Raw genomic sequence first — 55,896 nt, 5'->3', positions numbered from 1 at the left:
CGAGGCCGAGGGCATCGAGATCGGCCCGTCGCCGGTCGATGCCGCGATGGCCGCCGATCTGGCGCTCGCGATCGAGGACCTCGAGCTGACGGTCCGCTCGTACAACTGCCTCAAGCGCGAGGGCATCCACACCGTGGGTGAGCTCGTGGCGCGCAGCGAGGCCGACCTCATGGACATCCGGAACTTCGGTCAGAAGTCCATCGACGAGGTCCGGCAGAAGCTGGGTGAGCTGGGGCTCAACCTCAAGGACAGCCCGGCCGGGTTCGGCGATGCCGAGGACGCGGTGGACGACGACGTGTTCGTCGAGGACGAGCAGTACTGAGCGGCGGCCCCGCGCAGCCTTAAGAATTCCAAGGAGACAGAACAATGCCCACCCCCACCAAGGGAAACCGCCTCGGAGGCTCGCCGGCGCACGAGCGGATCATGCTCAACAACCTCGCCGCGCAGCTCTTCGAGCACAAGTCCATCACTACCACGGTGACGAAGGCCAAGCGCCTGCGTCCGGTGGCGGAGCGCCTCGTCACCTTCGCGAAGAAGGGCGACCTGGCCGCGCGCCGTCGCGTGCTGGGTGCGATCTCCGACAAGGGGATCGTGCACGAGCTCTTCACCTCGATCGCTCCGGCCGTCGCCGAGCGCCCGGGCGGCTACACCCGGATCACGAAGATCGGTCCGCGCAAGGGCGACAACGCCCCCATGGCCGTCATCGAGCTGGTGCTGGAGCCCTACTCGCCCAAGCAGGCCACGGTGAAGGAGGCCGAGCAGGCCACCGCCGCCGCTGCTGACGTCGAGGAGACAGAGGTCGTCGAGACCGAGGCCGCCGAGGCCCCGGCCGCGGAGGCGGACGTCGAGTCCGGCGCGCAGATCGACGAGGCCCAGGAGGCCGCCGAGGACAAGTGAGTCCCGTCATCGCGGGCCGCGCCCGCGAACGGGACTGACTGACACGACGCCGCCCGTGAACCCGCTGGGGTCACGGGCGGCGTCGTCGTGTCGCGGCGTCGTCGTGTCGCGGCGTCGTCGTGTCGCGGCGGCGCTGTGTCGCGGCGGCGCCGTGCAGCGTTGTAGCCGTCTCGCGGCGGCGCTACGGGGCAGGTCGCGCGCGCACTCTGCGCTGAGGTGCACGTGCACGCCTGAGTTCTGCGACATTCGGGGCGTGTACGTACACCTCAACGGGCCCGCGTCGGCTCAGACCGTCGCTCTTCAGACCGCGGCTCTTCAGACCGTCGCTCCTCAGTCCGCTGCTCCTCAGTCAGCGGGGCCGGACCTCTGCGCCGCCCGGCGGAACGCGGTGCGGATGTCGGCCATGTGGGGGCGGTGCTGCGCATCCGGGTCGCAGTGCAGGACGATGCTGCGCACAGGTTCCGGGTCCACGAGCGGCACCGCCACGAGGCTGGGCGGCAGATCGAGGGCCGCCAGGCGGGGGAGCGGTGCGAGGCCGATCCCCGCCATCACCATCGCGAGCAGGCCGTAGTGGTCGTCCGCCCGCGCCACGTGGTGCGGGGTGATGCCGGCGGCGCGGGCCGCGTCGTCCATGACGTCGCCGGACACACTGCCCTCGACGTCGAGGTCGAGCAGCGGCAGATCCTCCAGCTCCGCGACGCGCACCGACTGCTGCGTCGCTGCGGGATGATCGCTAGGGACGACCAGCTGGTAGGCGTCCACCGCCAGGAGCTCGTCTCCGTCCGGGTCCACTCCGCCGGGCAGCACCGTCACGTCCATATCCGGGGCGCTGGACCTCGCCCCGCGGACCGGTTCGTTCGTGAGCACGTCGAAGCGCAGGTGCGGATGGCGGGTCACCGCGTCGCGCAGCACAGCGGGGATCCACTCCTTCGCGACGGAGGACGGGCAGGCGATGACGACCCGATCGAGCGCAGGCGCCCGCATCTGGGCGACGACGCGGTCCAGGCGGGCGGATTCCCCGAAGAGCGACTCGGACTCCTCCGCGAACCGGTGGCCCGCCTCCGTGATCTCGATGCCGCGTCCCGCGCGCCGGTACAGGGGCAGGCCCACGGCCCGCTGGAGTGCGATGATCTGCTGGCTGACGCTGGCCGGCGAGTAGTCGAGGTTGCGTGCGGCCGCCGTCACCGAACCGGTGCTCACGACCGCGCGCCAGATCCTCAGTCGCTGCAGATCCCACATGCCACGAGTGTAAGGCTCTGCCTCACGATCGTGAAGAGATCGTTGCTTCTCCTTGAGGGTCGCGTGCGCCATCCTGGGTGAGGCCCATTCCGCGTGCGTCGCCACCCCGTGCGATGCCGACCGGTTGCGGCCACGCGCGGGAAGTGCCCGTGCAGCGTCGGACGGAGGCGATGGATGCAGAGGATCGAGGCGGCCCCGCAGGGAGCGACCCCGCAGGGGTGGACCCCGCACGATGGGTGCCGGCAGCGCCGGACCCCGCGCCGGCAGGTGCACGCGTGACCGGCGCCGAGTTCATCGCCTTCCTGGGCGCGGTCGCGATCCTCGTCCTCACCCCGGGGCCGGACACGTTCCTCACGCTGCGCTTCGCCGCCCACCAGCTGAAGGCCGGCGTGGTCTACTCCGTCGCCGCTGCGCTGGGCACGCTCGTGTGGGCGATCCTGGCGCTCACGGGCGTGGCCGCCCTGCTGCAGCGCTTCCCGGACATCCGCGTCGTCCTCACATGGGTGGGCGGTGCCTTCCTCGTCTACCTGGGCGCCACCGCACTCCTGCACGTGCGCGCCGCCCTGCGCGGGACGACCGGCGGCCGCCGGCGGGTCGCCGTGACGACGCCGGATGACACCGCTCCCGAGGCCCCGGTCGGCACTGCGTCCCCCGTCGCCACCGCGGTCCGGTCCCAGTCCGCGACGCGCGTCGAGGCACCCGTGGTCGTGCCCTCGGTCACCCGTCTGCCGGTCGTCTTCCGGACGGGCATCATCTCCTCGCTCACGAACCCCAAGACGGGTCTCTTCTTCCTGGCACTGCTGCCGCCGTTCCTGCCCGCGTCCCCGGGGTTCGTCGACCACGTCCTGCTCCTGGCGACCGTCGCCGCGTGCATGTTCGTCTACGGGGTGCTGCTGTCCGTCGTCGCGCGCCGGGTGGGTCGCCACCTCACGAGGGGCCGCGGGCCGCTGGTCGTCGACACCGTGGCCGGCGGGATGCTCATCCTGCTGGGCGTCTCGCTCGTCCTCCTCTGAGGATCGGGCGCCCTTCTCCTAGTCTGAGCCGTCCTCCTCCGAGTCTCAGTCGGAGCGGGTCGTCCGCACGGCCGCGCGGATCTCATCCCAGCCGCGCGCGGTCCAGACCGTCCGCGAGGGAATGAGCGAGGTGAGCGCCTGTGCCAGCACGGTGCGCTCCAGCGGCGGAGCCACGCGGTCGACGAAGACGATCATCCGGGGGCGGGCCAGGCCGCCCAGTTCCGCGTTCACCGTCGCGATGAGGTCGCGGGCGACCGCGTCGCTGGGCTCGCCGTCGATGACGACGCATGCGACGATCGTGCTGCCGGAATTCTCGCGGTGGGCGCGCAGCGCCAGCGCCCGCGTGACGAACGGGTGCTCCTCGAGCGCCCGCTCGACGGCGGACAGCGAGATGAGCTGACCGGACACGGAGACGACCCCGTCCGCGCGTCCCCGGAAGTGCGGAGTGCCGTCCGGGTCGATGGCGACGACGTCCTCCGTCACGACGAGTGCCTCCGCGGCCCCTGTCTCCCACGCCCGGTCGAGGTGCTCCGTCAGGTTGATCGATCCGGGGGTGGGCAGCTGGAGGACGACCTGGCCGGACCCTCCGGGGCCCACCGGCCTGCGGGCGGCGGTGGACCCCTGTGCGCTGGAGCCGTCCGCGGTGTGCGTGCCCCAGGCCTGCGTGTCCGCGGCCGGTTTGTCCGCGGGCCGGTCGTCGTGGCCGAGTGCGTCCCGGGGCAGTGCGTGGGCGACGACGCGTGCGGAGTCCAGTCGCGGCGACGTGCCGGTCACCAGGACGATCCCGGTCAGCTCGACCTGCCCCCACCCGTCCGCGATCGCGCAGTCGACGGCCGCGAAGGTCCGCTCCATCCAATCGCGCAGCCCGGGCTCCACCGGCTCGCCGGCCGTCATGAGGCGCGTGAGTGAGGCGCCGCGGGCGGCGATGGACTCCTCGATCCGCCAGTCGCGCAGCGTGCGCATGACGGACGGCGAGGTCACCAGCGTGGAGACGCCGTAGCGCTCGACGATGTCGAGCGTCCGCTGGTGGTCCGGGACATCGAGGGTGCCCTCGTAGACGACGACGGTGTCGCCGGACAGGAGGGGGCCGATGAGGCCGTGCCAGGTGGAGACGGCCCACGACACGTCCGCGGCGCACCAGAACACCGGTCCGGACCGCACCGTCGCGTGCACGGCGGCCGACTGCAGGAGGACGCCCGCGACCGTGTGCTGGGTGAGCCGGGCGGTGGGCGCGCCGGACGCCTGCTGCCGGGTGCAGAGCACGTGATCGGGAGGCAGCGCCGTCGATGCGACCGGGGCCAGGGGATCGGTCGAATCCAGCAGGTCGGAGTACCAGACGTCTCCGTGGAACCACGCGACGTCCATGCCGGTGCGACGGATGACGACGGTCGTCTCGACACTGGAGGTGCTGGCCAGCGCTTCGTCCGCACGGGCCTTGAGGGGCAGGACGGCACCGCGGCGCCACGCGCCGTCCTGCGTGAGGAGGACGGTGGGGGCCAGCTGCTCGATCCGCAGTCCCAGCGCCTCCGACGGGAGGGAGACCGGCAGCATCGACCACGAGGCGCCGATGCTCATGCACGCGATCATCGTCACGACCGTCTCCGGGAGCCACCCCGTGTGGAGTGCGACGACGTCCTGCGAGCCCACGCCCAGTCCGCGCAGCGCGCGCACGGCGCGGTCGACCTCGTGCGACAGCTGCGCGTACGTGAGGCTGCTGCGGTCGCCCGGCTCTCCCTCCCAGCGGATCGCGACGCGGTCGCCGTGGGCCTCCGCGTGCCGGTGGACCAGATTACTCGCGACGTCGATCGAGCCGCCGGGGCACCAGGTGCCCGGGGACCCCGGTGCCGGGGGCGGCTCCCAGACGGCACGGGGCGCGGTCTCCCAGTCCAGTGCGTCGACGACGGTCTCCCACTCGCGCTGCACCTCGTGGGCCAGTCGCTGGAGCCAGGAGGGTGCGGACTCAGGCATGGGGGATGCTCCTTCCTCCGGAGACGGCCGTGCGCAGCAGGGCGGCGGCGACGACCTGCGGGTCCGAGGCCGGCTGCAGATCCGCCGTGAGCGCGGCGACCACGGTCCCGTCCGCCGCGGCGACGGGCACGGCGACCTCGTCCGGTGCCGTGGGGTCCGTCGATTCGTAGACGACGTGGGGGGCGCTGCGCCACTCCTCGCGCTGCCCGTGCAGGTCCGGACGCGCGGCGGCGACCCGCTCCCACTCCTCGTCGTCCGCGTGTGCGGCGAGGATGCGCCCGGCCGCGGAGTCCAGGGCGCACGCGGCGTGGAGGGGGCGGCGGAACGGACCGCGGTCCTGCGCCTCGACCTGGTCGATGCAGACCGCCTCCCCGTGGATGAGCACGTGCACGCCGATCGTCGCCTGCAGCTGGTCGCGCAGGCCGATCATGAACGGATTGAGCGCGGAGAGGATCGGACTGCCGGACATGCGATGCACCGCCAGGCGCATGACGGCCGGCCCCAGGCCGTAGCGGGAGGTCGCGGGGTCCTGGACGGCGTACTCCGCGTGGACGAGGGACCGCAGCAGCCGATGGACCGTGGGCACGGTCATGCCCGACTGCTGGGCCAGGTCCGTGAGCTGGTGGAGGTGGGGGCTCCGTGCCAGCAGGTCCATGAGCAGGGTGGCGTTGCGGATCGTTCCGAGCCCACCCTTGGGGGCGCCTCCATCGATCACCGCACACCACCGTCCGTCGTCCGTCCGCCGCAGGAACGGGGCGTCGCTGCGGCCTGCACTGCACCGAGGCTCTCACATCACTCTGGTATCCGGCACCTCGTGTCGGTATGGAACTGAGTTTCGCGAAAGCAGGTATTGCATTCAGCATAGTGGAAACGTACTCTGATCGCATGACGTGACACCCGTCACTTCCGGAAGCGAGGATGCTCCCCAGCGCCTCGACGACCACTTCGAGGAGCAGATCAAGTGCGAACACGCGCATACAGGCACTCACTCAACGGGAGTTCGATGCCGCCCGGGCAGCCGCTGCTGCAGGTCGACGACCTCACCCTCAGGTTCGGCGGCGTCACGGCCCTGGCGGATGTGAACATGACGGTCGAGTCCGGGACCATCCACGCGATCATCGGTCCCAACGGCGCCGGCAAGTCGTCGCTCCTCAACTGCATCTCCGGCCTCTACCGGCCCACCTCCGGATCCGTGGTCCTCCGCTACGTCGCCGACGACGTGGCCCGCGGAGGTGGGCTGGCAGCGGACCCGGGCGCGGCCTCGGGCACGGCAGTGGCGGACGTGGCGGACCTGGACGTTCGCGAGCGCGCACTCACGAGCCTCCCGCCCAACCGCGTCGCGCGGCTGGGTGTGGCCCGCAGCTTCCAGAACATCGAGCTCTTCGACCAGCTGACGGTGCTGGAGAACATGATGCTGGGCCGCCACGTCCACATGAAGCACAACGTGCTCACCTCCATGCTGTGGTTCGGTCCCGCCCGCCGCCAGGAGATCGCGCACCGCGAGATCGTCGAGGAGGTCATCGACCTGCTCAAGCTGCAGGCGCACCGCCAGAAGCCCGTCGGCATGCTGTCGTACGGCATCCAGAAGCGCGTCGAGTTGGGCCGCGCACTGGCGATGCAGCCGTCCCTGCTCCTGCTGGACGAGCCGATGGCGGGCATGAACGCGGAGGAGAAGGAGGATCTGGCCCGGTACGTCCTGGACGTCCACGAGCTGGCCGGTGTCTCGATCGTCCTCATCGAGCACGACATGAACGTCGTCATGGACATCTCGAACCGGGTGACGGTGCTGGACTTCGGCCGCGTGATCGGCGACGGGACGCCGCGCGAGGTCATGGACAACCCGCGGGTCATCGAGGCCTACCTGGGTGCGGGGGTCGCGTCGTGAGCGCACAGGGTCCCGCCGCCGGCGCCGGCCGTGCCGTCGCGATCGACCGACCGGGCCACGACATCACTCGGACGATGCCGCAGCTGCTGCGCGCGCACGCCGCCACGACCCCGGACGCGGTCGCGATGCAGGAGAAGCGCTACGGAATCTGGATGCCCACGACCTGGGCCACCTACCGGGACCGGGTCCGCGATTTCGCGCTGGGACTGGCGGAGATGGGCGTGGAGCGCGGCGACATCGTCGCGGTGCTGGGGGACAACCGGCCGGAGTGGCTCATCGCGGAGCTCGCCGCGCAGTCCCTGGGCGCGGCCGTCGTGGGCATCTACCCCACCTCGATCGGCGCGGAGCTCACCCACGTGCTGGCGGTCGCGCGGGCCCGGGTGGTCGTCGCGGAGGACCAGGAGCAGGTCGACAAGCTGCTGGCGATCGATCCGGGCGCGGACGAGCGCCTGGTCGTCGAGCACATCGTCTACTACGATCCGCACGGCCTGGAGCAGTACGACCATCCGATGCTCAGCGAGTTCACCGCCGTTGAGGACACGGGCAGGCAGGCCGTCGATACCCGGGGGGCCTGGCTGGAGGAGCAGATCGAGGCGAGCAGTCCGGACGACCTGGCCGTCATCTGCACGACGTCCGGCACGACCTCGCTGCCCAAGCTCGCAGAGCTGTCGCACGCGAACCTCCTGTCGATGGCCGCGCGGCTCACGGAGATCGATCCGATCACGCCTCGGTTCCGCTACGTGTCCACCCTCCCGTTCGCGTGGATCGGCGAGCAGATGCTGGCCGTCGCCAGCGGACTGCATGCGGGCTTCACGGTGTCGTTCCCGGAGGATTCCTCCACACAGCGCTCCGACCTGCGCGAGATCGGGCCGGACGTCATGTTCGCGCCCCCGCGCATCTGGGAGTCCCTGCTGACGGAGGTGCAGGTGCGGATCGACGAGGCCGGTCCCGTCAAGCGCGCGATCTTCGGCTGGGGCTACTCCGTCATGGACCGCATCGCGGCGGCGCGCAACGAGGGGCGCAACCCCGGTGTCGGACTGCGGGCGGCGGGCCTCCTCGCGGACCTCGTGGCGACGCGCCCCGTCCGCGAGCAGCTGGGACTCACCCGGATCAAGCGGGGCTACACCGGCGGTGCGCCGCTGGGGCCGGACGTGTTCCGCTTCTTCCACGCGATCGGCGTCAACCTCAAGCAGATCTACGGGCAGACGGAGATCTGCGGCATTGCCGTCCTTCACCGCGACGGGGAGATCTCTTTCGACTCCGTGGGTGTCCCGCTGCCGGCGACGGAGCTGCGGTTCGGCGACCGGCAGGAGATCCTGCTGCGGTCCTCGGCGGTGTTCCGCGGGTACCACCGCAACGACGAGGAGACGGCGAAGACCGTCACCCCGGACGGCTGGCTGCGCACGGGCGACGCGGGCTACCTCGACTCCTCCGGACAGCTGGTCGTCGTCGACCGGCTCAAGGACGTCGTGTTCGCGGAGGACGGGACGATGTACTCCCACGCGTTCATCGAGAACAAGCTGAAGTTCTCCCCGTACGTCGAGGAGGCCGTCGTCTTCTCCGGCCCCACTCTGGAGGGCGCGGACGCGACGGACACGGACAGCCCCCTGTGCGCGATCATCACGATCGACCCCGCGACGGTGGGGGCGTGGGCGGAGCACTCGCGGCTCGCGTTCACGACCTACACGGACCTCGCTTCGAAGCCGGAGGTCCAGGACCTCGTCGCCGCGGACATCGCGACGGCGAACCAGGACCTCATGGAGCGGATCCGCATCCGCAGGTTCGTGCTCCTGCACAAGCAGTTCGACCCGGACGACGACGAGATCACGCGCACGCGCAAGGTCCGGCGGAACGTGGTCGGGCAGCGGTACGCCCCCATCATCGAAGCACTGGCAGCGGGCCGGGAGGGCGTCACCATCACCTCGAGCATCACGTATCAGGACGGCACGGTCGCCCAGCGCAGCATCCCGCTGCGCAACATCGACCTGGCCGATGTCGCCCCGCCCGCGGGTGCCGCCCGTCGCAAGGTCTGGAGTGGTCGCGCATGAGCACGTTCGTCACCCTTCTCATCATCGGCCTGTCCGAGGGTGCGATCCTGGCGCTCGCCGCGCTGGGCTTCGTGCTCATCTACAAGGCGACCGGCGTCATCAATTTCGCGCAGGGCGAGTTCCTGCTGATCGGCGCCTACTCCTTCTACACCGCGTTCGTCGTCATGCAGCTGCCGATCGTCCTGGCGCTGCTGGTGGGCGTGCTGGTCGCGGTCATCGTGGGCGTCGTCGTCGAGCGCTTCATCCTCAGGCCCATGGTGGGGCAGAGCCACATCTCGATCATCATGGTGACGATCGGGCTGGCGAGCGTGCTGAGCGCGATCGTCCAGATGTTCTTCGGCACCAATCCGCGGTCCATGCCGCCCATCCTGCCGCGCGGCTCCGTCTCCATCCTGGGCGGCAGCGTGCCGGTCAACCGGCTGTGGGCGATCGTCATCTGCGCCGTCGTCCTCGTCCTCCTCACGTGGTTCTTCCAGAAGTCCCGGCACGGCGTCGCGATGCGCGCCGTGGCGGACGACCAGCAGGCCGCGATGACGGTGGGCATCTCCGTCCGCCGCGTGTTCGCCCTGTCCTGGGCGCTGGCCGCCGTGTCCGCGCTCATCGCGGGCGTGACGCTGGCGGACGTGACGACCGTCGAGATGAACATCGTGAACTTCGGTCTGCTCGTGTTCCCCGTCGTCATCATGGGCGGACTGGACTCCGTGCCCGGCACGATCGTGGGCGGACTCACGATCGGCCTCGTCACCCAGTTCGTGTCCGGCTACATGGATCCGGGCCTGGCGGAGATCGTCCCCTACATCGTCCTCGTCCTCGTGCTCCTCGTCCGCCCCTACGGGGTGTTCGGCGAGAAGCGGATCGAAAGGGTCTGAGCCATGACAGCAGTGGAGACCGGGCGTCACCACACGAGCTACAGGTCAGAGCTCCGACTGTGGCACACGCGCCCCCAGTTCATCCGGATGGCCGTCCTGGCCGTCATCGTCCTCGTCCTCCCGCTCCTCCTCGACAACTACTGGCTGTCGCTGGCCAACACCGCGATGATCGCGGCGATCGGCGCGATCGGCCTCAACATCCTCGTGGGGTACACGGGACAGATCTCACTGGGCCAGGGCGGCTTCCTGGCGGTGGGGGCGTTCACCTCCGCGATCCTCACGGACAGGCTGGGGATGCCGGCGCCGGTGTCGATCGTGGGCGCGGTCCTCCTGACCGCCGCGGTGGGCGTCATCGTGGGCCTGCCCGCGCTGCGCCTCAAAGGCCTCTACCTGGCGATCGCGACGCTCGCCTCGCAGATGGTCATCCTCTTCATCGTGAGGCGCTGGGGCTTTCTCACGGAGGGTCAGGGATTCCTGGACGTCGCCCGCCTGGAGGTCTTCGGGTTCCGTCTGGACCGGTCGAGCTTCGAGCAGCAGTGGTACATGATCCTGCTGGTCATCACGGTGGTGGCGGCGCTCACGGCGACGAACCTGTTCCGCACCGGCATGGGGCGCTCTTTCATGGCGGTCCGCGATCAGGACATCGCCGCCTCCGCGATGGGCGTCAACCTCACCCGCGCGAAGCTCACCGCGTTCGCCGTGTCGAACGGGTACGTGGGTCTGGCCGGCGCACTCCTGGCCCACTACACGGAGATCCTGTCCTGGGAGAAGTTCACGATCGACGTGTCGATCCTCTACCTCGCGATGATCATCGTGGGCGGTCTGGGGTCGGTCGCCGGTGCCGTCTACGGCGCGGTCTTCATGACCCTCCTGCCGGTCATCGTCCGCAGCTTCGCGGACGTGGTGGGCGGTGCGGTGCCGATCGTCAAGAACCAGCTCCCGGCCGTGGAACACGGGGTCTTCGGCCTCACGATCATCATCTTCCTCATCTTCGAGCCGCGCGGCCTCAACCGGATCTGGCAGCGCCTCAAGGACTGGTTCGGCTTCTGGCCCTTCCGCTACTGACCCGCAGCACTGACTGACCCGCACGTCCCGAACGACCCGCACCACACCACCCCGGAGGGGCGGACCCGTCCCTCCCCGCACAAGGAGACCGCAATGAAGCACTCTCGCCACCTCTCTGCCGCCGCCCTCGCAGCCGTCGCCGCCATGACCCTCGCCGCGTGCGGCGGGGGAGGAGCCGCCAGCGCAGACTCCGACGAGCCGATCCCGATCGGCGTCATCGCGGACCTGTCCGGCGCCACCGGCGACGTGGGCACCCCGTACAACGAGGGGATGCTCGCCTTCGTCGAGCACGTGAACGCGGACGGCGGCATCGAGGGCCGTGAGATCGACGCGATCTCCAACGACTACGCCTACGAGGTCCCGCAGGCGGAGGAGCTGTACCGCCGGTACGTCAACGACGAGGTCGTCGCGATCCAGGGCTGGGGCACGGGCGACACCGAGGCCCTGCGCACCCGGGTCGCGAACGACGAGCTGCCCTTCATGTCCGGCTCCTTCTCCGAGGAGCTGACGGACCCGGAGGACTCGCCCTACAACTTCCTCGTCGCAGCGACCTACTCCGATCAGATTCGCGCCGCCCTCAACTGGATCGCGGAGCAGTCCGACGGTGAGGAGGTGGGCGTCGCAGCACTCCACCACGACTCCCCGTTCGGCACGTCCCCGGTGGGCGACGGCGAGGAGTGGGTCGAGGAGCAGGGACTGGCGATCGACTACAGCTCCCACGCGATGCCGTCCGGCACGACGAACTTCGCGGGCCTCCTGAGCCAGGTGGACGATGCGGAGTACATCATCATCCAGAACGTGGCGAGCCCGGCCGCGCAGCTGGCCCGCGACCTGGCCGCGCAGGGCGGCGACCAGACGATCGTCTGCCTCAACTGGTGCGGCAACGAGCTGTTCGTCACCGCTGCCGGGGATGCGGCGGAGGGCCACGTCATGGTCCAGCCGATCGCCCCGGTGTCCACGGAGCGTCCCGGCCACGAGGAGCTGCTGGCCTACCTCGAGGAGCAGGGCACCGACCCGGCTGACGTGACCGTCAGCTTCGTGCAGGGCTGGTACGCGATGCACGTCATGGCAGAGGGCATCCGCCACACGCTGGCCGCTGGCGAGGACCTCACCGGTGCGGCGATCCGCGAGTCGCTCGAGACGATGGGGCCGATCGACACCGGTGGCGTCATCGGCGACGGCACCGTGGAGTTCAGCGCGGACAGCCACCGCGGCTCGACGACGTCCGGCCTTTACGAGGTGAAGGACGGGCAGCTGGTCGTGCTCGAGGAGGCGGTGAACCCGTGACCGCGGCTCCCCAGGCGGCACCGGGGGCGGGACCGCCCCCGGCGCAGCCGCCGCTCCTGTCGATCAATAACATCGAGGTCATCTACGACGAGGTGATCCTCGTGCTGCGCGGCCTCTCGCTGGAGGTCCCCCAGGGGCAGATCGTCGCCCTCCTGGGCTCCAACGGAGCCGGGAAGTCCACGACGCTCAAGGCGGCCTCGGGCCTGCTGCCCAGCGAGCAGGGCGAGGTGACCGGCGGTCGCATCACCTTCAAGGGCGAGGACATCACGACGATGGACGCGCCGGAGCGGGTCAAGCGCGGGCTGAGCCTCTGCATGGAGGGCCGGCACGTGTTCCCGCACCTGACGGTGGGCGACAACCTGCTCGCCGGGGGCTACACGAAGGCCCGGGAGTCCGCGTCCACGCTGGACTTCGTGTACGAGTTCTTCCCCAAGCTGGCGGACATGCGCGGCCGCACCGCCGGGTTCCTGTCCGGCGGCGAGCAGCAGATGCTGGCGATCGGGCGGGCGCTCATGGCGCAGCCGGAGCTGCTCATGCTCGACGAGCCGTCGCTGGGACTGGCTCCGCTGCTGGTCGAGGAGATCTTCGAGACGATCGCCAGGCTCAACGCGGACACCGGTCTCACGGTGCTGGTGATCGAGCAGAACGCGCGCACCGCCCTGTCCGTGGCCCATCACGGCTACATCATGGAGCAGGGGCGGATCATGCTCGAGGACTCCGCGGCTGCACTGGCGGACAACCCGGACGTCAAGGAGTTCTACCTGGGCGTCGGGGGCGATTCGGGCACCCGCAGCTACCGGGATGTCAAGCACTACAGGCGCCGGAAGCGCTGGCTGTGACGGGGGAGACCACTATGGGTGGAGGACACGACACGGACGTCTCCCGCCTCGTGCAGGCAGCGGCGGAGCGGGACCCGGCCCTGCGGGAGCGGCTGGCGGACGCGGGACTGGAGGCGGCCTCGGTGACGGAGGCCGGGGCACTGTCCGCGGTGCGGGTGCAGAGCAAGGACGAGATGGTGGCGGCCCGGGCGCACGTCCTGAGCGGGGAGACGCCCCGCCGGGTGTTCCAGTCGCCGGGCCCCATCTACGAGGCGCAGCCGGCGGGGGAGGACCCGTGGCGGTGGCGCGAGGCGCTCGAGGCGGCGGGGCTGACCCCCGGCGACATCGTCCTCAACTGCTTCGGCTATCACCTGTCGCCGGCCGGTGCGATGTTCGACGAGGGCGTCATCGCCGCCGGCGGCACGGTCCTGCCGGCGGGGATCGGCAACCAGCAGCTGCAGGTGCAGGCGATCCGCGACCTGGGGATCCGCGGCTACGTGGGTCTGCCCAGCTACCTCAAGGCGCTGCTGGACCTGCACGCGGCGGACGGCGGGACAGCGGAGTCCCTGCCGCTGCAGTGGGCGGTCGTGACGGCGGAGCCGCTGCCGGACAGTCTGCGGCAGGAGCTCGAGTCGTGGGGGCTGCGCGTCCGGATGGCGTACGGCACCGCCGAGGCCGGTCTCATCGCCTTCGAGGACGGTACCGGGCCGGGGCTGGTGACCGCCGCCGGCATCACCGTCGAGGTGTGCGACATCGCGGACGGCACCCCGCTGGACGAGGGCCCCGGCGAGGTCGTCGTGACGATCCTGCGGGAGTCCGCACCGCTCATCCGCTTCGGCACCGGCGACCTGTCCGCCTGGGTGCCGGACGGCGGTCCGGGCGGGTCCGGCGGCCAGCGGCTGGCGGGCGTCCTGGGGCGGACGGGGCAGGCGGTCAAGGTGCGCGGCATGTTCCTGCACCCCGCCCAGGTGCGGGCCGCGGCCTCGCAGATCCCGGGCATCGACGGGCTGCGCTTCGTCATCGACCGGGAGGACCACAAGGACACCGTCGTCGCCGAGGTCGTGGTCGCCGCAGGTGCGGACGAGGCCGCCGTCGTGGCCCGGGCCGCGGAGGGGATCCGGTCCGCGCTGCGGTTCCGGGCCGAGGTGCGCCCCGTCGCGCAGGTGGACCAGGCCGAGCCGATCGACGATCGGCGCAGCTGGGACTGAGTCCGGGTGCACCCGGGGTCGAGTCTGGGTGCGGGCTGGGCGAGAGCGGGGGAAAACCCCCGTGGTGAGTGCGGTCGTCACCAGTGAGGGGCACCTGTCCCCGTTCCTACTGTGGGGAGCATGACAGCAGCCCCCGCCTCGCCCGCCCGTCCGCCCGCAGATTCCTCCGTCCCCTCCGACGTTCCCTCCAGCTCCTCCGACGCCCTTCCCTCCTCGGACCCTCGATTCTCTGCCGGCGCTCCTCACACAGCGCCGGCGGCCGCGGCCGCGGCGGCGGATGCTGCGACGAACGCGGCCGATCCGGCCGCGACCTCGCGCAGCATCCTCCTGCTGGCGGGAGCACCGCTGCTCCTCCTCACCGCCGTGTGCGGCGCGTTCCTGGTCGCCGGGGTCTCCGTCCCCACATGGGTGGTCGTCGCCGGCCGGTGGCTGCCCGCCCTCGTGTCCCTGGTCGTGCTGTGGCCGGCGCTGCGCCGCACCCGGGGTGTGCGCGACGTGCTGGTGCCCGCGTGGGGCCTGGGCCGCGGGCGCGGTGCGCGGACGCGGGCGGCCCTGCTGAGTCTGGCCGGCATCGCGGTCGTCCTCGTCGTCGCGGTCATGACCGCCGCACTGTCCGACACGGTGGGCGCCATGACGGTGCAGCCGTGGGGCGACGTCGCCCTGGGGCTGACGCTCATGCTCCCGCTCATCCCGGTGCTGGCCCTCAGCACACTGGGCGAGGAGGTCGTGTGGAGGTCGCACCTGCCGCAGCTGCTGGGCGGGACCTTCTGGCGCAGGTCCTTCCTCATCGCGCTCGTCTGGGCGGTGTTCCACGTGCCGCTGCACCTCACCTACGTGCTGCAGGGCGACCTGTCGCTCGCCCACGCGGCCGCGACGACCGCGGGACTCATCCCGCTGAGCCTCTTCCTCAGCGCGCTCACCGCCCGGCAGGGCAGCGTGTGGCCGGCCGCCCTCGCCCACGCCGTACCGGTCACGGCGCTGACGCTCGCGCAGAACGCCGCGGCGATCGACCCGGCGGCGCTGTGGACGATCACACTGCTGGGCGGCGTGCTCATGCTGAGTGCGGCGATGGCGCTGGCACCCTCCGAGGACGCGCACGCCGGCTGATCGGCCCCGTGTCCGCGACGCGCTCCGCGGTCGGAACCGCTGTCCGGTCGACGCCGCCGTCGACCGGACAGCGGACCGTACGGGACCGCGGCGGGGCACCGCTGTTAGTCTGACGTGGACCGCGTCCGCGGCAGTCTCATTCCCCGGTGAGGAGCACCCCAGATGACCGATGTCCCGTCCTCGATGAATGCAGGTCTCGCAGCCGTCGATCCAGAGATCGCGCAGGTCCTCGATCAGGAGCTGAGCCGTCAGCGCGGCACCCTCGAGATGATCGCCTCGGAGAACTTCGTGCCGAAGGCCGTGCTGGAGGCGCAGGGCTCCGTCCTCACCAACAAGTACGCGGAGGGCTATCCGGGCCGCCGCTACTACGGCGGCTGCGAGTTCGTCGACGTGGCGGAGAATCTGGCGATCGAGCGGGCGAAGTCCCTGTTCGGCGCGCAGTACGCGAACGTGCAGCCCCACTCCGGCGCCCAGGCGAACGCCGCGGTCATGCACGCGTTCGCGCGCGCGGGCGACCGCCTGCTGGGTCTGGACCTGGCGCACGGCGGCCACCTGACGCACGGCATGAAGATCAACTTCTCCGGTCGCCTCTACGACATCTCGTCCTACGAGGTCGACCCCCAGACGCACCGGATCGACATGGACGTCGTCCGCCAGCGCGCGCTGGAGGCCCAGCCCACCGTCATCGTCGCCGGCTGGTCCGCCTACCCCCGTCAGCTGGACTTCGAGGCGTTCCGGTCGATCGCGGACGAGGTGGGCGCGACCCTCTGGGTCGACATGGCCCACTTCGCAGGACTCGTCGCGGCAGGGCTGCACCCCAACCCCGTCCCGCTGGCGGACGTCGTGTCCTCGACGGTCCACAAGACGATCGGCGGCCCCCGCTCCGGCTTCATCCTGTCGAAGGACGAGGCGAACGCGAAGAAGATCAACTCCGCGGTGTTCCCCGGCCAGCAGGGCGGCCCGCTCATGCACGTCGTCGCGGCCAAGGCGGTCGCGTTCAAGCTCGCGGCGCAGGCGGAGTTCAAGGAGAAGCAGGAGCGCACGCTGCGCGGTGCCAGCATCCTGGCCGAGCGCCTGCAGGAGCAGGACGTCGTCGACGCCGGCGTCCAGGTCCTGACCGGCGGCACGGACGTCCACCTGGTGCTGGTGGACCTGCGGAACTCGCACCTGAACGGTCAGCAGGGCGAGGACCTCCTCCACGAGGTGGGCATCACGGTCAACCGCAACTCCGTCCCGTTCGACCCGCTGCCGCCCATGACGACCTCCGGTCTGCGCATCGGCACGCCCGCGCTCGCCTCCCGCGGGTTCGGCGACGAGGAGTTCACGGAGGTGTCCGACATCATCGCCCAGGCGCTCAAGCCCGGTGCGGACATCGACGCGCTGCGCGCCCGCGTGGACAAGCTTGCGGAGGACTTCCCGCTCTACGAGGACCTGGTGCAGTACTCATGACGACCACGGAGACGCAGACGGACGGTCCGCTCAAGCTCAGCGGCACCGCGACGGCCGCGACGATCAAGAGCGAGCTGGCGCAGCGCGTCGAGGCGCTCGCCTCCCGCGGAGTGACCGCGGGGCTGGGCACCCTGCTGGTGGGCGAGGACCCGGGCTCGCAGTGGTACGTCGCGGGCAAGCACCGGGACTGCGCGGAGATCGGCATCGCATCGATCCGCGAGGACCTGCCGGAGACGGCGACGCAGGAGGAGATCGAGGCGGCGGTCCGCCGCCTCAACGAGAACCCGGAGTGCACGGGCTACATCGTGCAGCTGCCGCTGCCGAAGGGCATCGACGAGAACCGGATCCTCAGCCTCATCGATCCCGCGAAGGACGCGGACGGACTGCACCCGCAGAACCTGGGCAACCTGGTCCTGCGGGTCAAGGAGGACATCGACACGCCGCTGCCCTGCACCCCCGCGGGCATCGTCGAGCTCCTGTCGCGGTACGACATCGACCTGAACGGCAAGCACGTCGTCGTCCTGGGCCGCGGCGTGACGGTGGGCCGGCCCATCGGTCTGCTGCTGACCCGCAAGTCCGTGAACGCGACCGTCACCCTCACGCACACCGGGACGCAGGACCTGCCGGCACTCGTCTCCCAGGCGGACGTCATCGTGGCGGCCGCCGGACAGGCGGGCATGGTGACGGCGGACATGGTCAAGGACGGTGCGATCCTCGTGGACGTGGGCGTCTCCCGTGAGACGGACCCGGAGACGGGGAAGTCTAAGGTGGTGGGCGACATCGACGCGGCGGCCCGGGAGAAGGCCTCCGCGTTCACGCCCAACCCCGGCGGCGTGGGCCCCATGACCCGGGCGATGCTGCTCGTCAACGTCGTGCAGATCGCGGAGCGGCAGGCGGCGCAGGCCGGCTGACGGACCCCGGACCACGTTGACGGCCGCCCCACCCTCTGCGATGGGGCGGCCGTCGTCGTCTGCGGGGAAGGGCCGTGCGGGCGGGCCAGCGCGGGTCGGCAGCGGGGTCGGTTCGGCGTGAGCCGCGAGTGGGTCAGCGCGGTGCCCACACGGCGTCGGGCAGGAACTCGATGAGAGCGGCACTGGGCTGTGCCAGGGCGGTCTCGACGACCTCGGCGGCGAAGCGCTCGACGAACAGGCCGATGAGGGCGCCCATGGCCGCCCCGATGCGCTCGTTGCCGCGCAGGCCGGGCGTCAGCTCGACCGGCAGCGAGGGGAAGTCCATGACCCGCTGGGAGACGTCGAAGAACGTGTCGTAGTAGGACACGTGGTCGACGGCGAGCTCCGGGGCACGGCGGGCCAGCTCCTCGATCTCGCTCAGCTGCATGTGCAGGCCGCGGACGTCGAAGGCGATGTCCGTCCACCGGCGGGCCTGGGCGAGGTCGGCGGGGACCAGGTCGCAGCGCTCCCACAGCAGCCCGTCCCCGGCGGCGCTGGCGCGGGGGCCGCCGGCCTCCTCCAGCTCCGTCGCGAGTGCTGCGACGAGGGTGTCCGTCGCGTCTGCGAAGCCGATGAGAACCCCCGGCCGCAGCGGGCGGTACCCGGCGAAGCGCGCGACGTAGAGGATGCGGTCCCGCAGCGAGCGCTGCGTCTCCGGCACGGCGAAGACGAGCCCTTCGAACCGCCCGGTGAACGGGGGTGCGGCGGCGTCCGCGGACAGCATGTCGAAGCGGTGCTGCATGGCCTCGTCCAAGGAGTAGACCGAGGTCGTGCCCGCCTTCGTCCGGCGGAGCATTCCTCTCTGCACCAGGCGGGTGACCTGATTGCGCACCGCGGACGGCTGGTGGCCCTGCAGGCCCAGGACCGCGGTGATGACGGGACCCGGAAGCGCCGCCGCGCGCAGCGAGCCGAAGGCGGAGATGATGTCGAAGGCCCCGCGTGTGAGCCGGTACCGGGGGTGGTCTGCCACGTCTGCACTCCGATCCGGGAGGAACTGTCCTGCGTGCTGCTCTCGATCCTAGTGTGCGAAGTGTCACATCGGTTCGAATGCGGAGGCGCATCATGGCTCAGCAGACACAGTCGGACGTCCAGGACAACTTCTACCGCTCGGCGATCTCCGCCGGCATCGCCGTGGGCATCACGGCCCTCATCGGATTCGTGTGCTTCACGATCTTCGGGGCGGGGATCGAGACGACGATGCACTGGCTGGTGGTCCTCGGCCTGGTGGCCGGTGGCATGACCTTCACCGGGGTGACGTGGGGCGTGTCCGCGGGACAGCGGAAGGGCGGTTCCGTCCCGGCACGGGGGTGAGGCGCTCGGCCCGGCCGTCCCGCGACGAGGCCCGGGCCCGTTGCACGGGCCCGGGCCTCGTCCGGGGGACGTCTCTCCTCAGTACGAGCGGGGGAGGCCCAGGGCCTTCGTGCCCAGGTAGTTGAGCACCATCTCCTGGCTGACGGGGGCGATGCGCATGAGCCGCACCTCCCGCAGGTAGCGGCCCACGTGGTACTCCTCGGAGTAGCCCATCCCGCCGTGCGTCTGCACGGCGCGGTCGGCGGCCTCGTACCCGGCCTCGGCGCACAGGTACTTCGCGGTGTTCGCGGTTCGGCCGCTGGGCAGACCCTGATCATAGGTCCACGTGGCGTGCCGCAGCGCCAGCTCCGCCGCGTCCAGCTTGGCCAGTGAATCCGCCAACGGAAACTGGATCCCCTGGTTCATGCCGATCGCGCGGTCGAACACGACGCGGTCCTTCGCGTAGGCGGTCGCCTTCGCCAGTGCTGCGCGACCGATGCCCAGTGCCTCCGCCGCGATGAGCATCCGCTCCGGGTTGAGACCGTCGAGGATGTAGGAGAAGCCCTTCCCCTCCTCGCCCACACGGTGCGCCTCCGGGACGACGAGGTCGTCGATGACGAGTTCGTTCGAGGAGACCGCGTTGCGGCCGATCTTGCGGATGGGGCGGATGTCGACGCGGCTGCGGTCCAGGTCCGTGAAGAAGAGCGTGAGCCCGTCCGTGGGCTTCTCGACCTCGCTGCGGGGCGTGGTCCGGGTCAGGAGCAGGATCCTCTCCGACTCCAGCGCCTTCGAGATCCACACCTTCCGGCCGCGGACCACGTAGTCCGTCCCGCGCCGGGTCGCGGTCGTCGTGATGCGGGTCGTGTCCAGGCCCGCGTCCGGCTCCGTCACCCCGAAGCACACGTGCAGGTCGCCGGAGGCCACCCGCGGCAGGTTCTCCTGCTTGAGCTCGTCGGAGCCGTGGACGATGACCGGGTGCATCCCGAAGATCGTCATGTGGACGGAGCTGGCGGCATTCATCGCCCCGCCGCCGGCCGCGATCGCCTCGAGGAGGAGGGTCGCCTCCGTGATGCCCATGCCGCCGCCCCCGTACTGCTCCGGTGTCGTGATGCCCAGCCAGCCGTGGGAGGCGAGGTGGTCGTAGAACTCCGTGGGGAACTCCTTGGCGAGGTCCTTCTGCGCCCAGTACTCGTCGTCGAAGGCGGAGACGATGTCCTGTGCCGCGGACCGCAGCTCGACCTGCTCCTCCGTCAGTCCGAACTCCATGGGGTGAACCTCCTGTCGCCGCCGGGGACGGCGGTGTCCGTGTGCATCATGCGCCGCCGTGCCGTGGTGGATTGCGGCGGATCATCCAGGCTCAAAGGTACTACCATTGAAGCGGATCGGGAAGGGGCGGTGCCGTGAGCGGAGCGGAGCAGGTGGCGCAGGGACTGCGCGACCGGATGCTGAGTGGCGACCTGACAGTGGGAGACCCGCTGCCGCCGGAGCGGGACCTGGCGCAGTCGCTGGGCGTGAGCCGGACGACCGTGCGCGGCGCGCTCGCCCTCTTGGAAGCGGAGGGGCTGGTCGACCGTCGGGTGGGACGCGGCGGCGGGACGTTCGTCGGGGAGCCCGGGGCGGCCCAGGTGACCGCGGCCCTGCAGCGCGGGATCGGCATGGCGGGCTTCCCCGCCGTCGACCTGGCGGAGGCGCGGCTGTCGATCGAGCCCGCCTGCGCCGGGCTGGCGGCGCGGCGGATCACGCGCGATCATCTCTCTGACCTGCGGCTGCTCCAGTCGTCGATGGCGCGGGCGCAGCGGCGGGAAGAGTTCTTCGAGGCGAACGCGCGCTTCCACGTCCTCATCGCGGAAGGCAGCGGCAACGAGGTCCTGGCGGCGCTCATCCGGGGGCTCATCGCGCCCATCCGCAGCGTCACGGACGACCCGGCCCGCATCCGCGAGCGCGAGATGCACGAGACGATCCACGTCCACGAGCGGATCCTCACGGCGCTGGACGCGGGTGACGCGGCCGCGGCGGAGGCGCTCATGCGCAGCCACCTGCGGGCGCACGTCGACGTGCTGTGTGCCGCCCCGCAGCGTTGACCCCTGGCGCGTCCCGGCAGGTGGGAGGCGCGGACGGGGTTGACGCGCGGATGTCTGTGCTCCTCCTGTGATTCGTGCTTGCGAATCACAGTTCGCATATACCAACGGAGGTAGGCATCCATGGTCGACGACGACCACCGCGCAGGTCCACCGTGCCGTAGGCGCAGACGACCGGCGGCCCGTGCGTGGGGCGCAGCCTGCGCCGTCGCGGGACTCACGGCGCTGTCCGCGTGCTCCGGCGACGCGTCGGATACGCCCGTGCTCAAGCTCGCGGACAGCTACGCCACGACCCACATGTTCGCCCGGTACGGCGTGTCCGGCTTCATCGACGACGTCACGGCACCCGGAGACGGGGAGGTGGGGATCGAGTACTACCCCTCGGGCCAGCTGGGCAGCGCGCGCGACATCGTGAACCTGGCGCAGGCGGGATCCCTCGAGATCACCCCGGCCGCGCCGGCCTACCTGGCGGACCAGCTGCCCCTGTCGAGCGTCACGGATCTGCCGGGCCTCGAGGAGGACTCCTGCGTCGCGGCGGCCGCGTACACGGATGTGCTGTCCGAGGACGGGATCCTCTACCAGGAGGAGTACGAGCCGCGCGGACTCCGGCCGCTCTTCGTCGCCGTCATCCCCAGCTACGAGATCATGACGGTGTCCACCCCGGTCACGTCGCCCCAGGACGTCCCCGGCCTCACGATCCGGTCGTCCGGGGGCGCGATGGACGCGAACATCGAGGCGCTGGGCGGCGCACCCGTCAGCATGACCGCGGCGGACGCCTACGAGGCGCTGTCGCGGAGCACGGTCGACGGGATCTCGTTCCCGTTCGCGAGCGTCACCCCCTACCGCCTCGAGGAGGTGCTCCACCACTCCACGAAGGGAGCGAACATGGGCTCGTTCGCGGTCCCGTACGTCATCGCGGAGGAGGCCTGGCAGGACCTGAGTCCCGCTCAGCAGGAGCGGATCACGACCGCGACGGAGGCGGCGACGGACCGCCTGTGCGCGGGCATCATGGAGGATAATCCCGCCTCCGAGCAGCTCATGCGCGACGCCGGGGTCGAGTTCACGGAGCTCACCGAGGAGCAGAAGGCGGAGTTCGCGACGGCTCTGGACCCGATGCGCGAGCAGTGGGCGAAGGGCTTCGACGACGCGGGCCGCCCGGGCACGGAGATCCTCACCGCCTACGAGGACGCGCTCGCCCGGCACCAGGACGAGGGCGTCGACGAGGCGGACGCGTCGACCACGGCGCAGACGACCACGGATGAGGAGGGCTGAGGCATGAGCACGGAACCCCCGAACCCGTCAGCACCGGAGACGGCGGCAGTCGATCCGACGGAGGCGGCGTCCCCGGCGGCACGGGAGCACCTGCACCCGGCGGTCCGCGGGATCGGCACCGTGAGTGCGACTGCGGCGGGCCTCGCAGTCGTCGCGATGTTCGTCGTCATGCTCGTGGAGGCGGGCTCGCGCTATCTGCTGAACGCGCCCCTGGGCTGGAACGTGAGCGCCGTCGAGCGCCTCCTCATGCCCGGCATGGTCTTCCTGGCCCTGCCGTGGATGTACGTGTGCGCGGGCCACGTGAGTGCCGGCATGCTATACTCCCGTCTGTCCGCCGGCTGGCAGCGCTTCGCCCGGATCATCGCGTTCCTCTGCGTGCTGGTCGGGGCGGCGCTCCTGTTCGCCGCTGGCCTGAACGGAGCCGTCCAGGCCGCGATCCTGGGCGATGCGCCGCCCCCGGGCTCCGCCGAGGTGCCCATTCCCACGTGGATCTGGCTCGCGCTCCAGCCCCTGGGAGGCCTGGGCCTCCTCCTCGTCGCCCTCATCGACGCACCGCGCTTCCTGCGCGACGGCGAGATCGAGGACGCAGCGGAAGGACACCAGCCATGATCGTCCTCGCCATCACCGCGCTGCTGCTGGTGCTCATCCTCCTGCGGGTGCCGATCGCGTTCGCGATCCTCATCGCGGGCCTCGTGGGCATGGTCGCCGTGGACGGGCGGGATGCGGCCTTCGCGGTCGTCCAGGTCATTCCCATCACGGCGTCCGGCAAGTACTCGTTGGCCGCGATCCCGCTCTTCATCCTCATGGCCCACTTCGTGCTGGCCAGCGGAGCACTGGGCTCCCTGTTCGAGAGCGCGCGCGTCCTGGTGGGCCGCGTGCGCGGCGGGACGGGCATCGCCGCGGTTCTGGCCGGTGCGGGCTTCGCATCCGTCTCCGGCTCGTCGACCGCGGCGGCCGCGACGCTGGCGCACACGTCGACCGGCGAGATGGTCCGCCAGGGCTACTCGCCGCGCCTGGCGACGGGCGCGGTCGCGAGCGCCGGCACGCTCGCCGCGATGATCCCGCCGTCCATCCTGCTCATCTTCTACGCGATCACGGCGGAGACGAGCGTGGGCCAGACGCTGCTGGCGGGTCTGGTGCCGGGCATCCTCATGGCCGCGGCGCTCTGCACGGTCGTCTACGTCCAGGCACTGCGCGGTCAGGCACCGGCGGGCGAGGCGTTCGCGTTCGCGCAGAAGCTGCGGGCCGTGACCGGCCTGCTGCCCATCGGCGTCCTCTTCATCCTCGTCGTGGGCGCCGTCTTCTTCGGCATCACGACCGCGACCGAGGCCGCGGCGGTGGGCGCCCTGGGCGCCCTGGGCCTCATGATCGCGTACGGGAAGGCGTCGTGGGCGAACATCCGCGACGCGATCACCGGGACGGTCACCAGCAGCGTCATGATCATGTTCATCATCGTGGGCGCCCACGTGTTCGGGCACTTCCTGGCGGAGAGCCGGGTGACGCCCTCGGTGGTGGACGCCGTGAGCGCGTGGGAGGTCCCCTCCGTCGTCATCATGCTGGGGATCGCCGCCGTGTACCTGGTCCTGGGATTCTTCATGGACCAGATGGCCATCATCGCCCTGACGGTCCCGGTGACCCTCCCGCTGGTCGAGGCACTGGGATACGACCCCATCTGGTTCGGCATCGTCGTCATCCTCGTGGCGGAGATCGGCCTCGTCACCCCGCCGCTGGGCCTCAACGCCTTCGTGACGGCACGTGCCAGCCGCATCCCGCTGGAGACCGTGTTCCTGGGTGCGGTCCCGTTCATCGTGGGCATGCTCATCGTCGTCGTGCTCGTGTTCGTCTTCCCTCAGCTGGCGCTCTTCATCCCGGAGCTGATGGACGGATGAGCGACGTGACGGCAGCACAGGCGGCACAGGCAGCACAGGCAAACCAGGCGGCACAGGCGGACCAGGCGGCTCGCGCACCGGGTCGCGCCGCACCCCTGGACGGGGTCCGCGTCCTGGAGGTGGGCACTGTCATCATGGCGCCGTACGCCGGGAAGATCCTGCGGGACCTGGGAGCGGACGTCATCCGGGCGGAGCCGCCGGGCGGCGACATCGGCAGACGCTCCGGTCTGCTGGGCCCGGAGGGCACCGCCGCGCTGTCGATGAACCTCAACGCGGGCAAACGCAGCATCGTGGTCGACGCCCGCACGGAGGAGGGCAGGGCCCACCTGGACGCACTGGTGGGGTGGGCGGACCTCGTCCTCACGAACACGCTCCCGACCCGCAGACGGGACTTCGGCCTCGACTGGGACCATGTGCACGCGGTGAACCCGCGGGCGATCCTCGTGACCGGGCAGGGGTTCGCGACGACCTCCCCGCGCGGCGATGAGCCCGCGTACGACGACATCGTCCAGGCGGCCTCGGGCGTGGCGGACACGTACCGACTGCGGGACGGCGAGCCCCGGTACTCGCCCTACGTCGTCGCGGACAAGGTGTGCGGGATGACGATGGCGCAGTCCGCGCTCGCCGCACTCCACGCGCGGAACGCCGACGGGGAGGGGACGTGGGTGGACGTGCCCATGGTCGACACGATGGCGGCCTTCATCCTCGTCGAGCACATGGGCGGGATCACCTTCGACCCGCCCGCCGGCCCCGTGGGCTGGTCGCGGGTGCTGGCGCCGGAGCACCGCCCGCATCCCGCGCAGGACGGGTGGGTCTGCGTCATGCCGTACACCGATGCGAACTGGCGGCGGTTCTGCGCGCTCATCGATCGGCCGGACTACGTGACGGACGAACGGGTCGCGACGAGCCGCGCGCGCAGCGGGGCACCGGCCCTCTACGAGCGGATCCTGGCGGAGTACATCGCGCCGCGGACCTGCGCGACGATCGAGGCCGAGTGCGCCGCGGCCGGCATCCCCGTCCACCGGGTCACCCGCATCGACGACCTCGCCGACGACCCGTACCTGACGCGGCGGCCCGTCCTCACCCGGGCGCAGCACCGGGCGGAGGGCGGCTGGCTCCACGTCTCCGGTCCCGCGGAGTTCCACGGCCACGCGAGGCCCGGCCCGGTCGACACGGCGCCGGCGGACACGGACCGCGCGGAGATCCTGCGGATGCTGGGTCTGGACCCCTCGCCGACGGCGGACACCGAGGCCGGGGCCGGATCTGCGGCCGACGGGCCGGTGCCGGGGGCGACCGGTGCCGCCGAGGCCGGGGCGGGGTCTGCGGGTGCGGCGGACTCCGCGGTCGACCGTCCGGGCGGATAGGGTCCGGTCATGGCAGCCGAGCACCGCACCGTGTCCCGCGTCCTGGGGATCCTCGAGACCGTGGCGCGCGCCCACGACCCGGTCACCCTCACGGCGCTGTCGCGTGCGCTCGACGCTCCCAAGAGCAGTCTCCACGGCCTGGTGGGCGGTCTGCTGCAGCGCGGCTACCTGCGCGAGGCCGACGGCGGCTACCGGATGGGGGCGGGGGCGCACGCGCTGCTGCAGCCGGCGGGCACGTCCCTGCCTCTGCTGCTGGGGCCCACCTGCGAGGAGATCGCGCTGCGGACGGGGGAGACGGCGACGGTCGCGGTGCGCGTGGGTGCGGAGTCCGTCGTCTACGTCCACACCTCGCCGTCGCTCTTCGAGGTCTGCTACCGACCGCGCATGCGCGAGCGGCGGCCGTTGCTTCCCACCAGTTCCGGCAAGCTGTTCCTGGCCCACGACGCGGATGCGGGGCGCGCGGCCGTGCTGGGGCGAGCGGGGGAGCGGGAGAGGTCCGTCTTCGAGCGGGAGGAAGCGGCGATCCGCGAGACCGGCATGGCCTTCAACCGGGAGGAGACGGTCGCGGATCTGGGCGCGGTGGCGGTGGGCGTCCGCGAGGCCGGAGAACTCACGGCCTGCCTCACGGTCGCGGGTCCCCACGGGCGGGTCGCGCATCGTCTGGAGGAGTTCGGCCGTCTGGCGCTGGACGTGCTGCGCGCAGACGGCTTCGGCCGCGACTCCTGAGAGTCGCGGCCGAAGCGATCCGTGAGAGGGGCCCGGAATCCGACCGGAGAGGCGACCGGTTCCCGGGCGGCGGGATCAGTCGTCCGTCAGACGCAGGGAGAAGAACACGCGGTCCTGGTCGGGCCCTGCGTAGTCCCCGATGCGGGTGCCCTCGAAGCCCAACGAGGAGTGGAAGGCGATGGCGCTGGCGTTGTCCGGCAGCGCGGTCGCCTGGACCACGTCCTCCTGATTGGCCTTGGCACGGGCGATGAATGCCTCGTACAGGCGGCGGCCGATGCCCAGGTGGCGGTAGTCCTGGCGTGCGGCCACGAGGTGGATGTAGGACGGACCCTCCTTGGGGAAGGCGCCCAGCAGATAGCCCACGACCTCGTTCTGGTACCGGGCCACCAGACCGCCGGCGGCGAACTGGCGGAACCAGTGCGGCTCGTGGTCGCCGCTGAGGTCGCGCTGACCCCAGAAGCGCTCCTGCGCGTTGAGGATCTCCGAGCGCAGCTCCAGGGGATCGAGCTCGTCGAGAGGGCTGATGATCAGCTTGTCCGGCGCGAAGTTCTCGTTCGTGGTCATGGCCTCTCCTCACATGTGACTTGAATGACCAGCATACGTGGCCCGTGTGATTCTGACAGTATGACTCCATGCTTCGAATCAGCACTGTGAATGTCAACGGCATCCGGGCCGCTCTGCGCAAGGGGATGGGCGGCTGGATGGAGTCCGCGGACTCCCCGCTCATCACACTGCAGGAGGTACGCGCGGCCAACGACATCGTCTTCGACATCCTGGCCGACAGCGGCTACCACGTGCAGAGTGCGGACGCGGAGGCGAAGGGCCGCGCCGGTGTCGCGATCCTGTCGAAGACGGAACCGGTCGCGACCCGCGTGGGCAACGGCGACGAGTACTTCGACACCGCGGGCCGGTGGATCGAGTCCGACTTCCGGCTGGAGGACGGCAGCCTGCTGACCGTCGTGAGCGCCTACGTGCACTCCGGTGAGGTGGACACTCCCAAGCAGGTGGACAAGTACCGGTTCCTCGACGCGATGATCGTGCGCCTGCCTCAGCTGGCGCAGCACGCGGACCACGCGCTGCTGACGGGCGACCTCAACGTGTGCCACACGGAGCTGGACCTCAAGAACTGGAAGGCGAACCGCAAGAAGGCGGGCTTCCTGCTGGAGGAGCGCGCGTACTTCGACCGGTTCTTCGCGGACGAGATCGGCTACGTCGACGTCCACCGGGCGCTGTCCGGCGAGGTGCCCGGCCCCTACACGTGGTGGTCGATGCGCGGGCAGGCGTTCGACAACGACGCGGGCTGGAGGATCGACTACCAGGCGGCGACCCCCGGGATGGCGCAGACCGCGACCGGCGCCCGCGTCGACCGCGCCGCCAGTTGGGGCGAGCGGTGGTCCGACCACGCGCCGCTCGTCATCGACTACGACCTGCCGGGGCTGCAGGAGGCCTGATCGCCGACGACGCGGACGGATCGTCGCGCACATGGCCGTCCGCCGGGGGGCTGGGCGGGTGGCAGAATGAGGGCCATGACTGACTCCGCCGCACCTGCCCCGACCCGCCCTCGTTCACTGTCCGGGATCCAGGCGACCTCGGACTCGCTGCATCTGGGCAACTACATCGGCGCGCTGCAGCAGTTCGTCGCGCAGCAGGAGACGCACGACGCGTTCTTCTTCATCGCGAACATGCACGCGATCACGGTCGACCAGGATCCCGCGCAGCTGCGCGAGCGCACGCTGCGGACGGCCGCGCAGTTCATCGGTGCGGGCCTGGACCCGCAGCGCTCGACCCTGTACGTGCAGTCGCACATCCCGGCGCACACCCAGCTGGGCTGGATCCTCGAGTGCACGACGGGGCTGGGCGAGGCGATGCGGATGACCCAGTTCAAGGACAAGTCGGGGAAGAACGAGCACGTGTCCCTGGGCCTGCTCACGTACCCCGCGCTCATGGCCGCGGACATCCTGCTCTACCAGGCGGATGTCGTCCCGGTGGGGGAGGACCAGCGCCAGCACCTGGAGCTCACCCGCAACCTGGCGGAGCGCTTCAACCACCGCTACGGGCAGACCTTCACGGTCCCGGAGGCGCACATCCTCAAGGCGACGGCGAAGGTCTACGACCTGCAGGACCCCACCGCGAAGATGTCGAAGTCCGCGAAGACGCCCGCCGGCCTCATCGAGATCCTCGACGACGAGAAGACGCTGACGAAGAAGATCAAGTCCGCCGTCACGGACACGGGCACGGAGGTCACCTACGATCCGCACGCCAAGCCGGGCGTCTCGAACCTGCTGACGATCCACTCCGCCCTGTCCGGGCGGTCGATCGAGGAGCTGGTGAGCGAGTTCGAGGGGAAGATGTACGGCCACCTCAAGGTCGCCGTCGCCGAGGTCGTGGTCGAGACCCTGCGTCCGCTGCGGACCCGGACCCTCGAGCTCCTGGACGACCCCGCCGAGCTGTCCCGTGTGCTGGACGCCGGCGCGGACGCCGCGTCCGCGGTCGCCCAACGAACGATCGAGCAGGTCTTCGAGCGGGTGGGCTTCCTGCACCGCTGAGCACCCGGTCGCAGACGCACACGACACCGCACCAGACGCAGTTATCAGGAAGGTGGTCCGCACGGTGGATCTCCCGCGCAGGAACCGTACGACGAAGCCCCTCAACCTGTCCCCGGACGTCCTCCACACCGCCGCCCGGGTCGAGGACCGCGCGCACGAGTGGCTGCGCAACCGCGCCACGAAGCGCGGGTGGAAGCGGACCGTCGTCTGCTACGACTCGTACGGCACGGAGAACAGCGTGCGCGTGCTGGGGCGGATGGTCCTCACCCGGACCGGCAAGCTGGCGGCGGACGTGCACGCGAGCATCCGCGGCTTCCGCTCCTTCGGCGCCGTCCCACTGGTCAACGACACCGCATGGGTGCGGATCGGCGACCAGGAGCACATGGTCGAGTGCGACCGCGGGGGGATCATCGACCAGGTCATCCCGGGCGACTACGAGCCGGGCGCCGTCGAGATCGAGCTGTGGACCTCCGACTCCCTGGTCGACCGGGCGACCGTCCAGATCGTCGGGTCGGAGCAGCGCTTCGGGATCATCTCCGACGTCGACGACACCGTCATGGTGACCGCGCTGCCGCGCCCCTTCCTGGCCGCGTGGAACACTTTCGTCCTGGACGAGCACGCGCGCAACCCCGTCTCCGGCATGGCGGTGCTCTACGACCGGCTCACGTACATGCGCCCGGACACGCCCATCATCTACCTGTCGACCGGCGCGTGGAACGTCGCGCCCACGCTCAAGCGCTTCCTGTCGCGCAACATGTACCCGGACGGGCCGCTGCTGCTGACGGACTGGGGCCCCACGACGACGCGGGCGTTCCGCAGCGGCACGGAGCACAAGCGGAACTCGCTGGAACGCCTGGCGCGCGAGATGCCGCACATGCGATGGCTGCTGATCGGCGACGACGGCCAGCACGACGAGGAGATCTACGGCGAGTTCGTGGAGAACCACCCGGACAACGTCGCCGCCGTCGCGATCCGCCAGCTGACGTCCGGTCAGGCCGTGTGGGCAGGCGGCCGCTCGCGCAACACCGGCCGCGGTCAGGGCGTCCCGTGGATCTACGCGCCGGACGGCGCGGGACTGGCCTCGAAGCTCACGGAGCGGGGGATCCTCTCCGACTTCTGACCATGCGCACGGTCAGCACGGCCGTGACGCCGGCCAGCAGCAGGCCCGCCGCCAGCAGGACGAACGCCCACGGCCGCACACCGCCCTCTGCCGCGACCGCGGCGTCGGCCTCCAGCGCGGCCTGCGCCGTGGCCGTGTCCCCAGGGGCCGGTGCGGAGGCTTCGGCGGTCTCCGCGGCCTCGGCGGCGGTCTGGAACGACATCGTGTCGAGCACCTGCGGGGACGACTGCGCGAAGCCCCAGTCCAGCAGGTCGATCGCCGCGTCGCGCGTCATCGTCGATCCGCCCAGGACCGCCGCGCCCAGGCGCTGCCCGTCCCGCTGCGCGACCGCGACGAACGAACCGCCGGCGGCGTTCGTGTGACCGTTCTTGAGCCCCAGGCCGCCGTCGACCTCGCCCACGATGCGGGTGTGGTTCTGGATGGGGTAGCCGGGCAGCTTCTCGTCCGTGTCCGGGTTCGTGGCGCCGGGGAAGTCGTACTCCGTCGTTTGCACGATGTCCGTGAGGTACTCGTCCTCCAGCACGGCGCGCCCCACTCGCAGCAGGTCCTCGACGGTCGTCGTCTGCCCGTCCGCGTCCAGCCCGGAGGTGTTGCGCGGGTGGGTGCCCGTCAGCTGCAGCTCCGCGGCCTTGTCCTCCATGAGGGCGACGGCCTCCTCCTGCCCGCCGGCGGCGTCGGCCAGCGCGTGCGCGGCGTCGTTCGCGGACGACATGAGCATCGCGTGGAACAGGTCGTCGATCGTGTAGTCGTTCTTCTGCAGCAGGCCCACCTTCGTCCCGTCGACCAGCATGTCGTCGTAGGTGGCCTCGTGCACGGCCTCCGGGTCGTCCAGGACGTCGACCAGCGCCAGGCCCGCCAACAGCTTCTGGGTGGAAGCCGGCGCGTGCTCCCGGTCCGGTGCGTGGGCGGCCAGCACCTCGCCCGTGTCCATGTCCGCGAGGATCCAGGACACCGCCGCCGGCTCCGGGGCGGGGGACCCGTCCGTCAGCGGTCCCGGATCGTAGACGGCCTCCGCCGAGGCCGTGGCCGACTGCGTCTGCGCCAGCACCGCAGCGCCGGTGGGGGAGGCCCACACCGCGGCCGTGAGGAGGCCGGCGAGGAGGGTCCGCAGGGTGGTGCGCGTCGTGCGCCCGCGTGAATCCATGCGCACCAGGATACGGGCGGTGACCTGTGAGGATATGCAGAAGGACCGCACCCCGCCGGTGGCGGTGGTGCGGTCCTTCCGGGCTGCGCCGCAGGGACGCGGGGTGCCGGTCAGGCGAGCGAGCGGGTGAGCAGCGCCCGCTTGACCTCTGCGATGGCCTTCGTCACCTGGATGCCGCGGGGGCACGCGTCGGTGCAGTTGAAGGTGGTGCGGCAGCGCCACACGCCCTCGCGGTCGTTGAGGACCTCGAGGCGCATGTCGCCGCCGTCGTCGCGGCTGTCGAAGATGAAGCGGTGCGCGTTCACGATCGACGCGGGGCCGAAGTACTGGCCGTCGGTCCAGTAGACCGGGCATGACGTCGTGCACGAGGCGCACAGGATGCACTTCGTGGTGTCGTCGAAGATCGCACGGTCGGCCTGGGACTGCAGGCGCTCGCGGGTGGGCTCGTTGCCGGACGGGATGAGAAACGGCATGATCTCGCGGTACGACTGGAAGAACGGCTCCATGTCGACGATGAGGTCCTTCTCCAGCGGGAGACCCTTGATCGCCTCGACTGTGATGACCTTCGACGTGTCGAGGTCCTTGAGCAGGGTCTTGCACGCCAGGCGGTTGCGGCCGTTGATGCGCATCGCATCGGAGCCGCACACGCCGTGGGCGCAGGACCGGCGGAAGCTCAGGGATCCGTCGATGTCCCACTTGATCTTGTGGAGGGCGTCCAGCACGCGGTCCGTGCCGTACATCGTGACGCTGTACTCCTCCCAGTGCGGCTCCTGATCGTTCTCGGGATCGAAGCGCGCGATGCGGAAGGTGCAGTCGAACGACGGGATCTCGCCGCCTCCGCCGCCTCCCAGGTGCGCCGGGAGGTCGACCTTGGAGGCCGGCTCTGCTGTCTGGGTGGTGTCTGCCATCAGTACTTACGCTCCATCGGCTGGTAACGGGTGATGACGACCGGCTTCCATTCGAGACGCATGCCGGGGATGCCCTCGGACGTCGCGTCCTCGTCCTTGTACGTCATCGTGTGCTGCATGAAGTTCTCGTCGTCGCGGTCCGGGAAGTCCTCGCGGAAGTGACCGCCGCGCGACTCCTTGCGGTGGATCGCGGCGACCGTGACGACCTCTGCGATCTCGAGCAGGAAGCCCAGCTCGACGGCCTCGAGGAGGTCCAGGTTGAAGCGCTTGCCGCGGTCCTGGATGCCCACGTTCTTGTAGCGCTCGCGCAGGGCCTCGATGTCGTTGAGCGCCTGGCGCATCGTCTCGTCCGTGCGGAACACCTGGACGTTCGCGTCCATCGTCTCCTGCAGGTCGCGGCGGATGTCCGCGATGCGCTCCGGTCCGTCGGAGGTGCGCAGCGTCTCGATCATGTCGACGACGAACGACTCCGAGTCCTCCGGCAGCTCCGGCATGACCGCGGTCTCCGCGTACTTCGCCGCGGCGATGCCCGCGCGCTTGCCGAACACGTTGATGTCCAGCAGCGAGTTGGTGCCCAGGCGGTTCGAGCCGTGGACGGACACGCAGGCCGTCTCGCCGGCCGCGTAGAGACCGGGGATGACGTCCGTGTTGTTCGCCAGGACCTCGGACTCGACGTTCGTGGGGATGCCGCCCATGCCGTAGTGGGCCGTGGGGAACACCGGGACGGGCTCCGTGTACGGCTCCACGCCCAGGTAGGTCCGGGCGAACTCCGTGATGTCCGGGAGCTTCTCGTCGATGTGCGAGGGCTCCAGGTGGGTGAGGTCCAGCAGGACGTAGTCCTTGTTGGGACCGCAGCCGCGGCCCTCGCGGACCTCGTTCGCCATCGAGCGGGCGACGATGTCACGGGGGGCCAGGTCCTTGATGGTGGGCGCGTAGCGCTCCATGAAGCGCTCGCCGTCCACGTTGCGCAGCACGCCGCCCTCGCCGCGGGCCGCCTCCGACAGGAGGATGCCCAGGCCTGCCAGGCCCGTGGGGTGGAACTGGAAGAACTCCATGTCCTCCAGCGGGATGCCGCGGCGGTAGGCGACGCCCACGCCGTCACCCGTGAGGGTGTGGGCGTTCGAGGTCGTCTTGAAGATCTTGCCGAAGCCGCCCGTGGCGAACACGACGGACTTCGCGCGGAAGATGTGAATCTCGCCGGTGGCCAGCTCGTAGGACACGACGCCGGCGGGCTGACGGACTCCGTCGACCTCCGTCATGATGAGGTCCAGGACGTAGAACTCGTTGTAGAACTCGACGCCGTGCTTGACGCAGTTCTGGTAGAGCGTCTGGAGGATCATGTGGCCCGTGCGGTCCGCGGCGTAGCAGGCGCGGCGCACCGGCGACTTGCCGTGGTCACGGGTGTGGCCGCCGAAGCGGCGCTGGTCGATCTTGCCCTCCGGGGTGCGGTTGAAGGGCAGACCCATCTTCTCCAGGTCGAGCACCGCGTCGATGGCCTCCTTGGCCATGACCTCTGCCGCGTCCTGGTCGACCAGGTAGTCGCCGCCCTTGACGGTGTCGAAGGTGTGCCACTCCCAGTTGTCCTCCTCGACGTTGGCGAGGGCTGCGCACATGCCGCCCTGGGCCGCGCCGGTGTGGGACCGCGTGGGGTAGATCTTCGTGAGGACAGCCGTGCGGGCGCGCTGGCCCGACTCGATGGCGGCGCGCATGCCCGCGCCGCCCGCGCCGACGATGACGACGTCGTACTCATGTACCTGCATAGGTGTCAGAACTCCTTTGCGCGCCTCAGGCGCCGCAGAACGAGGGGAGGAGGCTCGGGTCGGCGCCCGTGGGGCACGGCTCGAACGTGAAGATGACGAGGGTGCCCAGGACGATCACGACCGCGGACGCCGCGTAGAGCACCATCTGCAGGGTCAGACGGGTGCCGGGGCGCTCCGCGTAGTCGAGGATGATCGTGCGGACGCCGTTGGTGCCGTGGATCATCGCGAGCCACAGCATCGTGAGATCCCAGATCTGCCAGAACGGGCTGGCCAACTTGCCGGCGACGAAGCCGAAGTTCAGGCGGTGGACGCCGTCGCCCATCCAGAGGTTGACGATGAGGTGTCCGAAGATGAGGACGACCAGGATGATGCCGGACAGGCGCATGAAGAGCCACGCGGCCAGCTCGAGGCTGGAGCCCTTGGCCTTGGAGCGCTGGTAGCCGGTGCGGGGTGCGGGGATGGTGGGGGCGCTCATCAGAAGATTCCTCCCAGCGAATTCGGGATGTGGCGCCACAGGAAGCCGACCATCACGACGGCCCACAGGCCCATGGCGACCCAGAAGAGGGTCTTGTGGTGCTTCGTGCCGCCCTTGAAGAAGTCGACCGCGATGACGCGCAGGCCGTTGAACGCGTGGAAGGCGATGGCGGCCACGAGGACGACCTCACCGAACGCCATGAGGGGGGACTTGTACGTGTCGATGACAGCGTTGTAGGCCCCCGGGGAGACGCGGACGAGTGCGGTGTCGAGCACGTGCACGAGCAGGAAGAAGAAGATTCCGACGCCGGTCACGCGGTGTGCGACCCACGACCACATGCCTTCTCTTCCGCGATACAGAGTGCCGGTTGAGGCCTTGGCCACGGGCATCCTCCAGTGATGGATTGCGGACTGGTGTGTACCAGTGAAAAGTACGCCGCGCAGCCGGACTGCGCCAATCGCCGGCCCGCGGGTCACCTGGCATCCTCCGTTTTTCCTGTGAAAGCGGGGTGGGTCGTCCCGATGTGCGAGAAGCGGGGTTCCGCCAATCGATTAGGTCATAGTCGCGTGTCTAAATACGGCGGTGCGATTCCGCTGTTCGCGCGGGCATCCGACAGAATGTCCGCATGACCACGTCCTTCCATGCAGTCATCCCCGCCGGCGGCTCGGGCACTCGTCTGTGGCCCGTGTCCCGGGTGGCCCGCCCCAAGTTCCTCCACGACATCCTGGGCACGGGGCGCACGCTCCTGCAGGCGACGTGGGAGCGGACGGAGGGGCTGGCCGACCCCGCGCACACGTGGGTGGTGACCGGTGAGGCGCACGTCGACGCGGTGCGGGAGCAGCTGCCGGACGTGCGGGCGGACCGGTTGGTCGCGGAGCCCGCGCCCAAGGACTCCGCCGCCGCGATCGGCCTGGCGGCGATGCTCGTCCACCGGACGGATCCGGACGCCGTCATCGGCTCCTTCTCCGCCGACCACTCGATCACGAACACGGCGGAGTTCCTGTCCGTCGTCCGGCACGCGATCGCGGCCGCCGCCCAGAGCGGCGACATCGTGACGATCGGCGTCACGCCCACCTATCCCGCGACGGCCTACGGCTACATCAAGACGGGGGAGCTGCTGAGCCTGGCGGACGCGCCCACCGCGCGCCGGGCCACGGAGTTCGTGGAGAAGCCCAACGCCTCGACCGCCCGCCTCTACGCGTACTCCGGCGGGTACCGCTGGAACGCCGGCATGTTCATCATGCGGGCGTCCGTCCTGCTCGACATCCTGTCGGACCAGGCGCCGGACCTGCACGCGGGCCTCACCCGCATCGCGGACGCGTGGGGGACGGCGCGGCAGCGGGAGGTCGTGGACGAGGTGTGGCCGGAGCTGGAGAAGAAGGCGATCGACTACGTCGTCGCGGAACCGGCGGCGGCCGCCGGGCGCGTCATCGTGATCCCGGGCGACTTCGGCTGGGACGACGTGGGTGACTTCGACTCCGTCGCGAAGCTGCGGCAGCCGGTGCCCGGCGAGTCCGCGGGCGTGTCCGCGATCGGGGAGGGCGTCCAGGTCGTCGACGTCGAGTCCCGCGGCGTCGTCATCTCCGAGACAGGCCGCCTCGTCGCGCTCGTGGGCGTCGACGACCTCGTCGTCGTCGACACGGAGGACGCGCTGCTCGTCACGTCGCGCGCGCACGCGCAGGAGGTCAAGGCCGCGGTCCGTGACGTCGAGCGCACCGGCCGGGGCGACCTGCTCTGAGCCGGACGCCGCGCAGTAGACTCGGGGGCCGATCGAGACGCGATCGCCGCACGGGCCCGCCCGCGCGGAGGAAAGGGGCACAGGTGGCGGACGGAACGCGCGACATCCGGGGCGCGAAGAGGATCCTCGAGGAGCTCGAGGGCGAACTGATCGCGTTCCGACGGGATGTGCACGCGCATCCGGAGCTGTCCTACCAGGAGCGCCGGACCTCCCGCGTCATCGCGGAGCGCCTGCGGGCGGCCGGCCTGGAGCCGCGCGCGGTCACGGAGACGGGTCTCGTCTGCGACGTGGGTGCCGGTCCCGTGTCTGCGGTGCTGCGGGCGGACATCGACGCGCTGCCGGTGGGCGAGGAGACCGGCCTGCCGTGGGCCTCGACCGTTCCCGAGGTCGCCCACGCCTGTGGGCACGACGTCCACCTGACCGCGCTGCTGGGTGCGGGCATCGCCCTCGACCGGATCCACCGGTCCGCTCCCGGAGGCCTGGGCGGCACGATCCGCCTCGTGTTCCAGCCGGCGGAGGAGGTCACGCCGGGCGGCGCCATCTCGATGATCGGCCAGGGCGTGCTGGACGGCGCGCGCCGGTCGTACGCGCTGCACTGCGACCCCACGGTGGACGTGGGCTCCGTCGGCTCCCGGATCGGCCCCATCACCGCCGCGGGCGACACCGTCACCATCACGCTGCGGGGCCACGGCGGCCACACGTCCCGTCCCCACCTGACCCAGGACCTCGTCTACGCGCTGGCGCGGCTGGCCGCGGACGTCCCGGCCACCCTGTCGCGACTCATCGATCCCCGGCATGCGATCTCGCTGGTGTGGGGCCACATCGAGTCCGGCCACGCGCCCAACGCGATCCCCAGCACCGGGCTGCTGGCCGGGACGCTGCGCTGCCTGGACGTGGACGGCTGGAACCAGGCCGCCGAGGTCCTGCCCGACCTGGTCGAGCGCATCGCCGGGCCGTACGGGGTCGATGTCGAGCTGGACCACCGCCGCGGGGTGCCCCCGGTCGTCAACACGGAGGACGAGGTCGCCCTCGCCGAGGCCGCGGCCCGGGACGCGCTGGGCCCGGACTCCGTGCTGCTGACCCCGCAGTCGATGGGCGGCGAGGACTTCGCGTGGTACCTCACCCGCACGCCGGGAGCCCTGCTGCGGCTGGGCACGCGGACGCCGGGCGGGCGCACCTACGACCTGCACCAGGGCGACCTGGTGGTCGACGAGGCCGCGATCACCGCCGGTGCCGGTGTCTTCTGCGCACTGGCGCTGCGCGCGCTCGACGAGGACGCGGGCTGAGGCATGGGCCCCTCACCTCGCAGTGCTCCGCGCACCGTGGGCGCCGTGCTCGCGGTGTCCGCCCTGCTGGCGGGGTGCGGCGACAGCGGTGAGGAGCCCGCCAGCATCGTGCGGACCTCCGCGTGCGCGGTGTCCGCGCCGTCCGGCTTCGAGGACGCGGGCGTGGGCGCGGCGGTGCTGGAGCAGGTGCGCGGTGCCGTCCGCCAGGGGCTGGTCGACACGACCAGCACGCAGCGGGTGAGCACGCCCGCGCAGACCCAGGCGGCCCTCGAACGGTTCGCCGCGGACGGGTGCACGCTCACGCTCCTCGTGGGACCGGGCGGCGCCGGCGCGCTGTCGCAGGTGGCGCAGGAGGTCCCGGACCGCGCGTTCCTGGCCGTGGGCGCGGGCATCGGCGCGGATCAGCCGGACAACGTCCTGTCCGTCGACTTCGACCTGCGCGACTCCGCGTTCCTCGCGGGCTACGCGGCGGCGCATGCGACGACGACCGGCGTCGTCGCGGTGTCCGTCTCGACCGGGCAGGCAGACGGCGACACTCTGCTGGCGGCGTTCGACGAGGGCGTGGTCGCGGCGCAGGAGGCGGACGACGAGAACGACCTCGACGTGCGCGTCGTGCAGCAGGGGATGGTCGAGGCGCGCACCGTCGAGGACACGAGCGCGGACGGCCGTGACTGGGCGGAGGACGCGACGGCGGACGGCGCGGACGTGCTGGTGCCCTTCGGCTCCGCCTCCCCACAGGGCGTCGTCGAGCACCTGAGCGCGCTCGCACAGGAGCAGGACGAGGCGGGCGAGGAGGACGAGGCCGCCGACTCCGGCTCCGACAGCGCCCCCGCGGGTGCGGACGCGGCCGGCACCGCCGGTGACGGCGACGCGGAGGGGACCGGGGCCTCGGCGGAGGAGTCCGAGCTGCCCTACCTCATCTGGACCGGGTCGGACGGGTCGAAGAGCCTGCCGACGCCCGTGCGCAAGCAGGTCATCGCCTCGATCGTGCCCCAGGTGGGGACCGCGATGCGGGCGGTGCTGACCGGCTGGCCGGGCACGGGAGGCGACCCGGACGCTCTGCTGGAGGTCGACGGGGAGCCGGTCGACGACGCGCAGGGGGCGATGCCCGAGGTCGTGGGCGGCCTCGAGGTCCGCAGCCGGCGGGCCGTGGGGGACCTGGACAACGGCGGTGTGGAGCTGGTCGTGAGCGACGGTGTCCTGAGCCCGCTGACGGGGCTGGGGCGGGCGGTCTCGGACGGGCGCGACCTGCTCGAGGAGGAGGACGCGGAGGCCTCGTGACGCCGCCGGGCGCCGCCGGGCTGCTCCGGTAGGCTGGGCCCGTGGACCACGAACTGTTTCCGACTCCTGCGGGAGTCGACGCCGACGACCCCATCCTCAACCTGCCCAAGGTGTCGCTGCACGATCACCTGGACGGCGGGCTGCGGCCCGCGACGATCATCGAGCTGGCGGCCGAGGCCGGGCATACCCCGCCCTCCACGGACCCGGAAGAGCTGCGCGCGTGGTTCTCCGAGTCCGCGGACTCCGGTGACCTGCCGCGCTACCTCGAGACATTCGACCAGACGCTCGCGGTCATGCAGACCGCGCCCGCGCTCACCCGCGTCGCCCGCGAATGGGTGCTCGACCAGGTGGCCGACGGCGTCGTCGTCGCGGAGGCGCGCTGGGCGCCCGAGCAGCACCTGCGGAACGGGCTGACCCTCGACCAGGCGGTCGAGGCCGTGCAGGCCGGGATCGAGGAGGGCACCCGGATCGCCGCGGAGGCCGGCCGATCGATCCGCGCCGGGCAGCTCATCACCGCGATGCGGCAGGCGGACCGGTCGACGGAGATCGCGCAGCTGGCGCTGCGCCACCGCGACGCCGGGGCCGTGGGCTTCGACATCGCAGGACCGGAGAAGGGATTCCCGCCGGCCGCGCACCTCGAGGCGTTCGACCTGCTGCACCGGGCCGGGTTCCCCGTCACGATCCACGCCGGTGAGGCGGACGGGGTCGACTCGATCCACGAGGCGCTGCTCGTGTGCCACGCCCAGCGGATCGGTCACGGTGCGCGCATCACGGAGGACATCCCCGGGTGGGCGCAGGCCGCCGCGGTCGACGGCGTCATGGGCGACGTCGACGGCGACGGGATGGAGACCGCACCGGACATGGGCCGCCTGGCGGAGTGGATCCTGGACCACCAGGTGCCGCTGGAGCTGTGCCCCTCGTCCAACCTGCAGACCGCGGCGGCGGCCTCGATCGCGGAGCACCCCATCACGCGGCTCAAGGAGTTGGGCTTCGCGGTGACCGTCAACCCGGACAACCGCCTCATGTCCGCCACGAGCGTGTCCCGTGAGATGCGCCTGCTGGTCGACCACGCGAACTGGACGCTCGACGACCTGGAGTGGGTGACCGTGACGGCGCTGGGCTCCGCGTTCCTGCCGTACGGCGTGCGCGAGGCGATCATCGATGAGCAGCTGGTGCCCGGCTTCGCACGGGCCAGCCTCTGACGGGGGATCCTTGAGCAGGAAGCGGAAGAAGGGGTCCGGGAAGCCGAAGCCGCGGGTGCCGCAGGACTCGGAGGCGCCCGCGGACGCCGTGGGTCCAGGGGTCGAGGAGCGGCCCGTGAATGCCGTGGGTCCGGAGGGCGGGGAGCCGCCCGCGGACGAAGCCGCCCCACTGCGGCGGCCCCGGAAGCGCTGCCGCCGCGACCCGGTCACCTCTACGTCGCGATCGCGGTCGTCGCGCTCGAGGCGCTGGCGCTCGTGGCCGTCGCCGGGGCGTGCATCGTGCTGGCGGTGACCGGGGGACAGCTGGGGACCTCGCTGCTGGCGCTGGGCGTCATGTTCGCGATCCTGGGCGTGGGCATGATCGCCGTGACGCGGTCGCTGTGGGTCATGCACCGGTGGGCGCGTCCCGCCGCGATCGCGTGGCAGGTGCTGCAGGCGCTGTTCGGCGTCTCGACGTTCCAGGCGGGGCCCCTGCTGGGTCTGGCCGCGATCGTGCCGGCGGTCGTGTTCCTCTACGCGATCTTCCAGCCCCGCGTGCTCTACGCGTTCGAGGACGCGATCGCGTACCACGAGGCGCATCCGTCCGCACCGGCTCCGCCCCCCAAGCGGTGGTGATCCCCCTCCTCCGCCCCCTCCGAACGCGACACACCGGGGGCTGAACGCTCCGGCGGCCCCCACCCTTCCCACCCATCGCGACACGCCGGGTGAGTGTTCGACACACATGGTTTCGCCTAGGTGTCTCGGACACTCACCCGGCGTGTCGCGTTCTGTGAGTGGGTGGGAGTGCGGGTGGTGGGTCAGCTGTCCGCGCTGTCGCCCAGGGAAGCGTCTTCGTCGCCCGTGCTGTCGCCACCGGCGTCGTCGCTCGCCTCGTCGTCGTCCTCGTCCGCTGGGGCCTCGCCGTCCAGGAACGGGGTGCACGCCTCGAGGAGGAAGTCGCCGGCGGTGTCCCCGTCGGTGTCGACGAGTGAGATCGCGGTGCGCTGGATGCCCCACCAGACAGCGGGGGAGGCGCCCCACTGGAGCCGCAGCTGCTCACGCTGCTCCGCATCGTCCTCGCGGAGGACGTCCGCGAGGACCTGCGAGGCCGCCTGGATGCGCTCGTTCCCGTCCGACGCCGTGCAGCGGGCCTCGTCGTCCGGGCCCTTGGGCAGCAGCTCCGACCGGGTCTCCGTGTCCTCGACGGTGAGGACGAAGGCGGAGTCGCCCAGCTGCTCGACGCCCACGGTCGCGTCGATGAGGAAGAAGCCCTCCTCGCCGGCCGTGACCGCGGAGGCGTCGTCGACGGTGAGCGTCACGCTGTCCGGGGTGTCGGGCGTGAGGGAGACCTCGCCCTCCTCCGGCACCTCCTGGTAGGTGTGGATCCACGCGTGCACGTACGCGTTCTGACCCGCTTCCGCGGCCGCGGCGAGGCCCTGCCACACGGCGTCCGTGTCCTGGGGCCCACCCGCACTCACGTCGATGACCGGAACGACGTCCAGGTCGGAGGGGGTGGGGACGGCGGTGACGTCCTCGGCGGAGACGGACGGGGTCTCGACGGGGCGCTCGCCCTCGGCCACCTGGCAGCCGGCGGTGAGGGCGACGGTGCCCAGCACGGCGGCGAGTGACAGTCCAGCGCTGCGCGGGGACCGATAGCGGGCAGGGAGTGCACTGGTGCGGTTCAGGGCCGTGGGGCTGGAGCCGGTGGGGGTGCGCATGGTCGAGTGATCCTCCGAGTGGGGGAAGAGAGGACGGTGCTCGCCAGTGTACGTGCGCTCAGGCGGAATCGAGCAGATCCGAGCCGCGCGCGGCGGCCGATGCGGCGGGAGCTGCGACCGGTTCGTCCACGGCCGGATCTTCCTGAAGGGGCGTGGAGGACCCGGAGCCGTCTATGCCTGCGACAGTGCGAGCCGGGTGGAGAGCGGATGTCTCCCCGGCCTCGGCGGAGGTGTCTTCGATCGGGGAGTCGTCGGTCTCGAACGGATCGACGGACTCGACGCTGGCGACCAGGTGCCGCAGAGAATCGGTGAGGGTCGTGCACTCGGCGTCGTCGAGTGCACGCAGCATCTGGGCCTCGAGGTGGAGGAAGTCCGCCAGCGCGTCGTCGACCTTCTGCCGGCCCTCCTCCGTGAGGCTCACGAGGATGCCGCGGCGGTCGGCGGGATCGCGCTGGCGCGAGACCCAGCCGGCCGTGACGAGGCGGTCGATCCGGTTCGTCATCGTGCCGGAGGTGACGAGCAGCTCGACCGTGAGCGCGGACGGCGACATCTGATAGGGGTCCCCGGCCCGGCGCAGGGAGGACAGGACGTCGAAGGCCCAGATCTCCAGGCCGTGGGAGGCGAAGACGGCTTTCCGCTTGCGGTCCAGCTGGCGCGACAGGCGGGTGACGCGGGAGAGGATCTGCATGGGCGCGACATCGAGATCGGGACGGACGTCGCGCCACGCGGCGACGATCCGGTCGACCTCATCCGGTGCCTCTTCCATGGAGCAAGGATAGCTTGAAGTCAAGATTCTTTGTGCCGAAGCGACTTGCGCGTTCCGCGGATTCGGCGGGAACCTGCGGGACACGGCTGTCGCGAGGCCCACATCGCGACCCCGGTCATGGCCACCGCAACGGGTCTAGACTGACGGGTGGTTGAGTTTCCTGAAAGCCAAACCGCAGACGGAAGCCGGAGCGGTCGCTGGATCGCGACGGCTGTCGGTGACACAACACACGAAGGAAGATACGTGGATCTTTTCGAGTATCAGGCCCGTGACCTGTTCGAGGAGCACGGTGTGCCCGTGCTCCGTGCAGAGGTCGCAGACACCCCGGAAGAGGCGAAGAAGGGCGCTGAGGCCCTGGGCGGCGGCACCGTCGTCGTGAAGTCCCAGGTCAAGATCGGCGGCCGTGGCAAGGCCGGCGGCGTCAAGCTGGCCCACAACCCCGATGAGGCCGCTCAGCGCGCAGAGGAGATCCTGGGCCTGGACATCAAGGGCCACGTCACCAAGCGCGTCATGATCGCCGAGGGCGCGGACATCGCGGAGGAGTACTACTTCTCCATCCTGCTGGACCGCGCGAATCGCACCTACCTCGCCATGTGCTCGAAGGAGGGCGGCATGGACATCGAGGAGCTCGCGGTCGAGCGCCCCGAAGCGCTGGCGAAGGTCCCGGTCAACGCGATCACCGGCATCGACGAGGCGAAGGCCCGCGAGATCGCGGAGACCGCAGGCTTCGACGCGGAGACGACGGACAAGCTGATCCCCGTCCTCGTGAAGCTCTGGGACGTCTTCCAGGGCGAGGACGCGACGCTCGTCGAGGTCAACCCGCTCGTCAAGACCGGTGCCGGCGACATCGTCGCGCTGGACGGCAAGGTCTCCCTGGACGAGAACGCGGAGTTCCGCCACGAGAACCACGAGGCGCTGCGCGACATCGACGCGGAGGACCCGCTGGAGCTCAAGGCGAAGAAGCTGGACCTCAACTACGTGAAGCTGGACGGCGAGGTCGGCATCATCGGCAACGGCGCGGGACTCGTCATGTCCACGCTGGACGTCGTCGCGTACGCCGGTGAGAATCACGGCGGCGTGAAGCCCGCGAACTTCCTGGACATCGGCGGCGGCGCCTCGGCGGAGGTCATGGCCAACGGCCTCGACGTCATCCTGGGCGACGACCAGGTCAAGAGCGTGTTCGTCAACGTGTTCGGCGGCATCACCGCGTGCGACGCGGTGGCCGACGGCATCGTGAAGGCGCTGGAGATCCTGGGCGACTCCGCGACCAAGCCCCTGGTCGTCCGCCTGGACGGCAACAACGTGGAGGAGGGGCGCCGCATCCTCGATGAGGCGAACCACCCGCTCGTCACGCAGATCGACACCATGGACGGCGGAGCCGACAAGGCCGCCCAGCTCGCGGCCGGCCGCTGAGCCCTCGAAAGGACTGACTAGAAAAATGGCGATCTTCCTCACGAAGGATTCCAAGATCATCGTCCAGGGCATCACGGGCGGTGAGGGCACCAAGCACACGGCCCGCATGCTGGCGGCCGGGTCGAACGTGGTGGGCGGTGTCAACGCGCGCAAGGCGGGCACGACCGTCTCCCACACGGACGCGAACGGCGAGGCCGTCGAGCTGCCCGTGTTCGGCTCCGTCTCCGAGGCCATGGAGAAGACCGGCGCAGACGTGTCCGTCGCGTTCGTGCCGCCGGCGTTCTCCAAGGACGCGGCGTTCGAGGCGATCGATGCGGGCATCGGCATGCTCGTCATCATCACGGAGGGCATCCCGGTCCAGGACTCGGCGGCTGTGTGGGCGCACGCCCAGGAGCTGGGCAACAAGACCCGGATCATCGGCCCCAACTGCCCGGGCATCATCACCCCCGGCCAGGCGCTGGCGGGCATCATCCCCGCGAACATCACGAAGGCCGGCACGATCGGCCTCGTGTCGAAGTCCGGCACGCTGACCTACCAGATGATGTACGAGCTGCGGGACCTGGGCTTCTCCACCGCGATCGGCATCGGCGGCGACCCCGTCATCGGCACGACGCACATCGACGCCCTCGAGGCGTTCGAGGCGGACCCGGAGACCGAGGCGATCGTCATGATCGGCGAGATCGGCGGCGACGCCGAGGAGCGTGCGGCGGAGTTCATCAAGAAGAACGTCACGAAGCCGGTCGCCGGCTACGTCGCGGGCTTCACCGCCCCCGAGGGCAAGACGATGGGCCACGCCGGTGCGATCGTGTCCGGTTCCTCCGGCACCGCGCAGGCCAAGAAGGAGGCCCTCGAGGCCGCCGGCGTCAAGGTGGGCAAGACCCCCACGGAGACCGCGCAGCTGCTGCGCGAGCTGCTGGACGCCTGAGATCCGCAGAGCGCTGACATGCGCTGAGCCCTGATCCGCGCCTGCGGGTCGGACAACTGGAGGCCCGCGGAGCACAGAATGTGCTCCGCGGGCCTCCAGCGTGTTCGGCGTCGGGCGGTCGTGGGGCCGTCGTGCGGGTCCGAGCGTGATGCGCCCGCGTCAGCCGCCCGTGACCCGGTGCCGCGTCAGCTGCCCTTGACCGCGACGACGGGCACGTTTGCACCCAGGATGATGCGCTGGCCGGTCGACCCCATGATGAGCTTGCCCACCGGCGAGCGGCGGCGCGAGCCGATGACGATCATCGTGATGTTCTGGTTGTCCTCCGCGACCGCCAGCAGCTCCTCTGCGGCGTCGTTGCCGCGCAGATGCTGGACGAGGGAGAACTGGACTCCGGACTCCGTGAGTGCGGCCCGCAGCGCCTCCATCTGCTTGTCGCCCGCGACGCCCGCCTCGTCCTTCTGCTCGCCGATCCCTGCGTTGATGACCAGCAGATCCGTGTTGCGGACGGTGGCCTCCTCGATGGCGAAGTCGACGGCGGCGCGGCCGGCGGAGGTGGGGGTGTAACCCACGAGAATGGTCATGGCGTGCTCCTCTGCATGCGTGACGATGAGACCTGTCACCAGCCTATAAGCCCGTAGACTCCGGGTCATGCCTTCGTCTCTGCTGCCGGAACCCGCGACCGCCGTGTCGAGGTCGCTGGAGGAGGCCGACGCCGTCCTCGCCCGCTTCGATCCCGACTGGCCGCAGGGACACCCCACGGCCCGACTCGTCGAGGAGTACCTGCTGGGCCGCGCCCACGGAGTCCTGGACGTGTCCGGCAGGGCGCTGGCCGTACCTGCCGACGACGCTGCTCCTCAGCCCGTCACCGTCGTCCTCGACGACCCCACGGGTGCGCTCGTACTCGTCGCCGCACTGGCGGGAGCGCCGCAGGTGCACGCGTGGAACGATTCCGCGCAGGCCGCACGAGCGGTCCGGATGGCGGTCGGCCACCTGCCCGCGGACGCGTGGGAGGCGGTCGTGCTGCACGAGACCCGCGCGGACGCGCTCGCAGCCGCGTTCCGCAGCGCTGCCGGGACTGAGGCAGCGCCTGCGGGCGGTGGGATGGAGGAGACGGCCGGGTCGTCGCCCAGCGGGGTCCGCGTCGTCGTGGAGGCACCCAAGCAGGTGGCCGTCGTCCGGCAGCTGCTGCAGGACGGTGCCGGTACCGCCGCCGAGGTCGTGGTCGCCGGCCGTGACAAGCATCTGAGTCCGCGCCTGGGCAGTGTGCTGAGGGAGTCGTTCCGTCAGGTGCACGTGTCGCCGGGGGTCCGGAAGTCGCGGCTGCTCATCGGAGTGGAACCGCTCGATGAGGAGGTCAGGGACGAGGACGGCTTCTCGTTCTCGACGGCCGCATCACCGGCGTCAGGCGTGCCGGATCTGTCCGTCACTGCGTGGCCGGGCACCTTCGGCGGCACGACCGCGGACGCCGGAGCTCAGCTGATGGTGCAGGCGATCGCGCATCGGTGGACGGCCTCGGCTGCGGGGATGCGGTCCGTGCTGGATCTGGGGTGCGGCAACGGGTGGCTGCTGGCGGCGCTGGGGACCCTGATCCCGGGCGCGGAGCTGTGGGGCGTGGACGACGTGCGGGCGGCGGTGGACTCGACGGAGGTGACCGTCGGGAATTCGCCGGGGGTGCGGGAGGATCCCGACCGGAGGGTGGTCGCTGTGCACGCGGACGGCACGGCACCGCTGCCGTGGTCGGGGCCGGACGGTGCGGTCGTGGAGGAGGGCACTTTCGACCTCGTGACGCTCAACCCGCCGTTCCATGAGGGGCACACCGTCACGACGGCTACGGCGCACGCGCTCATCGAGTCCGCGGCGCGGCTGCTGGCCCCGGGCGGTCGGCTGGTGCTGGTGCACAACTCGCACCTGCGGTACCGGTCGCATCTGGAACGGGTCCTGGACGACGTCGAGCAGTGGGCGCGCGACCGCCGCTTCACGGTGCTGACCGGCACGCGGGGGTGACCCGCACGCGGGGGTGACCGGCACGGGCCGGTGAGCCGGGCCGGCGCGCAGCCGCGGTGAGACGACGGAGAGCCCCGCAGAACGGGGCCCTCCGGAACTTGCCGGTGCGCGTGGGGAGACTCGAACTCCCACGTCCGCAGACACTGGAACCTAAATCCAGCGCGTCTACCAATTCCGCCACACGCGCGCTCAGCGGTCGAGTCTACAGCGACTGGGGCGCGGGTCGTGGCCTCAGTCGTCGATCTTGAGGGCCTTCCGCAGGCGCGCGACGTGGCCGGTCGCCTTGACGTTGTACATCGCGAGCTCCACGACGCCCTCTGCATCGACGACCACCGTCGAGCGGATGACGCCCTGGACGACCTTGCCGTAGTTCTTCTTCTCGCCGAAGGCGCCCCACGCCCTGAGGACCTCCTTGTCCGGGTCGGACAGGAGGGGGAAGGTGAGGCCATCGCGCTCGACGAAGGTCGCGAGCTTGTCCGGGGTGTCCGGGGAGATGCCCAGAACGGCGATGCCCTGGGCCGTCAGAGCGTCCAGCGAATCACGGAAGTCGCACGCCTGCGTGGTGCAGCCGGGTGTCATCGCGGCGGGGTAGAAGTAGACGACCACGCGCTGCCCGCGGTAGTCCGACAGGCTCACCTGCGCGCCGGTCGAGTCCGTCAGGGTGAAGTCCGGAGCGGCGTCGCCGGGTTCGAAGCGGGTCATGGGGATGTCGTCTCCTCGTCACTGCGGGCGTGTCTGGTCGCGTCCCACCCTACTGGCAGGCGCGGACGCGGTAGGCTCGGAGGTGAAGGCGCCAGACGCGCCCAGACACCATCGCCTGTGAGGAAGTGACCGCATGTCCACGAACGTGTACACCTCGGACGTGACCGTCGACAACGCGTCCCGTGACCAGCTCGTCGAGTCGATCCGCCTGCGCGAGCAGCGCCTGGCTGCGGGGATCGACGAGCTCGTGGGTCGTCTGCACCCCAAGGCCCTGACCGCGCGTGCGGCGGATTCCGCGCGCTCGCTGGTCATCGACGAGCAGGGCTCGCCCAAGGTGGACCGTCTCGCCCTGGTGGGCGGCGGTCTCCTGGTGGCCGTCGCGACGATCGGCTTCTTCGCCAGCCGGGGCGGGCGTGGCTGACGGCTCAACGTCTGAGGTGACCGCGGCCTCGGGGGCGGAGGATTCTGCTCCCGAGGTGCGCATCCGCATGCTGCACGACCGCCTCCTCGTGCGTCCCGGCAAGGAACCGGGGGAGCGGACCTCGTCCGCCGGCATCCTCATCCCGGCGACCGCGGCCGTGGGCAAGCGGCTGGCGTGGGGCGCGGTGACCGCCGCGGGACCCCTGGTGCGCCAGGTGGAGATCGGTGATTCCATCCTCTACGACCCCCAGGATCTGGCCGAGGTCGAGCTCGAGGGCACGGCGTACGTCCTGCTGCGCGAGCGCGACGTCCACGCGATCGCGGAGTCCGACACGGACGAGGCGACCGGCCTCTACCTGTGAGATCGCGGTCTGCGGTGGTGGCTGGGATGCCTCTTTGAGCCCGAACTCCACCTCTGAGATCGGGATCTGACGATTGAGATCGGGATCCACGCAGTGCAGGACTGCGTGGATCCCGATCTCAATTGCACTGTCCCGACGGTGAAGCATTCCGATAGCGGATCCGGGATGACAGAATCCGGGGGCTGTCACTCGCATCATGTTGATGTGCGCGTAGTCGCCAGAACTCCCGTAGAGGTGTATGCCGAGGCCCGAGTTCCCGCCCGCAAATCTCGGGTCTCTGCATACACCTCAATGATCTGCAGGCGTGACCCGGCGCTCCCCTGGCCGATCGGCACCGCACATGACGAAGGCCCTTCATCTGCGAGCTGCAGATGAAGGGCCTTCGTGTTCTGTACACCCCCCGGGACTCGAACCCGGAACCCACTGATTAAGAGTCAGTTGCTCTACCAATTGAGCTAGAGGTGCGCAACGAGAGATAACTATACCCACGCGTCGTCCTCGGTCCAACTCGAGACGGCACTGAATCTGGAAGAGTGGCGAGGCTCACGGGATCGGCCGCGCTCGGGGTCGTCCAACTGCGCGTGCGGGTGCCCGCGCGCCGTGTCGGACGCGTGCAGCCGCGCGCCGTGTCGGATTGGTGCGGTTGCACGTCTCGGCCCTGACGGATGGAACGGATGGAGCGCCGCGGCTCTGACCGGCCGCGCCTCGCGACCCCGCAGGTCCCCTCGTACGTGCCGCAGGTGCATTCGAGTTGCGTCCGCTGGTCATCGTGTTACTGTGTTGGACTGTGAGCTGGCTCCCAGCCGGTTCACAGTTCGGTTCAAGCCAGTCGCGGCGCTACGTGCCCGCGGCGGCTCACGTCGGAGTGCTCCAGGCCGCATCGCGCTGTCGAGCCACGCCCGTCCGGGGCGCCGACCTTGCACCAGAGAGACCGGGACGGGAGTGTGCCCGCACACTCCTGCGACGCCCCCTGCCCTGGGGGAGTCGCACCGGTGGCAGCAGAGACGACGGATGAGAGGGCGTGGTCGATCGACACAGGGGCATTTCGCGCGTCACATCGATACCTTCCGCGGAGTCACGCCCCCGCGGGACGGGACGTGCAGGACCGAGCACCTGCGGGTGCCACCCGCTCGGTGCGCAGATTCTCACCCAACGTCAAGAGGGAGGTGGCGCATGAATGACTCCTCGACGGTGCAGTTCGGCGCCGTAACTGTTGTTCTGCTGCTGGTGCTGTTCTACGGCGGCACGTTCTGGATCTCACGCGGCATCCGGAAGAAGAAGGAGAACGCCGACGAGTACATGACCGCCGGCAACAAGATCGGCTTCGGCGTCTCCGCGGCGAGCATGACCGCGACCTGGATCTGGGCGTCCTCGATGTACGCATCCGCGGCATCCGGATACCAGTACGGGATCTCCGGCCCCATCCACTACGGGCTCTGGGGCGCGCTGATGATCCTCTTCATCTACCCCTTCGGCCGCCGCATCCGCACGGTCGCCCCGCGCGCGCACAGCATCGCGGAGGTGATGCACGCCCGTCACGGCCGCTCCAGCCAGCTCATGCTCGCGGGCTCCAACGTCGTGGGCAGCGTCATCAGCCTCATGTCGAACTACATCGCGGGCGGCGTCCTCATCTCGATGCTCTCCCCCTTCACGTTCATCCAGGGCGTCGTCATCGTCGCCGCGGGCGTCCTGCTCTACACGCTCTGGTCCGGCTTCCGTGCCTCGGTGCTCACCGACTTCATCCAGGTCATGGCGATGCTGGGTGCGGTCGCGGTCATCGTGCCCTTCATCTTCTTCGCGGCGGGCTTCCCGGCCGCCTTCGAAACGGGCGCGGGCAACCTCACCCCGCCACAGGGCAACTTCTTCTCCAGTGAGGCCTTCCTGGGACAGGGCGCGCCCTACATCGCCGCCGTGCTTGCCTACGCGATCGGCAACCAGACGATCGCGCAGCGCCTGTTCGCCGTCCGCGAGGACCTCATCAAGCCCACCTTCATCACCGCGACCGTGGGATACGGCGCGATGGTGATCGGCGTGGGCATGCTGGGCGTCCTCGCGCTCTACCTGGGCTTCGAGCCCAGCGGCGGCGACGTGAACAACATCATCCCGGAGATGGCCGCGAGCTACCTGCCCGGCATCCTCCTGGCCCTGTTCTTCATCATGATCATCGGCGCGCTGTCGTCCACCTCGGACTCGGACCTGGCCGCGCTGTCCTCGATCATGATGGCCGACATCTACGGCCAGAACATCGCGGGCAAGGAGAAGGCGAACCCCACGACGATGCTGTTCGTCGGCCGGGCGACCATGGTCGCCGCGTCCGCGATCGCCGTCGCGTTCGCCAGCCTGCAGCTCAACATCCTCGATCTGCTGGTGTTCGTGGGTGCGCTCTGGGGTGCCCTCGTGTTCCCGGTGCTCGCCAGCCTGTACTGGGGCAGGGTCACGAACCGCGCTTTCACGGTGTCCGTCATCGTCGCGCTGGTCACTTTCATCCCCGTGCGCTTCGAGCTCATCCCGCTCGTGGGCCCGGTGGGACTGCTGGTGGACATCCTGTCCGCCGTGGGCATCGCCGTCGTCCTGGGGCTCATGTCGTTCGGATTCTTCGGACTCCGGGTGGCGCGGATCGTCGCGGCGGTCGCGTTCCTCGTGTCCGCTCCGTTCGTCATCGGCTTCCTGCACGACTACGCGACGCTCAGCGCCTCGCTCGTCGCCTACGCGGTCAGCACCCTCGTGTGCATCGCGATGTCGTTCCGGCAGAAGGACGACTTCGACTTCTCCCTCATCCGGAAGCGGACGGGTGACTTCGACGAGTCCGACGACGACCCGCAGCAGCCGTCAGCGGCGGACGACTCGTTGCACCTGAGCCGTGCATCCCGCGACGGCGCGGAAGCGACTGACGACCGGAAGGACTCCTGATGAGCATCTCGACCCTCGCACTCACCGCGTACGTCCTCGTGTGGCCGGCCCTCGTGGCCGTGGTCATGGCCGTCATCGGCCAGGCGTTCTTCAAGGAGTGGAAGGAGGCCCGCGACAGCGGTCAGGATATTGTCTGACCGCAGTCGCGCACCGCACCCGCACAGCGCGGGGTGCCGTCACACGATGACGGCACCCCGCGCTGTCAGTTCCTCCAGCGCTGCGTGGGACGTCTCCTCGCCCACGCCCGCGACCAGATCGCTCAGGATGCGCACCTGGTCCACGACGGCGACCGCGTCCAGGCCGGAGGCGCGGACGCAGTGATCCGTCGCGATGCCGGCGACGTCGAGCCGCTGGACGCCGGCCAGCAGATCCGCCAACCGCTCACCGTCATCGGTCACGCCCTCGAAGGCGGAGTAGCCGTGGGCGCCCTGCCCCTTCTTCACGTGATGGGTGATGGCGGTCGTCTCCAACGCGGGATGATAGGCCGCTCCGTCCGTGTCCGCCACGCAGTGCACGGGCCAGTTCGTCACGAAGTCCGGTGCGCCCTGTGCGAAGTGGCCGTCGTTGTCGTTGTCCGGATCGTGCCAGTCGCGGGAGGCGATGACGAGGTCGTATGCGTCGCCCCGGTCGTGCAGCAGTGCAGTGATGCCCCGCGCCACTGCGGCACCGCCGTCCACGCCCAGGGCACCGCCCTCCGTGAAGTCGTTCTGGACATCGACGATGAGGAGTGCGGTGCGCGCGGTCATTCCGCGTCCTCGGCGGGGGCCTGCTCCGCGGAGGCCTGGTCGGCCGGGTCCTTCGGCATCCGCTCCGTGGGGAAGTGGAGTGCGCGCTTGTCCGCGATCGCGGCCCGGAAGCGTGCGACCAGCTCCGGATCCGACTCGACCTCCTGCTGGTCCACGTACGCGAAGTGCAGCGGCGTCGCGGCGGTCAGGTAGAACGTCCGGTAGCCCGAGGCCTTCCCGATGATGACGTGGAAGGTCACCCGCACACCGCGACCGGCGTCGAACTCCTCGAAGAGGACCTCCTCGAGCGACTTGGCCTCGTGCGCGGGGAACGACAGGGCCAGCGGCTTCGCGGTGTCGGTGCCGTAGACGAAGGTGCCTTGTGCGGTCATCGGTGGTCTCCCTTGTGGATCGGGCGGCGCGCGGGCCGCACACGTGCGATGGGGAGCCCGTCCGGGCCCCTGCATCCCTCACCGTACGGGACGATCGGTCAGGGCGGGCAGCCACACGGATGGGAGTCCCGTGGGGATCCGGTCAGGGACGCGTGCGCCGCGCCATGAAGAGGACGAATCCGATCGCGGCCGCACCCACGCCCACGAGGGCGACGATGGGCCACGGGAAACCCGCTGAGGCCTCATCGGACTCGAGCGCCTGCGTCGCCTGGTCGTCCACCTCGTCCGGGGCCGGGGGCGTGGGCTCCCCGCCGTCCGGGGTGATCGAGTCGTCGCCCTGGCTGCCCGGCGGCTGGGGGACCGGGTCCGAGTAGTCGGGGTGGCCCTCCGCGCGCGGCACCCAGTCGTGGCCGCCGCCGGGTCCACTGGAGCGGCCGCCCTCACGTCCGTTGCCGGTCGAGGGGTCGTCGACGCGTCCGGGGCGGTCGGAGCCGCCGTCACGACGGCCGCCGTCGTCCTGACCGCCGCCGTCCTGGCGGCCGTCGTCGGGGCGGTCGATGCCGCCATCGCTGTCGCCGTCGCCTCGGTCGCCGCCGGAATCGCCGTCATCGGACCCGTCGTCGCGGTCGTCATCATCCTCCGAGGGGGAGGGCGACGGCGTGGGTTCCCGCGTGGGCTCCTGTGTGGGTTCCTCCGTCGGATCGTCCGTCTCCGAGGGAGTGGGGTCGTCCGTGGGCTCCGGCGACGTTGTAGGGGAGGCGTCCGGCTGCGGTGTCACGGTGGGGGCCACCTGCACCGGAGCGTCCGTGGTCAGCGCGATCGCAGGGATGCCCACGGCTGCCGGAGCGGCGAGGAGCGCGAGCGTCACGGTGGCCGAGGCGACCGGGCGAGCGAGCTGAGGTGAGGGCAACACGGGGGCTTTCTGTGGCGAGGAGCCGGGGGTGACCAGGCCATCCTACGCAGGGGAGCGCTCTGCGCGCGATCATCCCGTGGTCAAATTGAACTAATCCACCGCCATCGCGCGCATCACCGGCGCGCCGCGGCGTGCCCCATGATCTGCCGGATCGGTCAGATCACTCAGCGGGATGCGCGGTGATCCGGTCCGCGCTGGTCCGCGTGATCGCGATCCGGTCGTCCTCCGTCACCGCCAGCAGATCCGCCGATGTCGAGAACGCGGCCGGCGCATCCGTGAGCATGCCGGAGGCGATGACGGGATTGCCCTGCAGCGTGCCGGGCACCAGGTCTCCGCGGGGCTCACCGAATTGCATCCCCGACTCCGTGCCGTCCAGCACCAGCAGTCCGGTCTCCATGCTGTAGAGGTAGGGACCGATCTGGGCGAGCCGGAAGCCCTGCCCGCGGATCCAGCTGGCCTCGCCCACATCCGCGCTGGAGACCTCGTTGATCGAGGTGACCGACCCGTCCTCCAGGTTGTGGACGACCAGCTGCAGACGGTGGCCGCTGCTGGTCGTGGCGCTGGGGTCGCCCCACACGCTGATCGCCAGTCCGTGGCCGGCGGACTTCCACTCCTTGACCTCCAGGCCGTCGCCGGGGCTCTCAAGCTCGACCTCCGACTGCTCGCCGGTCGTGATGTCCGTGTGGATGACGGGACCGTCGAAGGGAGCGCTGACGAGGTCCTCGCCGTCCAGCGCCATGGGGGTGGAGCCCAGCGGGGGCGTGGGGATCTGCTCGAGCTCCTCCGCGCCTAGTGTGCTGAGGGCGTTGCCGTCGCGGATGAGGACGGCGGTGCCTGCGGATGACAGGCGGGCGTTGTCCGGCAGGTCGTACTCGACGGGTTCCGTGTCGCCGTCGAACAGTGCGCGGGCGGTCGTGCCGAACTGCCAGACGAGCGCCCTGCGGCCGTCGATGACGGTGTCCGCGGCGAAGGTGATGGACTCGGCCTGGCTGTCCGTGTAGCGCACGGTGCCGGTCTTCGCGTTGAGGATCGAGAGCTCGTCCCCGTCGACGATGAGCACCCCGCGCGAGGTCGCGGTCACCGAGGCGTTGGCCGGCACCGCGGCCTCCCACGCGGCCTCCGAGGCGAACCCGGGCACCGGAGTGGTGGAGTTCGCGAGGGTGAGCGGCGAGCGCGTGGGCGCCTGGGTCTGCTCCGTGGGGGTGGACGTCTCCGGGGTGGGGCTGCCGATGTAGGAGGGCAGGAAGAAGAGGACGCCGGCCAGGACCAGCAGGGCGATGAGGACGATGCTGGGGACGGTGAGGCGGGGGCCGGTTCGCCGAGCGGACGCGGGTCTGCGCGCTGCGGTCGAGGACTTCCGCACCCCCGTCGCGGTGCTCGCGCCGGAGGACGACGCCGAGGCCGTGTGCGGCCGCCCGGGCCGCTGCGGTCCTGGCGTGCGCGGGTCGGAGACCCGCGGGGTCTCGCCGCTATGGGGCGCGGCCGGTCCGGAGAACGGGGTGCCCACCGGGTAGGAGTCCGACCCGGCCTCCCGCGACGGTGAGGGAAGGGGATAGGGGGAGGCGGCCACGGCGGTGGTGGCCTGCTGTTCCTGCGGGGCACTCACGGGGACCGTCTGCAGGTCGGGTGAGGGAAGGGGGTCGGAGAGGGGCGACTCCGCGGGCGCGATCGCGCCGGTGTCGGAGATGGTGAGCGCGCGCAGGGACGTGTCGTCCGCGATCGCGACCTTGATGGGACTGTGCGAGTCCCGGGCGGTCTGCGTCAGCTGAGCCAGAGCGGACCCCAGGTCCGGATGGTCCGAGGTCGTGCCGGAGGCTGTCACCTGGGCGCTGCGATCAGGCGCCACGGTGATGCTCGCGTGCTGCATGACAGTCGGGACCTTCTGACTCCGGTGAGATGAGGGTGGACCCCGCGGGTGAGGCGCGGGATGGCCGGGCCGGCACGGGGCTGCCCGGCGACCAGCGGGACCCAGTCTAGGACGGGGTTCCGGCGGCGAAAGCCCTGCGGGAGCACTGAGTCCGAATAGTTACCAGGTTGTGCGGTCACCGTGATCCGAGGTGTGATGCGGTGCATGGTCCGCCGAGTGGCGAACGGATGAAGAAGAGTCTAGACTATTCCTCGTTGCCTGCACGCGGGCGACGATGGTGGCTATAGCTCAGTTGGTAGAGCACCGCGTTGTGGTCGCGGGGGCCGCGGGTTCAAGTCCCGTTAGCCACCCCAAATGGGAGAGGTTCAAACCCTCGACAAGAGTAACCACTCTTTGTCCGGTTTGAGCCTCTCCCTTCTTCTTCGCTTCAGCGGCCCAGTTCGGAGCGTTCATCTGCTCCTCGGTATCGCAGAGTGAACCGAAGGGGCGCTCGTACTCGACGCGGACATCCCCGTCTTCGTCGATAAAGATCCTGTGGAAGAACGCCTGATTGCACAGTCGCCGGTTTGCGTCATCAGCACGCTCGTACACGCTGACGATGTTGGCAAGTAGCCCGAGCGAGTCATCGAGGTTTGCTCTCGCTGACGCATACTCATCGTGGTGCGCTTCGCTTCGGTGCTGAATGTCTCCGATCTGATCCGCGATGCGATCTTGCTCCTGCTTTAACAGGTCGATCGGAACCGCACCCGCATAGTGGGCCTGCAAAAGCTTCATCCGTTCGTCGTCGAGCCGGTCCCGCTCGCTTGTGAGTCGCGAGAGTTCTTTCGTCTCGTTCGCCATGAGCAGGTCGAAGTCTGCGTGGATCTTTCCGGCGAGGTCTTGCCGCATGCCGGGTGACACTTCGATCATCTCGTAGTA

Annotated in this window: 54 protein-coding genes and 3 tRNA genes (1 of these 57 only partly in view); 36 read left to right on the top strand and 21 right to left on the bottom strand. The window is 70.5% G+C overall.

The annotated features are described in order from the left end of the window. On the top strand, nt 1-322 hold the end of the coding sequence (locus HGBR_RS10860) for a DNA-directed RNA polymerase subunit alpha (RefSeq protein WP_019159370.1). Its footprint begins 680 nt before the window's first position; the window shows 322 of its 1,002 coding nt (coding positions 681-1,002); its start codon lies off the left edge, out of view; it ends in the stop codon at nt 320-322. 44 nt (nt 323-366) lie between these two features. Beyond that, nucleotides 367-897, top strand: a complete 531-nt coding sequence (rplQ, locus tag HGBR_RS10855; RefSeq protein ID WP_019159369.1) for a 50S ribosomal protein L17 — start codon at nt 367-369, stop codon at nt 895-897. A 345-nt stretch (nt 898-1,242) separates the two neighbouring features. Here rplQ and HGBR_RS10850 read toward each other — a convergent pair whose 3' ends face one another. Further along, entirely contained in the window at nt 1,243-2,136 is an 894-nt protein-coding gene (locus tag HGBR_RS10850; protein ID WP_019159368.1) for a LysR family transcriptional regulator, read from the bottom strand. A 275-nt stretch (nt 2,137-2,411) separates the two neighbouring features. On the opposite strand from HGBR_RS10850, the gene HGBR_RS10840 reads away from it, so the two are divergent. After that, nucleotides 2,412-3,149 carry a LysE family translocator gene (locus tag HGBR_RS10840; RefSeq protein ID WP_019159366.1) on the top strand — a complete coding sequence of 246 codons (738 nt, stop codon included), beginning with the start codon at nt 2,412-2,414 and terminating at the stop codon, nt 3,147-3,149. A gap of 45 nt (nt 3,150-3,194) precedes the next feature. Here the strand turns inward: HGBR_RS10840 and HGBR_RS10835 are convergent, their stop codons facing one another. Together HGBR_RS10835 and HGBR_RS10830 are read right to left on the bottom strand one after the other, a co-directional pair. After that, nucleotides 3,195-5,117 (bottom strand): acetate--CoA ligase, encoded by a 1,923-nt coding sequence (locus HGBR_RS10835; protein ID WP_019159365.1) that lies wholly within the window; start codon nt 5,115-5,117, stop codon nt 3,195-3,197. Continuing rightward, nucleotides 5,110-5,832 carry an IclR family transcriptional regulator gene (locus HGBR_RS10830; protein WP_019159364.1) on the bottom strand — a complete coding sequence of 241 codons (723 nt, stop codon included), beginning with the start codon at nt 5,830-5,832 and terminating at the stop codon, nt 5,110-5,112. Before HGBR_RS10830 ends, HGBR_RS10835 begins: the two co-directional genes overlap by 8 nt. Before the next feature lie 288 nt (nt 5,833-6,120). On the opposite strand from HGBR_RS10830, the gene HGBR_RS10825 reads away from it, so the two are divergent. From HGBR_RS10825 to HGBR_RS10780, 10 genes are all read left to right on the top strand, one after another. Next, nucleotides 6,121-7,002, top strand: coding sequence for an ABC transporter ATP-binding protein (locus HGBR_RS10825; protein ID WP_019159363.1), 882 nt, complete (start codon nt 6,121-6,123; stop codon nt 7,000-7,002). Then, complete coding sequence (locus tag HGBR_RS10820) at nt 6,999-9,050, top strand: AMP-binding protein (protein ID WP_019159362.1); 2,052 nt, start codon at nt 6,999-7,001, stop codon at nt 9,048-9,050. The genes HGBR_RS10825 and HGBR_RS10820 overlap by 4 nt, the downstream gene beginning before the upstream one ends. After that, nucleotides 9,047-9,919: a branched-chain amino acid ABC transporter permease gene (locus tag HGBR_RS10815; protein ID WP_019159361.1), complete on the top strand. Its 873-nt coding sequence runs from the start codon at nt 9,047-9,049 to the stop codon at nt 9,917-9,919. The genes HGBR_RS10820 and HGBR_RS10815 overlap by 4 nt, the downstream gene beginning before the upstream one ends. 3 nt (nt 9,920-9,922) lie before the next feature. Continuing rightward, nucleotides 9,923-10,984, top strand: a complete 1,062-nt coding sequence (locus tag HGBR_RS10810) for a branched-chain amino acid ABC transporter permease (protein WP_147522446.1) — start codon at nt 9,923-9,925, stop codon at nt 10,982-10,984. A gap of 93 nt (nt 10,985-11,077) precedes the next feature. After that, the gene (locus tag HGBR_RS10805) at nt 11,078-12,271 is read left to right on the top strand and encodes an ABC transporter substrate-binding protein (RefSeq protein WP_019159359.1); all 1,194 of its coding nucleotides are present in this window, start codon (nt 11,078-11,080) and stop codon (nt 12,269-12,271) included. Next, complete coding sequence (locus HGBR_RS10800; RefSeq protein WP_019159358.1) at nt 12,268-13,110, top strand: ABC transporter ATP-binding protein; 843 nt, start codon at nt 12,268-12,270, stop codon at nt 13,108-13,110. Before HGBR_RS10805 ends, HGBR_RS10800 begins: the two co-directional genes overlap by 4 nt. 14 nt (nt 13,111-13,124) lie before the next feature. Then, nucleotides 13,125-14,297 (top strand): phenylacetate--CoA ligase family protein, encoded by a 1,173-nt coding sequence (locus HGBR_RS10795; RefSeq protein WP_019159357.1) that lies wholly within the window; start codon nt 13,125-13,127, stop codon nt 14,295-14,297. 120 nt (nt 14,298-14,417) lie between these two features. After that, a complete protein-coding gene (locus tag HGBR_RS10790; RefSeq protein WP_019159356.1) occupies nt 14,418-15,404 on the top strand; it encodes a CPBP family intramembrane glutamic endopeptidase in 987 nt (328 codons plus the stop codon). A 162-nt stretch (nt 15,405-15,566) separates the two neighbouring features. Next, nucleotides 15,567-16,853, top strand: coding sequence for a serine hydroxymethyltransferase (glyA, locus tag HGBR_RS10785; RefSeq protein ID WP_019159355.1), 1,287 nt, complete (start codon nt 15,567-15,569; stop codon nt 16,851-16,853). Then, nucleotides 16,850-17,764 (top strand): bifunctional methylenetetrahydrofolate dehydrogenase/methenyltetrahydrofolate cyclohydrolase, encoded by a 915-nt coding sequence (locus HGBR_RS10780; RefSeq protein WP_019159354.1) that lies wholly within the window; start codon nt 16,850-16,852, stop codon nt 17,762-17,764. Before glyA ends, HGBR_RS10780 begins: the two co-directional genes overlap by 4 nt. A 133-nt stretch (nt 17,765-17,897) precedes the next feature. Here the strand turns inward: HGBR_RS10780 and HGBR_RS10775 are convergent, their stop codons facing one another. Continuing rightward, entirely contained in the window at nt 17,898-18,773 is an 876-nt protein-coding gene (locus tag HGBR_RS10775; RefSeq protein ID WP_019159353.1) for a hypothetical protein, read from the bottom strand. A 92-nt stretch (nt 18,774-18,865) separates the two neighbouring features. On the opposite strand from HGBR_RS10775, the gene HGBR_RS10770 reads away from it, so the two are divergent. Beyond that, nucleotides 18,866-19,114: a hypothetical protein gene (locus HGBR_RS10770; RefSeq protein ID WP_019159352.1), complete on the top strand. Its 249-nt coding sequence runs from the start codon at nt 18,866-18,868 to the stop codon at nt 19,112-19,114. 78 nt (nt 19,115-19,192) lie between these two features. Here the strand turns inward: HGBR_RS10770 and HGBR_RS10765 are convergent, their stop codons facing one another. Then, nucleotides 19,193-20,359 carry an acyl-CoA dehydrogenase family protein gene (locus HGBR_RS10765; RefSeq protein WP_019159351.1) on the bottom strand — a complete coding sequence of 389 codons (1,167 nt, stop codon included), beginning with the start codon at nt 20,357-20,359 and terminating at the stop codon, nt 19,193-19,195. A gap of 134 nt (nt 20,360-20,493) precedes the next feature. Here HGBR_RS10765 and HGBR_RS17550 point away from each other — a divergent pair, with 134 nt between their 5' ends. From HGBR_RS17550 to HGBR_RS10735, 6 genes are all read left to right on the top strand, one after another. Beyond that, entirely contained in the window at nt 20,494-21,174 is a 681-nt protein-coding gene (locus HGBR_RS17550) for a FadR/GntR family transcriptional regulator (RefSeq protein WP_147522445.1), read from the top strand. 258 nt (nt 21,175-21,432) lie between these two features. After that, complete coding sequence (locus tag HGBR_RS10755; RefSeq protein ID WP_019159349.1) at nt 21,433-22,443, top strand: TRAP transporter substrate-binding protein; 1,011 nt, start codon at nt 21,433-21,435, stop codon at nt 22,441-22,443. Nucleotides 22,444-22,446: 3 nt separating this feature from the next. Next, nucleotides 22,447-23,052, top strand: a complete 606-nt coding sequence (locus HGBR_RS10750; protein WP_019159348.1) for a TRAP transporter small permease — start codon at nt 22,447-22,449, stop codon at nt 23,050-23,052. Beyond that, on the top strand, nt 23,049-24,332 hold the full coding sequence (locus HGBR_RS10745; protein ID WP_019159347.1) for a TRAP transporter large permease: 1,284 nt from the start codon (nt 23,049-23,051) through the stop codon (nt 24,330-24,332). The genes HGBR_RS10750 and HGBR_RS10745 overlap by 4 nt, the downstream gene beginning before the upstream one ends. Next, nucleotides 24,329-25,696 (top strand): CaiB/BaiF CoA transferase family protein, encoded by a 1,368-nt coding sequence (locus HGBR_RS18940; RefSeq protein WP_019159346.1) that lies wholly within the window; start codon nt 24,329-24,331, stop codon nt 25,694-25,696. Before HGBR_RS10745 ends, HGBR_RS18940 begins: the two co-directional genes overlap by 4 nt. Before the next feature lie 9 nt (nt 25,697-25,705). Then, on the top strand, nt 25,706-26,422 hold the full coding sequence (locus tag HGBR_RS10735; protein WP_019159345.1) for an IclR family transcriptional regulator: 717 nt from the start codon (nt 25,706-25,708) through the stop codon (nt 26,420-26,422). A gap of 75 nt (nt 26,423-26,497) precedes the next feature. On the opposite strand, the gene HGBR_RS10730 is transcribed toward HGBR_RS10735, so the two are convergent. Beyond that, nucleotides 26,498-26,986: a GNAT family N-acetyltransferase gene (locus tag HGBR_RS10730; RefSeq protein WP_019159344.1), complete on the bottom strand. Its 489-nt coding sequence runs from the start codon at nt 26,984-26,986 to the stop codon at nt 26,498-26,500. 68 nt (nt 26,987-27,054) lie between these two features. Between HGBR_RS10730 and HGBR_RS10725 the strand changes: the two genes are divergently transcribed. The 3 genes from HGBR_RS10725 to HGBR_RS10715 all read left to right on the top strand — a co-directional run bounded on the left by HGBR_RS10725 (nt 27,055) and on the right by HGBR_RS10715 (nt 30,088). Continuing rightward, complete coding sequence (locus HGBR_RS10725) at nt 27,055-27,873, top strand: exodeoxyribonuclease III (protein ID WP_026077521.1); 819 nt, start codon at nt 27,055-27,057, stop codon at nt 27,871-27,873. 75 nt (nt 27,874-27,948) lie between these two features. After that, nucleotides 27,949-28,968 carry a tryptophan--tRNA ligase gene (gene trpS, locus HGBR_RS10720; RefSeq protein WP_019159342.1) on the top strand — a complete coding sequence of 340 codons (1,020 nt, stop codon included), beginning with the start codon at nt 27,949-27,951 and terminating at the stop codon, nt 28,966-28,968. 64 nt (nt 28,969-29,032) lie between these two features. After that, nucleotides 29,033-30,088 carry an App1 family protein phosphatidate phosphatase gene (locus HGBR_RS10715; RefSeq protein WP_040365015.1) on the top strand — a complete coding sequence of 352 codons (1,056 nt, stop codon included), beginning with the start codon at nt 29,033-29,035 and terminating at the stop codon, nt 30,086-30,088. Here the strand turns inward: HGBR_RS10715 and HGBR_RS18935 are convergent. The 5 genes from HGBR_RS18935 to sdhC all read right to left on the bottom strand — a co-directional run bounded on the left by HGBR_RS18935 (nt 30,057) and on the right by sdhC (nt 34,758). Then, the gene (locus HGBR_RS18935) at nt 30,057-31,232 is read right to left on the bottom strand and encodes a D-alanyl-D-alanine carboxypeptidase family protein (protein WP_083882863.1); all 1,176 of its coding nucleotides are present in this window, start codon (nt 31,230-31,232) and stop codon (nt 30,057-30,059) included. The two genes, HGBR_RS10715 and HGBR_RS18935, sit on opposite strands and share 32 nt — an antisense overlap. Before the next feature lie 110 nt (nt 31,233-31,342). Next, complete coding sequence (locus HGBR_RS10705) at nt 31,343-32,140, bottom strand: succinate dehydrogenase iron-sulfur subunit (RefSeq protein WP_019159339.1); 798 nt, start codon at nt 32,138-32,140, stop codon at nt 31,343-31,345. Then, complete coding sequence (gene sdhA, locus HGBR_RS10700) at nt 32,140-33,900, bottom strand: succinate dehydrogenase flavoprotein subunit (protein WP_019159338.1); 1,761 nt, start codon at nt 33,898-33,900, stop codon at nt 32,140-32,142. The genes HGBR_RS10705 and sdhA overlap by 1 nt, the downstream gene beginning before the upstream one ends. Nucleotides 33,901-33,925: 25 nt before the next feature. Then, a complete protein-coding gene (locus tag HGBR_RS10695) occupies nt 33,926-34,375 on the bottom strand; it encodes a succinate dehydrogenase hydrophobic membrane anchor subunit (protein ID WP_019159337.1) in 450 nt (149 codons plus the stop codon). Continuing rightward, complete coding sequence (gene sdhC / locus HGBR_RS10690; RefSeq protein WP_083882855.1) at nt 34,375-34,758, bottom strand: succinate dehydrogenase, cytochrome b556 subunit; 384 nt, start codon at nt 34,756-34,758, stop codon at nt 34,375-34,377. Before sdhC ends, HGBR_RS10695 begins: the two co-directional genes overlap by 1 nt. Nucleotides 34,759-35,000: 242 nt before the next feature. Between sdhC and HGBR_RS10685 the strand changes: the two genes are divergently transcribed. From HGBR_RS10685 to HGBR_RS17535, 5 genes are all read left to right on the top strand, one after another. Beyond that, nucleotides 35,001-36,113, top strand: a complete 1,113-nt coding sequence (locus HGBR_RS10685) for a mannose-1-phosphate guanylyltransferase (RefSeq protein WP_019159335.1) — start codon at nt 35,001-35,003, stop codon at nt 36,111-36,113. 83 nt (nt 36,114-36,196) lie between these two features. Then, the gene (locus tag HGBR_RS10680; protein WP_019159334.1) at nt 36,197-37,399 is read left to right on the top strand and encodes an amidohydrolase; all 1,203 of its coding nucleotides are present in this window, start codon (nt 36,197-36,199) and stop codon (nt 37,397-37,399) included. Nucleotides 37,400-37,402: 3 nt separating this feature from the next. Beyond that, the gene (locus tag HGBR_RS10675) at nt 37,403-38,680 is read left to right on the top strand and encodes a BMP family ABC transporter substrate-binding protein (RefSeq protein WP_019159333.1); all 1,278 of its coding nucleotides are present in this window, start codon (nt 37,403-37,405) and stop codon (nt 38,678-38,680) included. Between the two features lie 41 nt (nt 38,681-38,721). After that, on the top strand, nt 38,722-39,882 hold the full coding sequence (locus tag HGBR_RS10670) for an adenosine deaminase (RefSeq protein WP_019159332.1): 1,161 nt from the start codon (nt 38,722-38,724) through the stop codon (nt 39,880-39,882). A gap of 255 nt (nt 39,883-40,137) precedes the next feature. Beyond that, complete coding sequence (locus tag HGBR_RS17535; RefSeq protein WP_019159331.1) at nt 40,138-40,497, top strand: hypothetical protein; 360 nt, start codon at nt 40,138-40,140, stop codon at nt 40,495-40,497. Nucleotides 40,498-40,679: 182 nt separating this feature from the next. On the opposite strand, the gene HGBR_RS17530 is transcribed toward HGBR_RS17535, so the two are convergent. Continuing rightward, complete coding sequence (locus HGBR_RS17530; RefSeq protein ID WP_019159330.1) at nt 40,680-41,579, bottom strand: hypothetical protein; 900 nt, start codon at nt 41,577-41,579, stop codon at nt 40,680-40,682. Between the two features lie 58 nt (nt 41,580-41,637). After that, nucleotides 41,638-42,345 carry a MarR family winged helix-turn-helix transcriptional regulator gene (locus HGBR_RS21150; RefSeq protein ID WP_019159329.1) on the bottom strand — a complete coding sequence of 236 codons (708 nt, stop codon included), beginning with the start codon at nt 42,343-42,345 and terminating at the stop codon, nt 41,638-41,640. Between the two features lie 243 nt (nt 42,346-42,588). On the opposite strand from HGBR_RS21150, the gene sucC reads away from it, so the two are divergent. Together sucC and sucD are read left to right on the top strand one after the other, a co-directional pair. Continuing rightward, entirely contained in the window at nt 42,589-43,758 is a 1,170-nt protein-coding gene (gene sucC, locus HGBR_RS10650; protein WP_019159328.1) for an ADP-forming succinate--CoA ligase subunit beta, read from the top strand. A 25-nt stretch (nt 43,759-43,783) separates the two neighbouring features. After that, nucleotides 43,784-44,683, top strand: a complete 900-nt coding sequence (sucD, locus tag HGBR_RS10645; protein WP_019159327.1) for a succinate--CoA ligase subunit alpha — start codon at nt 43,784-43,786, stop codon at nt 44,681-44,683. A 185-nt stretch (nt 44,684-44,868) separates the two neighbouring features. On the opposite strand, the gene HGBR_RS10640 is transcribed toward sucD, so the two are convergent. Further along, the gene (locus HGBR_RS10640) at nt 44,869-45,264 is read right to left on the bottom strand and encodes a universal stress protein (RefSeq protein WP_019159326.1); all 396 of its coding nucleotides are present in this window, start codon (nt 45,262-45,264) and stop codon (nt 44,869-44,871) included. Nucleotides 45,265-45,331: 67 nt separating this feature from the next. Between HGBR_RS10640 and HGBR_RS10635 the strand changes: the two genes are divergently transcribed. After that, nucleotides 45,332-46,687, top strand: coding sequence for a class I SAM-dependent methyltransferase (locus HGBR_RS10635; RefSeq protein WP_019159325.1), 1,356 nt, complete (start codon nt 45,332-45,334; stop codon nt 46,685-46,687). A gap of 105 nt (nt 46,688-46,792) precedes the next feature. Here HGBR_RS10635 and HGBR_RS10630 read toward each other — a convergent pair. Both HGBR_RS10630 and bcp read right to left on the bottom strand, forming a co-directional pair. Then, nucleotides 46,793-46,874, bottom strand: a tRNA-Leu gene (locus HGBR_RS10630). A gap of 44 nt (nt 46,875-46,918) precedes the next feature. After that, entirely contained in the window at nt 46,919-47,389 is a 471-nt protein-coding gene (gene bcp / locus HGBR_RS10625) for a thioredoxin-dependent thiol peroxidase (RefSeq protein WP_019159324.1), read from the bottom strand. 133 nt (nt 47,390-47,522) lie between these two features. Between bcp and HGBR_RS10620 the strand changes: the two genes are divergently transcribed. Further along, complete coding sequence (locus HGBR_RS10620) at nt 47,523-47,810, top strand: DUF3618 domain-containing protein (RefSeq protein WP_019159323.1); 288 nt, start codon at nt 47,523-47,525, stop codon at nt 47,808-47,810. 67 nt (nt 47,811-47,877) lie between these two features. Continuing rightward, nucleotides 47,878-48,171: a co-chaperone GroES gene (locus HGBR_RS10615; RefSeq protein ID WP_051013415.1), complete on the top strand. Its 294-nt coding sequence runs from the start codon at nt 47,878-47,880 to the stop codon at nt 48,169-48,171. A 392-nt stretch (nt 48,172-48,563) separates the two neighbouring features. Here the strand turns inward: HGBR_RS10615 and HGBR_RS10610 are convergent. After that, nucleotides 48,564-48,636 (bottom strand) — tRNA-Lys (locus tag HGBR_RS10610). A gap of 708 nt (nt 48,637-49,344) precedes the next feature. Here HGBR_RS10610 and HGBR_RS10605 point away from each other — a divergent pair. Beyond that, entirely contained in the window at nt 49,345-51,081 is a 1,737-nt protein-coding gene (locus HGBR_RS10605) for a sodium:solute symporter family protein (protein WP_019159321.1), read from the top strand. Then, nucleotides 51,081-51,218 carry a putative transporter small subunit gene (locus HGBR_RS20320; RefSeq protein WP_019159320.1) on the top strand — a complete coding sequence of 46 codons (138 nt, stop codon included), beginning with the start codon at nt 51,081-51,083 and terminating at the stop codon, nt 51,216-51,218. The genes HGBR_RS10605 and HGBR_RS20320 overlap by 1 nt, the downstream gene beginning before the upstream one ends. A gap of 39 nt (nt 51,219-51,257) precedes the next feature. On the opposite strand, the gene HGBR_RS10595 is transcribed toward HGBR_RS20320, so the two are convergent. The 4 genes from HGBR_RS10595 to HGBR_RS17520 form a co-directional block, all read right to left on the bottom strand. Then, nucleotides 51,258-51,827 (bottom strand): isochorismatase family protein, encoded by a 570-nt coding sequence (locus HGBR_RS10595; RefSeq protein ID WP_019159319.1) that lies wholly within the window; start codon nt 51,825-51,827, stop codon nt 51,258-51,260. Further along, entirely contained in the window at nt 51,824-52,198 is a 375-nt protein-coding gene (locus HGBR_RS10590; RefSeq protein ID WP_019159318.1) for a hypothetical protein, read from the bottom strand. Before HGBR_RS10590 ends, HGBR_RS10595 begins: the two co-directional genes overlap by 4 nt. Before the next feature lie 142 nt (nt 52,199-52,340). Continuing rightward, complete coding sequence (locus tag HGBR_RS19920; protein WP_026077517.1) at nt 52,341-53,111, bottom strand: hypothetical protein; 771 nt, start codon at nt 53,109-53,111, stop codon at nt 52,341-52,343. Between the two features lie 160 nt (nt 53,112-53,271). Continuing rightward, complete coding sequence (locus HGBR_RS17520) at nt 53,272-54,978, bottom strand: hypothetical protein (protein ID WP_051013402.1); 1,707 nt, start codon at nt 54,976-54,978, stop codon at nt 53,272-53,274. A 277-nt stretch (nt 54,979-55,255) separates the two neighbouring features. On the opposite strand from HGBR_RS17520, the gene HGBR_RS10575 reads away from it, so the two are divergent. Then, a tRNA-His gene (locus HGBR_RS10575) sits at nt 55,256-55,331 on the top strand. Nucleotides 55,332-55,896: the final 565 nt, after the last annotated feature.

The sequence above is a fragment of the Brevibacterium senegalense genome (assembly GCF_000285835.1).
In the GTDB taxonomy this organism is placed as follows: domain Bacteria; phylum Actinomycetota; class Actinomycetes; order Actinomycetales; family Brevibacteriaceae; genus Brevibacterium; species Brevibacterium senegalense.
Note: the sequence above shows the minus strand (reverse complement) of the source record. Positions and strands in the feature narration are given on the sequence as shown.

Bases quoted from the DNA above. Each gene is read 5' to 3' on its own strand.
- HGBR_RS17520 (WP_051013402.1), bottom strand. From the start codon at position 54,978: ATGCAGCACGCGAGCATCACCGTGGCGCCTGATCGCAGCGCCCAGGTG.
- HGBR_RS18940 (WP_019159346.1), top strand. From the start codon at position 24,329: ATGAGCGACGTGACGGCAGCACAGGCGGCACAGGCAGCACAGGCAAAC.
- HGBR_RS10825 (WP_019159363.1), top strand. From the start codon at position 6,121: ATGCCGCCCGGGCAGCCGCTGCTGCAGGTCGACGACCTCACCCTCAGG.
- sucD (WP_019159327.1), top strand. From the start codon at position 43,784: ATGGCGATCTTCCTCACGAAGGATTCCAAGATCATCGTCCAGGGCATC.
- bcp (WP_019159324.1), bottom strand. From the start codon at position 47,389: ATGACCCGCTTCGAACCCGGCGACGCCGCTCCGGACTTCACCCTGACG.
- HGBR_RS10620 (WP_019159323.1), top strand. From the start codon at position 47,523: ATGTCCACGAACGTGTACACCTCGGACGTGACCGTCGACAACGCGTCC.
- HGBR_RS10835 (WP_019159365.1), bottom strand. From the start codon at position 5,117: ATGCCTGAGTCCGCACCCTCCTGGCTCCAGCGACTGGCCCACGAGGTG.
- HGBR_RS10695 (WP_019159337.1), bottom strand. From the start codon at position 34,375: ATGAGCGCCCCCACCATCCCCGCACCCCGCACCGGCTACCAGCGCTCC.
- HGBR_RS10730 (WP_019159344.1), bottom strand. From the start codon at position 26,986: ATGACCACGAACGAGAACTTCGCGCCGGACAAGCTGATCATCAGCCCT.
- HGBR_RS10675 (WP_019159333.1), top strand. From the start codon at position 37,403: ATGGGCCCCTCACCTCGCAGTGCTCCGCGCACCGTGGGCGCCGTGCTC.
- HGBR_RS10595 (WP_019159319.1), bottom strand. From the start codon at position 51,827: ATGACCGCGCGCACCGCACTCCTCATCGTCGATGTCCAGAACGACTTC.
- HGBR_RS20320 (WP_019159320.1), top strand. From the start codon at position 51,081: ATGAGCATCTCGACCCTCGCACTCACCGCGTACGTCCTCGTGTGGCCG.
- HGBR_RS10765 (WP_019159351.1), bottom strand. From the start codon at position 20,359: ATGGAGTTCGGACTGACGGAGGAGCAGGTCGAGCTGCGGTCCGCGGCA.
- glyA (WP_019159355.1), top strand. From the start codon at position 15,567: ATGACCGATGTCCCGTCCTCGATGAATGCAGGTCTCGCAGCCGTCGAT.
- HGBR_RS10685 (WP_019159335.1), top strand. From the start codon at position 35,001: ATGACCACGTCCTTCCATGCAGTCATCCCCGCCGGCGGCTCGGGCACT.
- HGBR_RS10790 (WP_019159356.1), top strand. From the start codon at position 14,418: ATGACAGCAGCCCCCGCCTCGCCCGCCCGTCCGCCCGCAGATTCCTCC.
- HGBR_RS10635 (WP_019159325.1), top strand. From the start codon at position 45,332: ATGCCTTCGTCTCTGCTGCCGGAACCCGCGACCGCCGTGTCGAGGTCG.
- HGBR_RS10640 (WP_019159326.1), bottom strand. From the start codon at position 45,264: ATGACCATTCTCGTGGGTTACACCCCCACCTCCGCCGGCCGCGCCGCC.
- HGBR_RS10850 (WP_019159368.1), bottom strand. From the start codon at position 2,136: ATGTGGGATCTGCAGCGACTGAGGATCTGGCGCGCGGTCGTGAGCACC.
- HGBR_RS10815 (WP_019159361.1), top strand. From the start codon at position 9,047: ATGAGCACGTTCGTCACCCTTCTCATCATCGGCCTGTCCGAGGGTGCG.
- HGBR_RS10770 (WP_019159352.1), top strand. From the start codon at position 18,866: ATGGCTCAGCAGACACAGTCGGACGTCCAGGACAACTTCTACCGCTCG.
- HGBR_RS17530 (WP_019159330.1), bottom strand. From the start codon at position 41,579: ATGCGCACCCCCACCGGCTCCAGCCCCACGGCCCTGAACCGCACCAGT.
- HGBR_RS18935 (WP_083882863.1), bottom strand. From the start codon at position 31,232: ATGGATTCACGCGGGCGCACGACGCGCACCACCCTGCGGACCCTCCTC.
- HGBR_RS10725 (WP_026077521.1), top strand. From the start codon at position 27,055: ATGCTTCGAATCAGCACTGTGAATGTCAACGGCATCCGGGCCGCTCTG.
- HGBR_RS10590 (WP_019159318.1), bottom strand. From the start codon at position 52,198: ATGACCGCACAAGGCACCTTCGTCTACGGCACCGACACCGCGAAGCCG.
- HGBR_RS10750 (WP_019159348.1), top strand. From the start codon at position 22,447: ATGAGCACGGAACCCCCGAACCCGTCAGCACCGGAGACGGCGGCAGTC.
- HGBR_RS21150 (WP_019159329.1), bottom strand. From the start codon at position 42,345: ATGGAAGAGGCACCGGATGAGGTCGACCGGATCGTCGCCGCGTGGCGC.
- HGBR_RS10745 (WP_019159347.1), top strand. From the start codon at position 23,049: ATGATCGTCCTCGCCATCACCGCGCTGCTGCTGGTGCTCATCCTCCTG.
- trpS (WP_019159342.1), top strand. From the start codon at position 27,949: ATGACTGACTCCGCCGCACCTGCCCCGACCCGCCCTCGTTCACTGTCC.
- HGBR_RS10605 (WP_019159321.1), top strand. From the start codon at position 49,345: ATGAATGACTCCTCGACGGTGCAGTTCGGCGCCGTAACTGTTGTTCTG.
- HGBR_RS10805 (WP_019159359.1), top strand. From the start codon at position 11,078: ATGAAGCACTCTCGCCACCTCTCTGCCGCCGCCCTCGCAGCCGTCGCC.
- HGBR_RS10615 (WP_051013415.1), top strand. From the start codon at position 47,878: ATGCTGCACGACCGCCTCCTCGTGCGTCCCGGCAAGGAACCGGGGGAG.
- rplQ (WP_019159369.1), top strand. From the start codon at position 367: ATGCCCACCCCCACCAAGGGAAACCGCCTCGGAGGCTCGCCGGCGCAC.
- HGBR_RS10780 (WP_019159354.1), top strand. From the start codon at position 16,850: ATGACGACCACGGAGACGCAGACGGACGGTCCGCTCAAGCTCAGCGGC.
- HGBR_RS10795 (WP_019159357.1), top strand. From the start codon at position 13,125: ATGGGTGGAGGACACGACACGGACGTCTCCCGCCTCGTGCAGGCAGCG.
- HGBR_RS10735 (WP_019159345.1), top strand. From the start codon at position 25,706: ATGGCAGCCGAGCACCGCACCGTGTCCCGCGTCCTGGGGATCCTCGAG.
- HGBR_RS10810 (WP_147522446.1), top strand. From the start codon at position 9,923: ATGACAGCAGTGGAGACCGGGCGTCACCACACGAGCTACAGGTCAGAG.
- sdhA (WP_019159338.1), bottom strand. From the start codon at position 33,900: ATGCAGGTACATGAGTACGACGTCGTCATCGTCGGCGCGGGCGGCGCG.
- HGBR_RS10705 (WP_019159339.1), bottom strand. From the start codon at position 32,140: ATGGCAGACACCACCCAGACAGCAGAGCCGGCCTCCAAGGTCGACCTC.